The 57,138-nt window shown below is 70.0% G+C and carries 49 protein-coding genes and 3 pseudogenes (1 of these 52 only partly in view); 33 read left to right on the top strand and 19 right to left on the bottom strand.

Annotation, left to right across the window (positions count from 1 at the left end):
- The 7 genes from ACFVYE_RS31380 to ACFVYE_RS31350 form a co-directional block, all read left to right on the top strand.
- Positions 1–658, top strand: partial view of an amino acid adenylation domain-containing protein gene (locus ACFVYE_RS31380; RefSeq protein ID WP_389607801.1) — the end only. 2,630 nt of this gene lie to the left of the window's left edge; 658 of the gene's 3,288 nt are visible here — the last part of the coding sequence; its start codon lies beyond the left edge, outside the window; the stop codon is at positions 656–658.
- Between the two features lie 33 nt (positions 659–691).
- Positions 692–1,687 (top strand): TauD/TfdA family dioxygenase, encoded by a 996-nt coding sequence (locus ACFVYE_RS31375; RefSeq protein ID WP_383962486.1) that lies wholly within the window; start codon positions 692–694, stop codon positions 1,685–1,687.
- Positions 1,684–2,754 carry a 2,3-diaminopropionate biosynthesis protein SbnB gene (gene sbnB / locus ACFVYE_RS31370; RefSeq protein ID WP_383962459.1) on the top strand — a complete coding sequence of 357 codons (1,071 nt, stop codon included), beginning with the start codon at positions 1,684–1,686 and terminating at the stop codon, positions 2,752–2,754. The genes ACFVYE_RS31375 and sbnB overlap by 4 nt, the downstream gene beginning before the upstream one ends.
- A gap of 210 nt (positions 2,755–2,964) precedes the next feature.
- Complete coding sequence (gene sbnA / locus ACFVYE_RS31365) at positions 2,965–4,035, top strand: 2,3-diaminopropionate biosynthesis protein SbnA (protein WP_383962457.1); 1,071 nt, start codon at positions 2,965–2,967, stop codon at positions 4,033–4,035.
- 217 nt (positions 4,036–4,252) lie between these two features.
- Positions 4,253–4,552, top strand: a complete 300-nt coding sequence (locus ACFVYE_RS31360) for a hypothetical protein (RefSeq protein WP_383962454.1) — start codon at positions 4,253–4,255, stop codon at positions 4,550–4,552.
- 223 nt (positions 4,553–4,775) lie between these two features.
- Positions 4,776–5,231 (top strand): CBS domain-containing protein, encoded by a 456-nt coding sequence (locus ACFVYE_RS31355; RefSeq protein WP_383962451.1) that lies wholly within the window; start codon positions 4,776–4,778, stop codon positions 5,229–5,231.
- Between the two features lie 525 nt (positions 5,232–5,756).
- Positions 5,757–6,584 carry a PhzF family phenazine biosynthesis protein gene (locus ACFVYE_RS31350; RefSeq protein WP_389607800.1) on the top strand — a complete coding sequence of 276 codons (828 nt, stop codon included), beginning with the start codon at positions 5,757–5,759 and terminating at the stop codon, positions 6,582–6,584.
- Between the two features lie 423 nt (positions 6,585–7,007).
- Here the strand turns inward: ACFVYE_RS31350 and ACFVYE_RS31345 are convergent, their stop codons facing one another.
- Positions 7,008–7,967, bottom strand: coding sequence for a MerR family transcriptional regulator (locus ACFVYE_RS31345; protein WP_383962445.1), 960 nt, complete (start codon positions 7,965–7,967; stop codon positions 7,008–7,010).
- A 64-nt stretch (positions 7,968–8,031) separates the two neighbouring features.
- On the opposite strand from ACFVYE_RS31345, the gene ACFVYE_RS31340 reads away from it, so the two are divergent.
- Complete coding sequence (locus ACFVYE_RS31340; RefSeq protein ID WP_383962442.1) at positions 8,032–8,793, top strand: maleylpyruvate isomerase family mycothiol-dependent enzyme; 762 nt, start codon at positions 8,032–8,034, stop codon at positions 8,791–8,793.
- A 398-nt stretch (positions 8,794–9,191) separates the two neighbouring features.
- A complete protein-coding gene (locus ACFVYE_RS31335; protein WP_383962439.1) occupies positions 9,192–10,634 on the top strand; it encodes a dihydrolipoyl dehydrogenase family protein in 1,443 nt (480 codons plus the stop codon).
- A gap of 82 nt (positions 10,635–10,716) precedes the next feature.
- Here ACFVYE_RS31335 and ACFVYE_RS31330 read toward each other — a convergent pair whose 3' ends face one another.
- Positions 10,717–12,129 carry an aminopeptidase P family protein gene (locus ACFVYE_RS31330; protein ID WP_383962436.1) on the bottom strand — a complete coding sequence of 471 codons (1,413 nt, stop codon included), beginning with the start codon at positions 12,127–12,129 and terminating at the stop codon, positions 10,717–10,719.
- Between the two features lie 216 nt (positions 12,130–12,345).
- Between ACFVYE_RS31330 and ACFVYE_RS31325 the strand changes: the two genes are divergently transcribed.
- Entirely contained in the window at positions 12,346–13,329 is a 984-nt protein-coding gene (locus tag ACFVYE_RS31325; RefSeq protein WP_389607799.1) for a LuxR family transcriptional regulator, read from the top strand.
- Between the two features lie 65 nt (positions 13,330–13,394).
- Here ACFVYE_RS31325 and ACFVYE_RS31320 read toward each other — a convergent pair.
- Positions 13,395–13,562, bottom strand: a pseudogene (locus ACFVYE_RS31320) (RNA-guided endonuclease TnpB family protein); the annotation flags it as partial.
- Between the two features lie 186 nt (positions 13,563–13,748).
- On the opposite strand from ACFVYE_RS31320, the gene ACFVYE_RS31315 reads away from it, so the two are divergent.
- Positions 13,749–15,959, top strand: a complete 2,211-nt coding sequence (locus ACFVYE_RS31315) for a HelD family protein (RefSeq protein WP_389607798.1) — start codon at positions 13,749–13,751, stop codon at positions 15,957–15,959.
- 530 nt (positions 15,960–16,489) lie between these two features.
- Positions 16,490–17,980, top strand: coding sequence for a UDP-N-acetylmuramoyl-L-alanyl-D-glutamate--2,6-diaminopimelate ligase (locus ACFVYE_RS31310; RefSeq protein ID WP_383962428.1), 1,491 nt, complete (start codon positions 16,490–16,492; stop codon positions 17,978–17,980).
- A 381-nt stretch (positions 17,981–18,361) separates the two neighbouring features.
- On the opposite strand, the gene ACFVYE_RS31305 is transcribed toward ACFVYE_RS31310, so the two are convergent.
- Positions 18,362–19,624, bottom strand: a complete 1,263-nt coding sequence (locus tag ACFVYE_RS31305) for a phosphatase PAP2 family protein (RefSeq protein ID WP_383962484.1) — start codon at positions 19,622–19,624, stop codon at positions 18,362–18,364.
- A gap of 788 nt (positions 19,625–20,412) precedes the next feature.
- Here ACFVYE_RS31305 and ACFVYE_RS31300 point away from each other — a divergent pair.
- The 4 genes from ACFVYE_RS31300 to ACFVYE_RS31285 all read left to right on the top strand — a co-directional run bounded on the left by ACFVYE_RS31300 (position 20,413) and on the right by ACFVYE_RS31285 (position 22,591).
- Entirely contained in the window at positions 20,413–20,655 is a 243-nt protein-coding gene (locus tag ACFVYE_RS31300; RefSeq protein ID WP_383962424.1) for a hypothetical protein, read from the top strand.
- 200 nt (positions 20,656–20,855) lie between these two features.
- Positions 20,856–21,191: a hypothetical protein gene (locus ACFVYE_RS31295; RefSeq protein ID WP_383962422.1), complete on the top strand. Its 336-nt coding sequence runs from the start codon at positions 20,856–20,858 to the stop codon at positions 21,189–21,191.
- Positions 21,188–21,748, top strand: a complete 561-nt coding sequence (locus tag ACFVYE_RS31290) for a cysteine hydrolase family protein (protein WP_389607797.1) — start codon at positions 21,188–21,190, stop codon at positions 21,746–21,748. The genes ACFVYE_RS31295 and ACFVYE_RS31290 overlap by 4 nt, the downstream gene beginning before the upstream one ends.
- Before the next feature lie 435 nt (positions 21,749–22,183).
- Positions 22,184–22,591 (top strand): molybdopterin-binding protein, encoded by a 408-nt coding sequence (locus tag ACFVYE_RS31285; RefSeq protein ID WP_383962415.1) that lies wholly within the window; start codon positions 22,184–22,186, stop codon positions 22,589–22,591.
- An 81-nt stretch (positions 22,592–22,672) separates the two neighbouring features.
- Here ACFVYE_RS31285 and ACFVYE_RS31280 read toward each other — a convergent pair whose 3' ends face one another.
- Both ACFVYE_RS31280 and ACFVYE_RS31275 read right to left on the bottom strand, forming a co-directional pair.
- On the bottom strand, positions 22,673–23,362 hold the full coding sequence (locus ACFVYE_RS31280) for a M24 family metallopeptidase (RefSeq protein WP_383962412.1): 690 nt from the start codon (positions 23,360–23,362) through the stop codon (positions 22,673–22,675).
- Between the two features lie 169 nt (positions 23,363–23,531).
- A complete protein-coding gene (locus tag ACFVYE_RS31275) occupies positions 23,532–24,002 on the bottom strand; it encodes a molybdopterin-dependent oxidoreductase (RefSeq protein WP_383962410.1) in 471 nt (156 codons plus the stop codon).
- 138 nt (positions 24,003–24,140) lie between these two features.
- On the opposite strand from ACFVYE_RS31275, the pseudogene ACFVYE_RS31270 reads away from it, so the two are divergent.
- The 5 genes and pseudogenes from ACFVYE_RS31270 (at position 24,141) to ACFVYE_RS31250 (ending at position 27,901) form a co-directional block, all read left to right on the top strand.
- Positions 24,141–24,526, top strand: a pseudogene (locus tag ACFVYE_RS31270) (molybdopterin-binding protein).
- A gap of 32 nt (positions 24,527–24,558) precedes the next feature.
- Positions 24,559–25,383 (top strand): molybdate ABC transporter substrate-binding protein, encoded by an 825-nt coding sequence (gene modA / locus ACFVYE_RS31265; RefSeq protein WP_383962406.1) that lies wholly within the window; start codon positions 24,559–24,561, stop codon positions 25,381–25,383.
- Positions 25,380–26,240 carry a molybdate ABC transporter permease subunit gene (gene modB / locus ACFVYE_RS31260; protein ID WP_383962403.1) on the top strand — a complete coding sequence of 287 codons (861 nt, stop codon included), beginning with the start codon at positions 25,380–25,382 and terminating at the stop codon, positions 26,238–26,240. Before modA ends, modB begins: the two co-directional genes overlap by 4 nt.
- Positions 26,237–27,313, top strand: a complete 1,077-nt coding sequence (locus ACFVYE_RS31255; protein WP_389607796.1) for an ABC transporter ATP-binding protein — start codon at positions 26,237–26,239, stop codon at positions 27,311–27,313. Before modB ends, ACFVYE_RS31255 begins: the two co-directional genes overlap by 4 nt.
- A 168-nt stretch (positions 27,314–27,481) precedes the next feature.
- Entirely contained in the window at positions 27,482–27,901 is a 420-nt protein-coding gene (locus ACFVYE_RS31250) for a molybdopterin-binding protein (protein WP_383962397.1), read from the top strand.
- A 202-nt stretch (positions 27,902–28,103) separates the two neighbouring features.
- Here the strand turns inward: ACFVYE_RS31250 and ACFVYE_RS31245 are convergent, their stop codons facing one another.
- Positions 28,104–29,234 carry a site-2 protease family protein gene (locus tag ACFVYE_RS31245; protein ID WP_383962394.1) on the bottom strand — a complete coding sequence of 377 codons (1,131 nt, stop codon included), beginning with the start codon at positions 29,232–29,234 and terminating at the stop codon, positions 28,104–28,106.
- Positions 29,235–29,892: 658 nt separating this feature from the next.
- The gene (locus tag ACFVYE_RS31240) at positions 29,893–30,102 is read right to left on the bottom strand and encodes a hypothetical protein (RefSeq protein WP_389607795.1); all 210 of its coding nucleotides are present in this window, start codon (positions 30,100–30,102) and stop codon (positions 29,893–29,895) included.
- Positions 30,103–30,370: 268 nt separating this feature from the next.
- On the opposite strand from ACFVYE_RS31240, the gene ACFVYE_RS31235 reads away from it, so the two are divergent.
- On the top strand, positions 30,371–32,194 hold the full coding sequence (locus ACFVYE_RS31235) for a glycoside hydrolase family 5 protein (protein WP_383962481.1): 1,824 nt from the start codon (positions 30,371–30,373) through the stop codon (positions 32,192–32,194).
- A 784-nt stretch (positions 32,195–32,978) separates the two neighbouring features.
- Here the strand turns inward: ACFVYE_RS31235 and ACFVYE_RS31230 are convergent.
- The 4 genes from ACFVYE_RS31230 to ACFVYE_RS31215 form a co-directional block, all read right to left on the bottom strand.
- Complete coding sequence (locus ACFVYE_RS31230; RefSeq protein ID WP_389607794.1) at positions 32,979–34,379, bottom strand: carboxylesterase/lipase family protein; 1,401 nt, start codon at positions 34,377–34,379, stop codon at positions 32,979–32,981.
- A gap of 25 nt (positions 34,380–34,404) precedes the next feature.
- Complete coding sequence (locus ACFVYE_RS31225; protein WP_389607793.1) at positions 34,405–34,662, bottom strand: hypothetical protein; 258 nt, start codon at positions 34,660–34,662, stop codon at positions 34,405–34,407.
- Between the two features lie 82 nt (positions 34,663–34,744).
- Positions 34,745–36,139 (bottom strand): NAD(P)/FAD-dependent oxidoreductase, encoded by a 1,395-nt coding sequence (locus ACFVYE_RS31220; protein ID WP_383962380.1) that lies wholly within the window; start codon positions 36,137–36,139, stop codon positions 34,745–34,747.
- 113 nt (positions 36,140–36,252) lie between these two features.
- Positions 36,253–37,128, bottom strand: coding sequence for a PaaX family transcriptional regulator C-terminal domain-containing protein (locus ACFVYE_RS31215; protein ID WP_383962377.1), 876 nt, complete (start codon positions 37,126–37,128; stop codon positions 36,253–36,255).
- 157 nt (positions 37,129–37,285) lie between these two features.
- On the opposite strand from ACFVYE_RS31215, the gene ACFVYE_RS31210 reads away from it, so the two are divergent.
- The 5 genes and pseudogenes from ACFVYE_RS31210 to ACFVYE_RS31190 all read left to right on the top strand — a co-directional run.
- Complete coding sequence (locus ACFVYE_RS31210) at positions 37,286–38,188, top strand: SDR family NAD(P)-dependent oxidoreductase (protein WP_389607792.1); 903 nt, start codon at positions 37,286–37,288, stop codon at positions 38,186–38,188.
- The gene (locus ACFVYE_RS31205) at positions 38,185–39,072 is read left to right on the top strand and encodes an amidohydrolase family protein (RefSeq protein ID WP_389607791.1); all 888 of its coding nucleotides are present in this window, start codon (positions 38,185–38,187) and stop codon (positions 39,070–39,072) included. The genes ACFVYE_RS31210 and ACFVYE_RS31205 overlap by 4 nt, the downstream gene beginning before the upstream one ends.
- Before the next feature lie 9 nt (positions 39,073–39,081).
- Positions 39,082–40,602, top strand: coding sequence for a long-chain fatty acid--CoA ligase (locus ACFVYE_RS31200; protein WP_389607790.1), 1,521 nt, complete (start codon positions 39,082–39,084; stop codon positions 40,600–40,602).
- A gap of 60 nt (positions 40,603–40,662) precedes the next feature.
- A complete protein-coding gene (locus tag ACFVYE_RS31195) occupies positions 40,663–41,118 on the top strand; it encodes a MaoC family dehydratase (protein WP_389607789.1) in 456 nt (151 codons plus the stop codon).
- 21 nt (positions 41,119–41,139) lie between these two features.
- Positions 41,140–41,361: pseudogene (locus ACFVYE_RS31190) on the top strand (IclR family transcriptional regulator C-terminal domain-containing protein); the annotation flags it as partial.
- A 26-nt stretch (positions 41,362–41,387) separates the two neighbouring features.
- On the opposite strand, the gene ACFVYE_RS31185 reads toward ACFVYE_RS31190, so the two are convergent.
- On the bottom strand, positions 41,388–42,098 hold the full coding sequence (locus tag ACFVYE_RS31185) for a TetR/AcrR family transcriptional regulator (protein ID WP_383962363.1): 711 nt from the start codon (positions 42,096–42,098) through the stop codon (positions 41,388–41,390).
- Between the two features lie 92 nt (positions 42,099–42,190).
- On the opposite strand from ACFVYE_RS31185, the gene ACFVYE_RS31180 reads away from it, so the two are divergent.
- Positions 42,191–43,825 (top strand): amidohydrolase, encoded by a 1,635-nt coding sequence (locus tag ACFVYE_RS31180; protein WP_383962360.1) that lies wholly within the window; start codon positions 42,191–42,193, stop codon positions 43,823–43,825.
- Between the two features lie 17 nt (positions 43,826–43,842).
- On the opposite strand, the gene ACFVYE_RS31175 is transcribed toward ACFVYE_RS31180, so the two are convergent.
- Entirely contained in the window at positions 43,843–44,922 is a 1,080-nt protein-coding gene (locus ACFVYE_RS31175; protein ID WP_389607788.1) for a LacI family DNA-binding transcriptional regulator, read from the bottom strand.
- A 130-nt stretch (positions 44,923–45,052) separates the two neighbouring features.
- On the opposite strand from ACFVYE_RS31175, the gene ACFVYE_RS31170 reads away from it, so the two are divergent.
- The 5 genes from ACFVYE_RS31170 to ACFVYE_RS31150 are packed head-to-tail and all read left to right on the top strand — an operon-like array spanning position 45,053 to position 50,352.
- Positions 45,053–46,690 (top strand): ABC transporter substrate-binding protein, encoded by a 1,638-nt coding sequence (locus tag ACFVYE_RS31170; protein WP_383962354.1) that lies wholly within the window; start codon positions 45,053–45,055, stop codon positions 46,688–46,690.
- Entirely contained in the window at positions 46,687–47,640 is a 954-nt protein-coding gene (locus ACFVYE_RS31165; RefSeq protein WP_383962478.1) for an ABC transporter permease, read from the top strand. Before ACFVYE_RS31170 ends, ACFVYE_RS31165 begins: the two co-directional genes overlap by 4 nt.
- On the top strand, positions 47,637–48,524 hold the full coding sequence (locus ACFVYE_RS31160) for an ABC transporter permease (protein ID WP_389607787.1): 888 nt from the start codon (positions 47,637–47,639) through the stop codon (positions 48,522–48,524). Before ACFVYE_RS31165 ends, ACFVYE_RS31160 begins: the two co-directional genes overlap by 4 nt.
- Positions 48,525–48,529: 5 nt before the next feature.
- Positions 48,530–49,543 (top strand): ABC transporter ATP-binding protein, encoded by a 1,014-nt coding sequence (locus ACFVYE_RS31155; RefSeq protein ID WP_383962349.1) that lies wholly within the window; start codon positions 48,530–48,532, stop codon positions 49,541–49,543.
- Positions 49,510–50,352 carry an ABC transporter ATP-binding protein gene (locus ACFVYE_RS31150; protein WP_383962346.1) on the top strand — a complete coding sequence of 281 codons (843 nt, stop codon included), beginning with the start codon at positions 49,510–49,512 and terminating at the stop codon, positions 50,350–50,352. Before ACFVYE_RS31155 ends, ACFVYE_RS31150 begins: the two co-directional genes overlap by 34 nt.
- Before the next feature lie 474 nt (positions 50,353–50,826).
- On the opposite strand, the gene ACFVYE_RS31145 is transcribed toward ACFVYE_RS31150, so the two are convergent.
- The 5 genes from ACFVYE_RS31145 to ACFVYE_RS31125 form a co-directional block, all read right to left on the bottom strand.
- The gene (locus ACFVYE_RS31145; RefSeq protein WP_383962343.1) at positions 50,827–51,174 is read right to left on the bottom strand and encodes a tail fiber domain-containing protein; all 348 of its coding nucleotides are present in this window, start codon (positions 51,172–51,174) and stop codon (positions 50,827–50,829) included.
- Positions 51,175–51,257: 83 nt separating this feature from the next.
- Positions 51,258–51,503: a hypothetical protein gene (locus ACFVYE_RS31140; protein ID WP_383962340.1), complete on the bottom strand. Its 246-nt coding sequence runs from the start codon at positions 51,501–51,503 to the stop codon at positions 51,258–51,260.
- Positions 51,504–52,093: 590 nt separating this feature from the next.
- On the bottom strand, positions 52,094–53,779 hold the full coding sequence (locus ACFVYE_RS31135) for a hypothetical protein (protein ID WP_389607786.1): 1,686 nt from the start codon (positions 53,777–53,779) through the stop codon (positions 52,094–52,096).
- A 226-nt stretch (positions 53,780–54,005) separates the two neighbouring features.
- A complete protein-coding gene (locus ACFVYE_RS31130) occupies positions 54,006–54,719 on the bottom strand; it encodes a hypothetical protein (protein ID WP_389607785.1) in 714 nt (237 codons plus the stop codon).
- Positions 54,716–57,138, bottom strand: a 2,423-nt coding sequence (locus tag ACFVYE_RS31125) for a hypothetical protein (RefSeq protein WP_389607784.1), incomplete at its 5' end; no start/stop codon positions are given. The genes ACFVYE_RS31125 and ACFVYE_RS31130, both read right to left, overlap by 4 nt.

The following is a 57,138-nucleotide window of genomic DNA, read 5'->3' as shown; positions in this document are numbered from 1 at the left end:
CGGCGGGCCTGCGGTCTACGCCGTCGAGCTGCCCGGTCACGACGTGGCCGCCGGGAGCGAGCCGATCACGCCGATGACACAGGTGGTCGAGCAGGTCGTCGTCGAGATCATCCGGCGCGGCCTGACCAGAGTCCTGCTGTGGGGCCATTCCTCGGGCACCGCGTTGGCCGTGGAGACGGCCAGAAAGCTGCAGGAGCGCGGGGTGGACGTCCAACGGGTGTTCCTCGGCGCGCAACTGCTCGGTGACGCCGCCCACCGGCGCGCCACCATCACCGAGCTGACCGGGCTGAGCAACGCCGAGATCGCCGCGGAGTTGAGCGCGGACGGCGGGTACCCCGAGCTCGTTGAGCTGGATGCACAGCACGCCGAGCACGTCGGTGCCGCCTACCGGCACGACTGTGTGTCCGCACACCGCTATTTCGCCGACGCCCTGGACAGCCCGCCTGCGCTGAAGCTGTCCGCGCCGGTCACCGTGGTCGTTGCCGCCGACGACCCGAGCACGGCGGAGTACCCGCGCCGGTACCGGGACTGGCAGCTCCTGGCCGACCAGGTCGACCTGCACGAGCTCGCCGACGGCGGCCACCACTTCCTGCGTACCCGTCCGACCGAGGCGGCACAGGCCGTGCTGCGCGCCGCCGACTTGTTCGCTTCTTTCTGAGTGGCAACTGAAAGGAAAATCGAGATGTCGTTCATGCCCACGGCGTCGCTGGAAGGCGTGGAACTGGAACCCGGCAAACCTCCGCTGCTGCGGACCGGGGCCACCGGCGGCGCGCTGAGCTGGGCGGCCGAGCACCGGGACGCACTGCGCGCTGTCGTCGCCGAGCACGGTTCGGTCCTGGTCCGCGGCCTCGGGCTGCGCGATCCGGCCGAGACCGGCGCCGTCTTCTCGAAGCTGGCCACCGGTCTGATGACCGAGAAGGAGGTCTTCGCGCCGCGACAGACCTACTCCGACGGCGTGTACTCCTCATCGAAGTGGCCGCCGAACCAGCCGATGTGCATGCACCACGAACTGAGTTACACGCTTGAGTTCCCCAGCCTGATGATGTTCGCCTGCCTCAGCGCGCCCACCGACGGCGGGGCGACCGCGGTGGCCGACTCACCGACCGTGCTCGACGCGCTGCCCGCCGAGTTGACTGAGCGGTTCGTACGGGAGGGCTGGCTGCTCAACCGCAGCTACAATGAAGAGATCGGGGCGTCCATCGCCGAGGCGTTCGGCACCGAGGACCGTGGTGCCGTCGAGGGATACTGCCGCGCCAACGCCATCACGTTCGAGTGGCAGCCCGACGGTGGACTACGCACCAGACAGCGCCGCAGCGCCGTGGTGCGTCACCCGGTCACCGGCCAGAGCTGCTGGTTCAACCAGATTGCGTTCCTCAACGAGTGGACGATGGACCCCGAGGTGCGCGAGTACCTGGTGGACGTCTACGGCGTCGGCGGGCTGCCGTTCAATACCAGCTTCGGCAACGGCGACCCGATCGGTGAGGATGTCGTGCAGCTGCTCAACAGCGTCTACGAGGCCAACACCGCACGCGAGCCGTGGCAGGCAGGCGACCTGATGCTCGTCGACAACATCCGCACCGCGCACAGCAGGGAGCCCTTCGAGGGACCGCGCGAAGTGCTCGTCGCCCTGGCCGACCCGGTGCATCTGGCCGATTGCTCGCCAACCATCGAGGTGACCGCAGGATGACCACCATCAGTTCCACCGCAACACAGTCCGCGATGACCGCGCCGATCACCGTGCCACCGTTCGCGGTGATCTCCGGTGCCCAGGTCCAGCGCGCGCTGCACGGATGCGAGAAACAGATCGTGGAGTTGGTCGAGGCCACCTACCGGGTGCATGGCGCCGGTGATTCGGTGAACCCGCCGTCGTACTTCCTGCGTTTCCCCGACCGCCCGTCCTCCCGCATCATCGCGCTGCCCGCCTCGATCGGCGGGGAGGTGCGGGTGGACGGCCTCAAGTGGATCTCCAGTTTCCCGGAGAACGTGACGACCGGCATCCCGAGGGCCTCGGCCGTGCTGATCCTCAACGACCACGACACCGGATACCCGTTCGCCTGTCTGGAAAGCTCGATCATCAGCGCCACCAGGACTGCCGCGTCGGCGGCGTCGGCGGCCGACTGGCTCAGCCGCGACCGGCCGCGACCGACGCGTGTCGGGTTCTTCGGGGTGGGCTTGATCGCCCGCTACATCCACACCTTCCTGGCCGGCACCGGCTGGTCGTTCGACGAGATCGGCGTGCACGACGTGTCCGCCGACAGCGCGGCAGGCTTCCGGTGTTACCTGGAGCAGTCGGGCACCGCCGGCCGGATCACCGTGCACGACAGCGCCGAGCAGCTGATCCGCAACAGCGACCTGGTGGTCTTCGCCACCGTGGCCGGTCAGCCGCATGTCAGCGACCTGTCGTGGTTCGCACACAATCCGCTGGTGCTGCACGTGTCGCTGCGCGACCTCGCACCGGAGATCCTGCTCGCCTCGACCAACGTCGTCGATGACATCGAGCACTGCCTGAAGGCCGACACCTCGCCGCATCTGGCCGAGCAGCTCACGGGCAACCGGGACTTCCTGCACGGCACGCTGGACGACGTGATGGCCGGGCGGGTGACGGTGCCGGCGGACCGGCCGGTGGTGTTCTCGCCCTTCGGCCTCGGGGTGCTCGATCTAGCGGTGGGCAAGTACGTCTATGCCGAAGTGGTCCGCCGCGGAGAGTTGCACGTCGTCGACGACTTCTTCCACGAACTGAGCCGGTACGGATGAGCCGGCCGAAAGTTCAGGAGGCCACCCACGGCTGATCCCAGGAGATCACCACTCAAGTCTCAGCAGGCCCTGACGCACGAGACAGCGGCCGCTGATGCAGGGCCCCGTCCGGCCCGGTCGGGCACAGGCTCCCGCCCGCAGAGCGAGAAGCCCGCCCGGCGGTCGGATGGACGTTCCGAAAGCGCTCTGCTCCAGGTAGAGGAGACCATCGTGCCCGTCGTATCCGTTCCTTACGCCTTCAACGAAGAGGATCTCTATGTCGACCTTCGGTCGATCATCGGGCATTCGCTCTTCCTGAAGTGTGAGGGCTTCAACTTCGCCGGCTCGATCAAGTTGAAGGCCGCGACCGAGATGGTGGAGGCCGCTGAGCGGGATGGAGTCCTGAAGCCGGATTCGATCCTGGTCGAGTCCTCGTCCGGGAACCTCGGCGTGGCGCTGAGCATGATCGCGGCGAGCAAGGGCTACCGGTTCCTGTGTGTGACGGACTCCCGCGGCAACCTGTCGACCAGGTTGATGATGGAGGCGTTGGGCAGCCAGGTGCACGTGATCGCCGATCAGGAGGCCAACGGCGGCTTTCTCGGCGCGCGGATCGAGTACATCCGCGCGCTGTGCGCCTCGGACGACCGGTACGTGTGGCTCAGCCAGTACACCAATCCGAGCAACTGGAAGGCGCACTACCGCAAGACGGCGCCGGAGATCGCCCGTCAGTTCCCGCAGCTGGACGTGCTGTTCGTCGGGGCCGGCACCACCGGGACCCTGATGGGCTGCGCGCGCTACTTCCGGGAATGGCACCGGCCGGTGCGGATCATCGCGGTGGACAGCGTCGGCTCGGTGTCCTTCGGCGGTCCGCCCGGTCGCCGGATGATTCCCGGCCTGGGGATGAGCATGCGCCCGCCGCTGCTCGACGAGTCCTATGTGGATGAGGTGATTTACATCGAGGAGGCGGACACCATCCGTACCTGCCACCGTCTGGCCAGGCGCGGATTCCTGTTCGGCGGCTCCACCGGCACGGTGGTCAGCGGAGCAACGGACTGGTTGGCCCGGCACGACGCGCGTGAGCTCACCGCAGTGGCCATCGGCCCGGACCTCGGCGAGCGCTACCTCGACACCATTTACCAGACCAACTGGCTGCAGGATCTCTACGGCGAGGACGTGCTCGACTCCGACGAGGTGGCCGCCGATTCCTGGGCAGCCTCCCCCGCGCCACCGCCACGGTGGATCCGGCGGCTGGATCCTGCAGACCGGCAACCGCAACCCACACCATCAGCTCCAGGATCGTAAGACCACGGTGTTCTGTCCACGGAGCCGGCAGCCCGGACAAGGCCCTCCTGGGTGCTGTACCCAGAGCAGGCGGCTGAAGTCCCGGGCAGACGAGCCCCCACCGGGCCGGTGGATGGACGGAACGGCCGCTCGGCATGCGACGTGCGAATGCCGGAGCACTCTGATCGTGAGGCTGCCTGTCCCACGACCGGCAGCCGGCCAGGAAGGGGTGACAGCGATGTTCGCGAGGCTGAGCACCTATGAGGGATCACCGGTTCCTGCACAGGGAGACCTGACCGCGAACTGGGAAGAGACTCTCGAACAGGTCCAGCAGGTCCCCGGCTTCCGGGGCGTGTACTACCTCGTCGACCGAGCCTCTGGGAAGGCCAAATCGCTGACCTTGTGGGATGACGAGCAGACCATGCAGGCCGGCGAGGAAAGGACAACCCGGCTTCGCGAAGAAATCGCAAAGAGGGAAGGCCAACGGGTTGTCTCGGTCGAGCGCTTCGAGGTGGGATTCAGTCACCTGGAGCCATAACAGTCATCGTTCCGCATGTTGACGGCGCCGTAGGGTCGGCGGGCCGAAGTCACACGGTCGACAGGCACCAAAAAGGTTTGTTGTACGAGCACCTGGATCCGTGCGCGATCGCGGCCGACCCGGGTTTCCCTGTCTTGCTGACGCTTCCAGGGAGCGGTGTTGAGCCATTCGTGTTGTGATCGATGGCGGAGGACACAAACGCTGTCGAGAACGGGAGGAAATCATGGCTGAGAAGCTGCGAGCGCGAGACATCATGTCCAGCGGCGTACAGTGCGTCGGTGCGCATCAGTCGCTGTTCGACGTGGCGAAGATGATGCGCGACCTGAACGTCGGTTGCCTGCCCATCTGCGGCGACAACAACAAGCTCACAGGCTTGATCACCGACCGTGACATCATCGTCAAGTGCTGCGCCGAGGGCGTCGACCCGGCAACCGTGCAGGCCGGATCGCTCAACGCCAGGGTGCACTGGATCGATGCCGAAGCGGACGCCACCGACGTCCTGACGACCATGGAGGAACATCAGATCAAGCGGTTGCCGGTGATCGACGTCCAGGGCGGCCACCGTCTGGTCGGCATGATCACGGAGGCCAACCTTGCGAAGAATCTGAGCGACGAACAGATTGCCGAGTTCGCGAGCCGCGTATACGCGAGCGCTGGAATGTCCGATCAGTCCGCATGAGGCGTCTCCTCGAAACCCGGAAAACAGTCGCCGACCGGGTGTGCGATCCGCGCGGCACCCGGCCGCCGCGCCGATGAGCCGGTAGACGCCGCATGCGCAGAATGCATGGTCCGCGATGCATGCACGGACCATGCTCCTGGCGTCGATACGGCTCGTACGAGCCACCCGCTCGCGAGCTTCGGCTCTGCCGAGCAAGCACCGTGAGCTGCCTCGGAGCCTGGCCCGGCCATGTCGTGGCCGACACTGCCCGGCGGGGCGGGAGAGCCCGCTCGGCGGATACCGGCGGCGCAGGCGAACAGTGAGCTTTTCGGTCGCGCTTCGGGGCCGTCAATGTGCGCCTCCGATCCTGCACAGCTCGCCCCGGCCGGAAAGGCGAACGGGCCGCACGGCGACTGACCGCGCCTCCACCAATCAAAGATCATTCACGAGACGCCCCTGGGCCGTCATCTGCGCCCACCCAAAGTCAGTCCACTTATCTCAGATTGGACTTGGTTGGGCGCTAAATGGCATTGCTACGGTCCTCGCATGAGATTCCATGTTGTCAACGCGTTCACAGATCGTCCGTTCTCCGGGAACCCAGCAGGTGTGTGTCTCCTGCCCGCCGGGGAGTGGCCGCAGGACACCTGGATGCAGCAGGTCGCGGCCGAAATGAACTACTCGGAGACCGCATTCGCTCTCCCGCTGCCTGTTGGGTCCGAGGCCGACTGGGCGATCCGTTGGTTCGCACCGCTCGTCGAGACCAATCTGTGCGGCCATGCCACATTGGCTACGGCGCACATCCTGCGCGCGGAGCGGGGTCTCGTGGGCACCGTGCGGTTCAGCAGTCGGCAGAGCGGCGTCCTGGTCACACACGCCGACGCGGGAGGCAGCGTCACTCTGGACTTTCCGGCCGCGCCCGGCGCCGAAGTCCCCGTACCGGAAGGGCTGGCCGAGGCGCTGGCGGTCAGGACTGAAGCCACCTTCCATACCGGCGCGCTCGGCGATCTGCTGACAGTCCTGCCCGACGAAGCCACCGTTCGGGCCGTGACTCCCGACCTGGACGCGGTAGCCGCCCTGACGCGCCGCGAGGGCCTGCGCGGCGTCATCATCACCGCCCCGGCGGCTGAGACCGGTCTGAAGTACGACTTCGTGTCCCGCTTCTTCTCACCGGCCGAAGGCATTCTCGAGGACCCGGTCACGGGCAGCGCCCACACCGCGCTCGCCCCGTACTGGTCGACGCGACTTGGCCGCGACGAACTCACCGGCCTCCAGGCGTCCGCGCGCCCTGGCCTGGTCCACACTGCCGTGCACAGCAACCGTGTCCACCTCACAGGAAACGCCGTCACGGTCATGGACGGCACCCTGCACGCCTAGTCTTGCCGGTTCCGCCGCCCACCTGGGACTCCTGAGACCCTCTCAGCTGTGTCCCGCCGGGATGTCCCACTCGGCTGACCCCTCGGCGATCCCCGTCCGTCTGATCGCGGCCCAGCACACCGCAAATCGGCGGCATCCGGGACGAGTCGGCACCAGGCTCGGTGCGGGGCCGCACTGATGGGCCTTCTGCCGGCACGCGCTCCGCGGAACCGCACGGAACGGCAGGAGCCCGCCTCGAAATCTCGCAGCGGGGAGTTTCGTCATGGGTATTGCTTCACCGCGGTTTCGTTGCGGCTGCGTCCGCTCGCAGGCCATCACACACCACAACCGACAGCAGGCCCGGCATGACCACGGAACCCTCCCGGAGTTGCTCCGTCGTCGAGCAACTGACCAGCAGCGACTGCACACCTCCGGCCCACGACGTCACCTGGGACCGCCCCGCTCTGCTGGGCGCGCCTCAGCGGCACCGTCAGGACCCACGGAGCGTTCGAGGGAGTCGGTCAGCCACAGGTGGGACACGCCGAGTGTGGCCTGGTCGCCGCCGGCCTCGGCCACGAGCCGCCAGTAGCGGCGCATCCGGGGGTCGCGGTCGGCAGCCACGTGGGCCAGCAGTCGGCCTCTGAACTGCGGGGTGTCGCTGCCGCCGCGCACCGAGGCGTGTGCCGCGACGAACCGATCGAGTTCGGGGCCCACGCGGGGAGGCTCGCCCGCCTGCACCATGGGCTGGGCCAGCGCACACGCCTCGCTGATCCCGTTCATCAGCTCGGCCTCGTCAGCGATCAGTTCGGCGTTGGCCCGCGCCATGGCCAGCAGGCCGCGTGTCAGTGCCCGGTCGCCGGCCAGGGCGAACAGTTCAGCGAATGCGACCACCTGCGGCGGGGTCGGGTCGGTCGGCGGCTCGGGCACGGCCATGGTCACGAACGCGGTGAGCATTGCCTCAGACACCGGGGCGACCATCGTGCGTCTCCAGAAGTCGATCAGCGCATTGCGCGCGGCACCCCCGCTCTCCACGGCGGCCAGCAGCTCCAGCCTGGCCGCCCGCTCTGCCGGTCCGGCCTCCTCGACCGCGCGCAGCGAGGCCCGCCGCCAGGCCAGGTCCGCGAGTTGCACGTCGAGCGCGGCCCGCTCGGCCGCGACGACCTCGGCCACGGAGCGTTCGCCGGCGAGCACATGCCTGATGGAGGTCAGCCCGAGCCCGAGCCCGCGCAGCCGTCTGACCAGGCCGAGCCGCTCCACGGCCGCCCGGTCGAACCTGCGGTGCCCGCCCGTGCTGCGCACCGAGTCGATGATGCCTTCGTCGCAGTAGAAGCGAATGGTCCGCACCGGCACGCCAGTCAGCCGCGCCAGGTCGCCGATCCCGAGCGTCTCATCGAGCAAAGGCACTTGAACCTCCACTGGACTGGAGTTTCTACCGTACCGGCGTTACCCCGTGAGAGGAGCTTTCGTGATGACGTCGACGCTGGACACCGCACGGCTCGTGGAGGGCCTGCGGGAGCGGACCGGAGGGTTCGCCCGCGCGGTCGCCGGAAGGGACCCGGATACTCGGGTGCCCACCTGTCCGGATTGGCCGCTGCGTACCCTTGTCGGGCACGTCGGCCAGGAGCACCGGTGGGCGGCCGAACTCGTGTGCAAGGGAGAGCAGTTGCAGGTCCCTGACCCGCGGCAGGCCGATCCCGGCGCCCCTGACAAGTGGGCCGGGTGGCTGCGCGAGGGCGCGGAGGAGTTGATCCGCGCGATCCAGAGGACCGGCGCGGACACCGAGATGCACACGTTCTTCGGGCCGCGACCGGTGGTCTTCTGGCTGCGCAGGGTGCTGAGCGACACCTGTGTCCACCATTACGACGCGGCGTTTGCGACGGACACCGCGTTCGAGATCGCCGACGACCTCGCGGCGGGTGTGATCAGCGAGAACCTGGACCTGCTGTCCACGCCGGCCTTTGAGACGGCCAGGCCGGCGGTCGCCGGGCTGCGCGGCCGGGGCGAGCGGATCGGGTTCCGGCCGAGGTCGATGGAGGGCTGGGTGATCACCAGGACACCTGAGGTGCTTCGGTGGGAGCGCGGGCCGGTCGAGGCCGACGTGGTGGTGTCGGGGGCGGTGGCGGACCTCATGCTGGTGTTCTCCCACCGCGTCCCTCCGGAGGACGACCGGGTGACGGTGACGGGCGACCGCGCGTTGCTGGACCACTGGCTGGCCCACACGGCGCTCTAGCCTCAGGTGATCCGCAAGGCGCTTCCAGCGTCGCGTCGGTCCGCCTGGCGATCTGACCCCACCCGATCCGCTTTCAGCAGCGTCTGCCGGGGCAGGGTTGACGGCCCGTGCCAGTGCGCGTTCGTCGGCCTGTCCGGCTGCCTGGCAGCGCTGCGTGTGCCGGGAGCGTCGGGCGGGCAGGACGTCGCGCTCGTGAGCGCACGGCCAGCCTGGATCGCCGGGCCTCTGCCGCTGCCGTACTCCATGCACGGCGGCGGAATGATCACGGGCAATGCGTGGTCCGTACTTCCCCAGTTGCTTCGCGAATGGGCTCTCACGCCGACGCGGACGGGGGACTGTCCTCAAGCGACGCAACCCATGGCTGAGCGATCGACCGCTGATCGTGATGCGATGGAGAAATGAATGAATCACTAAAAAGCCACATAAATGGAACGTATGACGTGGTCGTGCTGGGCGCAGGCCCGGTCGGACAGAACGTCGCCGACCACGCCCGTGCCGCCGGCCTCACCGTCGCCGTCGTGGAGTGTGAGCTCGTCGGCGGTGAATGCTCCTACTGGGCGTGCGTCCCCAGCAAGGCGCTGCTGAGGCCGGTTGTCGCCGTCGCCGACACCCAGCGGGTGGACGGCGCCCGGCAGGCCGTCACCGGCCGGCTCGACACCGACCGGGTCTTCGCCCGCCGAAACCACTACGTCAGCGACTGGGACGACAGCGGACAGGCCAAGTGGGTCAGGTCCATCGGCGCCGACCTCTTCCGCGGCCAAGGCCGGATCGACGGCCCCCGCCGGGTCACGGTCACCCGGGACGACGGCGCAAGCCAGACGCTCACCGCCCGGCACGCCGTGGCCATCGCCACCGGCAGCCGCCCGATGCTGCCCGACATCCCGGGCATCGAAGATGTTCGCCCCTGGACGAACCGGCGCGGCACCGACTCCAGCACCGTCCCCGCCCGGCTCGCCATCGTCGGTGGCGGCGGGGTCGGCGTCGAGATGGCCACCCTCTGGCAGGGCGTCGGCTCCCAGGTCACCCTGCTCGCGCGCCGCCCCCTGCTGCCCCGGATGGAACCCTTCGCCGGCGAGCTCATCGCACGCGGCCTGACTCAGGCGGGCGTGGACGTGCGGATCGGAGTGGAGGTGACCGCCCTGCGTCGCCCCGACTCGGTCACCCTCACCCTCGACGACGGCAGCGAGCTGGAGGCCGACGAAGTCATGTTCGCCACCGGCCGCGCCCCACACACCGACGACATCGGCCTGGACACGGTCGGCCTCACCCCAGGCTCCTGGCTGGACGTGGACACAACCTGTCTGGTCCGCGGCGTCGAAGGCGACTGGCTGTACGCCCTTGGCGACGTCAACCACCGCGCTCTCCTCACCCACCAGGGCAAGTACCAGGCCCGGACAGCGGGCGACGCGATCGGCGCCCGCGCCGCCGGCCTCCCGCTGGACGACGCCCCCTGGGGCGACCACGCCACCACCGCCGACCAGCACGCCGTGCCGCAGGTCTTCTTCACCGACCCCGAGGCGGGCGCGGTGGGCCTGTCCGCCGAGGAAGCAGGCCGGGCCGGCCACCGCACCGAGGTCGTCGACCTCGACTTCAACACCGCCCAGGGCGCCGACCTCTACGCCGACGGCTACCAGGGCCACGCCCGGATGGTGGTCGATCTCGACCGGGAGGTCCTGCTCGGGGTGACCTTCGTCGGCTACGGAATCAGCGAACTGCTGCACTCCGCGACCATCGCCGTCGCCGGTGAGGTCCCGCTCAAACGACTGCGGCACGCGGTCGCCTGCTTCCCGACCGTCAGCGAGATCTGGCTCTTCCTCCTAGCCGCCTACCACCGGAAGTAGGCGGTGTCTCCGTGGACGGGCGTTGTCGGTCGGCACCCGTTCGATCCGAGGGATCCGGCACCGGGCCCCTGCTTCGACACACTCAACCCGCGAACCGGGCCATCCACGCCTCGACGTCGTCCGCAGACCGCGGCAGGCCCGCTGACAGGTTCTCGTGACCGTCGTCGGTGACGACCAGATCGTCCTCGATCCGGACGCCGATGCCGCGCCACTCCTCGGGCACCGTGAGGTCGTCCGGCTGGAAGTACAGGCCGGGCTCGACGGTGAGCACCATGCCCGGCTCCAGCACGCCGTCGACGTACTCCTCGTGCCGGGCCTGCGCGCAGTCATGGACGTCCAGACCGAGCATGTGACCGGTGCCCGCCATGGTGAAGCGGCGTTGGAGGCCGAGCTCGTACGCGCGGTCGGCCGGGCCTTCGATGAAGCCCCACTCGACCAGCCGGGCCGCCAGGTGGCGCTGGGACGCCTCGTGGAAGTCGCGGTACGCGGCGCCCGGCTTGACGGCGGCCATGCCGGCCTCCTGGGCCTCGTACACCGCGTCGTAGACCTTGCGCTGCAGGGGCGTGAAGGTCCCGCTGATCGGAAGCGTGCGCGTGACGTCGGCGGTGTAGAGGGTGTGCGTCTCCACGCCGGCGTCGAGCAGAAGCAGGTCCCCCGGGCGCACCGGCCCGTCGTTGTCCGTCCAGTGCATGATCGTGGCGTGCTCGCCCGCGGCGCAGATCGAGCCGTAGCCGACGGAGTTGCCCTCAAGGCGTGCCCGGCGGAAGAACGTGCCCTCGATCCACCGCTCGGACGACGCGATGGCCCGGGAGAGCTCACCGATCACATCGGTGAATCCGCGCACGGTGGAGTCCACGGCCTCGCGGAGCTCGGCGATCTCCCAGTCGTCCTTGACGACGCGGAGATCACTGAGCGCCTCTTCCAGTTCGGCGTCGCGCTCCTCTTCGGTGGTGACGGCGGCCTCGAGGGACAGGGCGAGACCGCGGACGATCCGGGTCGGCGCACCGGAGGCGGCGGCCAGGTCGCGGGCCGCCGTGCGGACGTCGCGGCAGGGCAGGCCGAGTACGAGCTCCGACTCGGCGAGGGAGCGGCGCCGGCCCATCCACAGCTCCGCCGTGGCGCCGACCCAGAACTCGTCGTTGTCCCTGCTGTCCCGCGGCAGCTGGTAGCAGTAGGCGTCATGGCCGCCGTCCGCACGGGGTTCGAGGACGAGCGCGCCGTCCCGGGCCTGGTCTCCGGCCATGTGCACGTAGCCGGAGTACGGGCGGAACGGGTAGGTGTCGTCGTTCGAACGGACCTTGAGACTCCCCGAGGGGATCACGAGGCGTTCGCCGGGGAAGCGCGCGGAGAGCGCGGCGCGGCGACGGGCCGCGTACGGAGCCTGCTCGCCGAGCCGCAGATCGTGCCGCTCGGTGTCCGCCCACCCCGTCCGCATCAGAGCGGACAGTTCCTCGGAGATCCCTGAGTAGAGACCGTTCTTCCGGCCTTTCGCCACGTCATACACCTTCTTCTGGGTGGGTTCCTCAGCGGCGAGGGGCAGAGAGCCCTATGGACAGGCCGAGCTCCCTCCCGGTGCGGCCCGGGCGCCCTCGCTGCCGCCGGTCGATGGCGGCTCCCGGACGGTATCCCGCGCCGCGCGCGGTTGGTGCCGAAGACTGCCACTGGCACAGATCGGCCATAGCCCCGACAGGAGCCGTCGATAATGCGGCATATGACGAACGCGAAACTCGGCGAGGCCCTTCGGCTTCTGGGAATCGATCACGCGGCGGGCCAGGTCTATCTGGCGCTGCTGGAACTGGCCCCCGCTCCGCTGAGTGCGATCGGAACCGCGGCCGGTCTGGGCGCTGCGGAACTCGCCACGGCATACGGCGCACTGGTCGACGCCGGTCTGGCCAGTGCCGCCGAGGAGGGCGGGGAGGTGGTGGCCCCGGTTCCGCCCGCCGCGGGCCTGGAGATCCTCGCCCGGCACCGGGCGGCCGAGGTCGAGGAGTCGCGCATCACCGTCGGGGGCGCGTTCGAGTCGTTCCGGCGACAGCGGCTCGCCGCGTACAACGACAATCTCGTCGAGGTCGTCACCGGCGACGCCATCGGCCCCAGGATTCGTCACGCTTGGGCGAGCGCCCGCGATCAGATCCGGCAGTTCGAGTCACCACCGTATTTCCCCTTGTCCGGGGCCACTGACGACGCGCTGGCCACGCTCGCCCGCGGTGTGACGCAGCGTGTCGTGTACTCGCGGGAGTCGCTGGAGCATCCGGGCCACCTGAAGGAGGTCATCGAACCGTGCATCAAGGCAGGCGAACAGGTCAGGGTACTGCCGTCGGTGCCGGTGAAACTCGTGATCATCGACGAGGCGTACGCGCTCGTGTCGTTGTCGATCAAAGAGGCCGACGTGCACAACACCATGCTGGTCGTGCAGCCGTGCGGCCTGCTCTCCGCGCTCGTGGCACTGTTCGAGCAGTCCTGGCAGAATGCCCTGCCGTTCCACGGCCGGACCACCCGCCCGGGTGGCCTGCTACCCGCCGACCGCCGCCTGTTGTGGCTCCTCGCCGGCGGCGCGAGCGACGACGTCATCGCCCGCGAGATGGGAATCAGCCGGCGCACGCTGTTCCGTCGCCTGCAGATCCTGATGGCCCAACTGGGCGCCGCGAACCGCTTCCAGATGGCCTTGCAGGCACAGCGCTGCGGATGGCTTTGAAACCTCCCCTGCATGAAGGGAGGGGATCCCTCACCCTCCCGGGCCGATCGGGGATGTCCAGCTCGCGCTGCCGGACGGGACAGCGCCCCGTCCGGTCCTACGCGATCAGCACCAGCCGGCTTGAGACCAGCCCGGACCAGCATCACGCGGGCGGAGTTCTTGTCCCTGGGGGACACGGCTTGACACGCGGTGCAGGCATGGGTTCGTTCCGAGAGAGGTGGTGCGGGCTTGGAGTCGCCGCGATGCGGGGCCCGCAGCACCGGCAGCACAAGAAATCCCCGGTCCACAATTACGGACCGGGGATTATCACAGGTATATTGAGTGGTTCTGTGCGCCCACAGAAAATGCCCCAATATAGGGCCACTAAGAAGCACCATATCCGGCAGGGGGTCATTTTGTCAAATCGGGAAAGTGCCGAATTGCAGAAGGAGCAGAAATTCATCGGCCGGCTCTATGACCGTGTCGACGTGCTGCGCGGAGTCACCGCACAGCACGTCGAGGACGCGCTGACGCCGGTCGGGACCGGACTGCAGGCCCGTCTCGAACGCGACGTGCTCGTCGCCGAACGCTCGGGTCTGCTGGCCGCGCTGAATGCGGTGGACGGCTCGCTGTGCTTCGGCCGCATCGATCTCTCCGACGGCGCCACGCACCATATCGGCCGTATCGGAATCCGCGAGGACGACACCGCGCATACGCCCCTTCTGATCGACTGGCGTGCGCCGGTAGCCCGCCCCTTCTATCTCGCCACCGGTCATACGCCGATGGGGCTGCGCCGGCGCAGACACATCACCACCGAGGGCCGCGTCGTCACCGAGCTGCACGACGAGATCCTCGACGTCGGGGACCGCGAGCGCACCGGTTTCGAGGACCCGAGCGGCGACGCGGTGCTGCTCGCCGCCGTGAACTCAGCCCGCACCGGCCGCATGGGCGACATCGTGCGGACCATCCAGGCGGAGCAGGACCGCATCATCCGCGCCCCGCACCGCGGTGTGCTCGTCGTCGAGGGCGGTCCCGGTACCGGCAAGACGGCGGTGGCGCTGCACCGGGCGGCCTTCTTGCTGTACGAGCACCGTGAGCTGCTAGCCAAGCGCGCCGTCCTGATCGTGGGCCCCAACCCGGCCTTCCTGAGCTACATCGGCGAGGTGCTGCCCGCGCTCGGCGAGACCGGTGTCCTGCTCGCCACGCAGGCCGAACTCTTCCCCGGGGTCCATGCCGACGGCACCGACACACCCCGTGCCGCCGCCGTCAAGGGCGGCGAGCCGATGGCGCAGGCGCTTGCGCTCGCCGTGCGCGACCGGCAGCGGCTGCCCGAGCCCGGCGCCCCGCTGGTCATCCCGCACGACGACGGGGACCTCGTCCTCGACTGGGAGATCGCCTACGAGGCCCGCCAGGCGGCCCGCGACACCCGCCTGCCGCACAATCTCGCCCGCCCGCACTTCGCGTTCCGGATCATCGATGCCCTCACCGCGCAGCTCACGGAGCGCATCGGGGCCGATCCGTACGGCGGTCCCAATTTCCTCGGCCCCGACGACATCGCCCAGCTCGGCAAGGGTGTCGCCGTCAGTAAGGCGTTGCACTCGGCCGTCGACGAGCTGTGGCCCGCGCTCACCCCGGAGGGGTTTCTCACCGACTACCTGGCCGACCCCGTGTACGTACCGGACGAGGACGCCGAAGCCATCCGGCGCGCACCCGGCGGCGGAAGGTGGACCCCCGCCGACGTTCCGCTGCTCGACGAGGCGGCGGAACTCCTCGGGGTCGACGACAGCGCCGAGCAGGCCGCCGCCGAGGCCGAGCGCCAGGAGCGGATCGCGTACGCGCAGGGCGTTCTGGAGCTGTCGAGGGGCTCGGAGACATACGAGTTCGAGGACGAGGAGTCCGAGGTCCTGGCCGCCCACGACGTCATCGACGCCGAGCGGATGGCGCAGCGTCAGGAGGAGGCCGATCACCGCAGCGCGGCCGAGCGGGCCGCCGCCGACCGCTCCTGGGCGTTCGGGCACATCATCGTCGACGAGGCGCAGGAGTTGTCACCGATGGCGTGGCGGCTGCTGATGCGCCGTTCGCCGACCCGCTCGCTGACCCTGGTCGGCGACCCCGCGCAGACGTCCGAGGAGGCAGGCGTCGGCTCGTGGGAGAAGATCCTGGAGCCGTACGTCGGTGACCGCTTCGAGCACGTCAGGCTCAAGGTCAACTACCGCACGCCCGCCGAGATCATGGAGCTGGCCGCCAGGGTCGTACGCGCCGACGACCCTTCCTTCGAGCCGCCCGGCTCGGTGCGGTCCACCGGCGAGGTGCCGTGGACGCGGGACGCCGGGGAGGACCTGGCGGGGGCGGTGGCGCAGGCGGTCTCGGAGCTGATGCCCGAGGAGGGACGCCTCGCGGTGATCGCGCCGCGGGCGCTCCACGAGGAGATCGCCGCTCCGCTGGAAGGAGTCAGGGCCGGCGCCGAACCCGATCTGACCCGCACGGTGGTTCTGCTCGACCCCCGGCAGGCGAAGGGGCTCGAATTCGACCATGTGCTGGTCGTGGAGCCCGCCAGGTATGGGACCAGCGACCTGTACGTGGCTCTGACCCGTGCCACGCAGCGCCTGGGCATCGTCCACCGGGAGGGGCTGCCCGAGTCGCTGCGCTGACGGCGCCCTGGGCGCGGCACTCGAGCGGCACCGGCCATGGATGCCGCCGCTCCGGGTGCCGCTCCCGGGCCCGCCACCGCGGGTGTCGCTCTCCAGGTGCCTGTCGTCTACTCGTGTGCGATCTGCCCGGGCTGCTCACCGAACTGCGACGAAGCCGCCGGCTGGTCGAGATGAGCGGGCGGATTCAGGACCGCTCCGTGGGACGTACACTCCACCCATGGGCGACACATACGCAGTGAGGAAGTGCCTGCGACAGGCCCCTCACGTGCTGGGCCCAGTTGCGCCGAAGGCGCTCTGCCGTGCGCTGCACGGTCACGGCTAGCCAGGCGCTCACGGTCGTCACGGATTTCAGCCCCGATCGTCTGATCCGCAACTTCTCCCGCATCTTCTGCTCCACACGTGGAGCGCTTCTCCACCCCCTTCGCTGCGCGTTCCGCAGCACCACACACTCGCGCAGCTCCTCGGCCCGCCGTCGGCATCCCCTTCGGCAACGGCCGATGGGGCGTGCCGCATTTTCGAGAGGACCCTGTATGAAGTTGAGGGAGTTGCTGGCCGGTCACGATCACGAGGTCCTTCTGGGCGATACGGATGCGCGGATCAGCGCAGGAGCCTGTTTCGACGCCCATCGCGTTTCGCCGGGTTCGCTGTTCATCGCCGTGCCCGGTCATCGGGAAGGGGGTCCCGAGGCCATCGGCTCGGCACTGGCACGTGGCGCTGCGGCGGTACTCGTAGACAGGACAGGACCCGATCTCCCAGCGGCAGTACGGGCATTGGCAGGCGATGCATGCATCGTCGGGGTGCCGGACACCCGGACAGCAGCGGCGGTCGTCACCTCCCGCTACTACGGCGAACCCGGTCAGGACATGGACATGGTGGCCGTGACCGGTACCAACGGGAAGACCTCGGTGTCGTACATGGTCGAGTCCGTCCTGAGGATCGCCGAGGGCGCGAAGGTGGGCGTGATCGGCACATCGGGCAGCCGGATCGGCGACGAACCGATCCCGATGCCGCACTCGGTGTTGACCACACCGGAATCGCCTGACTTCCAGTACCTGTTGGCACACATGCGCGACCACGAGGTGGGCACCGTGGTCCTGGAGGCCACCTCGATGGGACTGCTGAACCACCGGGTGGACCGTGCATTCATCGACGTGGGGATCTTCACCAACCTCACGCAGGACCACCTGGACGACCACGGCACCATGGAGAACTACCGCGACGCCAAGCTCCGCCTCTTCCAGGGGCTTTGCCGGCTCGCAGTGGTCAACGCCGACGACTCCGTGGGCGCCGGGATCGGGCGGATCATGCCGGGCGCGGTCACCACGTACGGCATCGACGCGGAGGCCGACTACCGGGCGACCGACCTGAGCATGAACGCCGTCGGTACGCGCTTCACCCTCCACCACGCGGGGAACAAGTACCCCGCGGCGATCCCGGTACCCGGCCGGTTCTCGGTGGCCAATGCGCTGGCCGCTGTGGCGGCCTGTCACCTCCTGGGACACGACCTGGCAGGTCTGGTTGCCGCACTCGACCGGATGCCCCCGATCCCCGGGCGGCTCGAACGCTTCGAGACTCCCCACGGCTCGTCCGTGATCGTGGACTATGCCCACTCCCCCGACTCCCTGGACAAGGTGCTCTCCGCCATCCGGGACTTCGCGCCGGGCCGGGTCATCACCGTGTTCGGTTGCGGGGGCGACCGGGACGTCACCAAGCGCGCGCAGATGGGCGAGATCGCCGGGACCCATTCCGATCTGTGTGTCCTCACCTCGGACAACCCACGGAATGAGGACCCCGAGGCGATCATGGACCAGATCACGCCGGGGCTCGTGGCCACCGGCACCCGATTCGAGAGGTTCGCCGACCGCCGCCGGGCGATCGCGTTTGCCCTGTCCGCTGCCGGCCCGGATGACGTCGTCCTGGTTGCGGGGAAGGGCAGTGAGCCGTACCAGATCGTCGGTGAACAGCTGATTCCGTTCAGCGACATGGCCACGGTGCGCGAACTCGCAGCCGCGCAGGAGTGACGGGCGGCCGTCTCCGGTCGCCCTCGCTCGCACAATGACACTCCTGCGGTGGTGCCGGGAGGTTGGGAAGAGGGGTTGTGCGGCGACCAGTTGCAGCCCGGTTGAAAGCGTTCTGCTCGGCGGTTCGGCTCGACGGACGCTGAAACGTGCCGCGCCGTCCAGTCCTCGTGGGACCTGGACGGCGCGGTTTCATGCCGTCGACGCAGTCACTTCCGTGACGCCAGGACGTCGTGTCTGCCGGGTCCGCGACTGTGGGGGCCGACATGCGGTTTCAGGTCAGCGCCAAACCAGCACGGGGGCAACGGATCACGCTGAACGACACAAAGTCACGTGCTCTACGAGTCGCACCTGGAGCTCGCACGCCTCCTGATGCATCGTGACTCAAACCAGTTCGGGTTGCGGTTCCGGTTGTAGCGCCGGCGCGGCCTTCGGTTCCCACAGTTTGGTGGTCCGTACGTAGCAGTAAACCACCGAGGTAGCCGCCAGAATGAGAAGTGGCCCAAACACCCACGGATGTTCGGCCATCTCCATCGGCAGATAGCGATATGACACCAAGAGCGCAGCGAAGACCGTTGCACCGTAGGTGACCAGCTGGATTCCTGACCTGTCCCAGCCACGTTCGAGCGAGCGCAGCGCTGCCTCGATCGTGAGCGTGAACACCACGCCGGCAACGATATCCGCACCGTAGTGGTAGCCGAAGCCCAGCGTTGCGCCGAGCGTGGCAATCAGCCAGAACGCGCCCGCGAATTGCAGAATCCGGGGGCCCTTGCGGGAATGAATGAAGATCGCGGTAGCCCACGCCGTGTGCAGGCTGGGCATGCAGTTGCGTGGGGTGATCTTGTCGAATGGCATGTGGTGCGGGGTACTGATCGGCGGCGGTGTGTCCGGCCACAGGTTGGCCACCGCCCAGTGCCCGCCGTCGGCGCCGTAGGCGAAGATCGGTCCGACCACCGGGAAGATCATGTAGATGCCCGGCCCGAGGAGGCCGATGACCAGAAAGGTGCGCACCAGATGATGGCCCGGGAAGCGACGCTCGACCACCACGTGACGTAGCTGATACAACGCGACGAGGACCGCGGCCACCGGAAGCTGAGTGTAGACGTAGTCGAGAACATGGGCGCCGATCGGGCCGGTGGCCGTGACGATCCGGCCTACCAGCCACGAGGGGTTGCCCAGTGCGTGATCGGCGGTTGCCACGTATTGGTCGAGCACCGCCGGGCGGGTCTTCGACGTGATGAGTAGCCAGGTATCACCAGTCTTTCGGCCGGCCACCAACAGCAGGCCCAGCCCGACGCCCTTCAGCAGCAGGACACGTTCCCGGCCTGTGCGACGCGTGACAGCGATGACCGCACAGCCCAGAATCACCCACAACGCACCGTTGCCGAAGGGGTGGCCTTCGGTCACCTTGATGTCGGCCGCCCACCGCACCAGCAAGAAGGTGACGTCGATGCCGATCGCGACACCAACCGCGATGAACCGTTGCCGCCAGGTCAGCACCACCATCATCAACGCCATACTGGCGTACAACAGGAAACCCGATTTGGGGGCGACTACCACCTCTTGCACCTGGGTGGCGATCGGCCCCGGCAGGCCGTACCGACGCGCGGCGATCTCCAGCGCGATGAGGAATCCGAGGGCCGCCACCGTCACCGTGGCCCACAGCACCGCCCGTGGTCGACGCCACGCGGCGGACGTAATTCTGCAGGTTATTCGCGAAAACACCCGCGATGCTATAGATATCAATTGATTGGCCGATTTGTTAGATGTTGGTCAGGTAGGTCAGTCTTCGTGCCGGATAGCACGGTTTTCCGGTGAAGCGCGGGCGATGAGGGCGATCGCCATGAATTCGATCATGTTATCGGAGCGGTGCGGGTGGGGTCACTGGTCACGGGTGGTGCGAAGGTCAGTCGATCCTGGCTCGATGGCCCGGCGTCTCGGGAACGACCATGAAACTCTCGACGCCCGGCGGGAATCGAGGGACACGGGGTACCCAGTGACTCCGAAGCATGCACAAAAGGCCGTGAACCGGCAGCCTGGACGGGGTCGTTGGTCTACCGCCAACACGCCGAATGCAGCGATCAACTCTCCCCCGGTGACGAAGCCCGGACCAACGGTCACGTCGACTGGGGCCGTCGGCATGTTCGTCCTCGGCCACAACGCCCAGCTGTCCGGCCCCGACGGGCAGCGGTTGTGCGTCGTCGACCGACTACTGCATCGCGACCAGTTCCTCGTACTCCCCCTCGCACCGCAGGCCACGGTGCTGCCGCATGACAGGCCGTGGTACTCGCCGCTGACAGGCGGCTACGCGAGGTTCCGGCGGCGGTGGCGAAGGGCGGCTCGGCGCCCTGGACATACGTCCCGGGTTCGGCGCCGACGGATGCGGACGCCTACCGGCGGCGGGACGGGCGGAGGTCGTCGCGAACGCGCAGACTGTGGGCAGATACGCGCAGTGGCGCGGGCACTGGGTGGTGGAAGACCCGGCGAAGCCGTGGGCGCGTCGGGTCGGTTCGCAATTCCGTGTCGCGGTGGAGCACTTGGTGCTGCGCGAGCGGCGGCTGCTCGGGCGGCGCCCTGGCCTCGCGGCGAGGCAGGGGTTCACCGAGGTGGAGCGGTTCGAGGAGTACGGCGCCGAGCAGTGGTTCGGCGTGTGGTTCTCGGTCACGCCGTCCGGTTGAGCTCGTGCTCGACAGCGCGGATCCACGAGGCCACCGATCGGTCGTCGGCCTCGGCGCGCCGCTTGACCGCGTGAAGCACGACGGAGGGGAACCGTACGGGGATGGGCGATGTCAGTCGCGCTGCGCGCGGTGCCGAGAAGATCCACGGCGCCGGCGGACAACAATCGAGTACACCAATCCATGAATGTCTCTATTTATCCATGAACGCCCCCTACTGGCGTGTGGACCGGGTCGAGGAGCTCGACGCCCCCGAGGCGATGCGCCGCCTGGCTGCCTCCGCGAGCGCAGCCATCCGGCGCACCGTCGCGCGCGCCCGTCACCTGACCCCCGACGTCCTGGACCACCTCTCGCACGCCCCCGACCCTCAAATACAGTCCAGCCTCGCCTACTTCTGCGAGGACGCCATGGCAGGCCGCCTGGCGAAACTCGTCCCCGGCGGGCAGACTGCCACGGTGCCGGCGGCCGCGCGCTACCCGAACATGGAGAACCCGGTCCGCTTCAGCGCCGAACTGACGTCGTTCCTGGAGACCGTATGAGCAGCGCCCTTCTCGTGATGGACGTCCAGCGAGCCGTCGTGGACATTGTCGACGACGGCTCCGGATACCTGCCGCGCCTGCGCAGGGCGATCGATGGTGCTCGGGCGGCAGACATTCCTGTCATCTACGTGGTCATCGCATTACGCCCGGGCTTTCCGGAAGTCGGCCCGCACAACAGGGCACTCACCGCCGTCGCACGAGCCGGGCTCCATGTCGAGGGCGACCCCGGCACCGAAATCCACCCCGCAGTCGCGCCCCGGCCGGGCGAGGTGGTGGTCACCAAGAGACGGGCGAGCGCGTTCTCGGGCAGCGACCTCGACGTGGTGCTCAGGGCGCACGGCATCGACAGCCTCGTCCTCACCGGCATCGCCACCAGCGCCGTGGTGCTGCACACCCTGTGCCAGGCCAACGACCTGGACTTCGCCCTCACCGTCCTCGCCGACGCCTGCCTGGACACCGACGCCGAGGTTCACCGGTTCCTCACCGAGAAGCTGTTCCCGCAGTGGGCGGACGTCGTCACCGTCGACGACTGGCTCAATGCCACCACACCCCGCTAGCGGCAGACCGGGGAGAGACTGGTGTGTGTGGTGGCGCACGTCGGCGCATCGCTGCTGCTTCGGGCATGACCTTGCCATGACGCACCGTCACGGTACGCGAGAATCCTTGTAGGCAGCGATGCCGCCTTCGACGAGCCGGGCGGGGCAGCGGTGCCGGCGGCGAGGTCCACCATTTTCGCGAGGTTGCCCTGGTCGAGACGGCCCCGGATCGGGTGGTCCACAGGTCCGGTGCAGGCGTAGTCCCAGGGCCCGTCCGCGAGGCAGGTCGCTTCGTACTGCCCGACCGCGTCCATCAGTGCGCCGAGTCCGGCAGGATCGAAAGCGGCCCGAGCCTGAACACCACTGTCGACCGGGACGAGGCTCCCGTTCCCGCCTGGTTCGAGCAGACCGGTGCGGTGGGCATGGGCGTCCGTGGATGGGCCTATCTTGGCGTGTATGCAGTTCTACACAATCGGCCAGGCCGCCCGGCTCCTCGGTGTGAGCCCCGACACCGCTCGACGCTGGGCCGACGCCGGCCGGGTGGCCACCCATCGGGACGAGGGCGGGCGGCGGCTCATCGAGGGGAAGGATCTTGCCGTCTTCTCCGTGGAGCTGGCCAAGGGCGGCGGCGGTGGCGGTGGCGGTGAGGAAGACGCTTCGTACACCTCGGTCCGCAATGCCTTCCCCGGAATCGTCACCGCGGTGAAACTCGGTGATGTCGCCGCCCAGGTGGAGATCCAGGCCGGCCCGCACCGGCTGGTGTCGCTGCTGACGCGGGAGGCCGTGGAGGAGCTGGGGCTGGAGGTCGGAATGGAGGCCACCGCCCGAGTGAAGTCGACGAATGTACACATCGACCGCGTCTGACTGAGGAACGGTGGCCTCCCCGGGGGTCGGTCGGTGACCGAGTACGAATGCGCCCCCGTCCCCGCCGGCGCACCGGTCGGATCAGAGCGTGAGCAGTTCCTCGTAGAAGCCGCCGAACTCCCGCTCCCGGTCGACGAGATGGATCTCCAGGATCCAGTGGCAGCGGCGCCCGGCCTTGTCAGTGCGCCGCATCGGGGTGTCGTTGGCGGGGGCGATGTACGACTCCGTGTCCGCGCCCTCGATCCACTCGTGCGGGAACTCCCCGACCAGGTGCCCGGCATGCCAGCCGCCCAGCTCCCATCCGGCCTGCGCCGCCAGCCGCTCGACCTCGGCGTACAGCCGCGCGCCGGTGATCTCCGGGTCGGCCTCGAAGAAGCGCCGGCCCGCCGCGAAGACCTTCGGCAGGTCGTCGCGCAGCCGGTGTTTGACGGGATCGCCGCCGAGGACGAAGGTCCGCCCGAAGTCGGCCTCGTACTCCTCGAAGATCGGCCCGAAGTCGGCGAACGCGATGTCGTCCGCGCCGATCACCCGGTCCGGCGGATTCTCTCGGTACGGCATCAGCGTGTTCGGCCCGGAGCGCACGATGCGCTTGTGCCAGTGCCGGGTCGTGCCGAACAGTTCGTTCGCCAAGTCCCGGATCCGGTCGCTGACCGCCCGCTCCCCCTCGCCCGGCGCGACCAGCCCGCGCTCCTCGATCTCCGCGAAGAGTCGCACGGCCTTCGCCTGGGCATCCAACAGCCTTGTCGAGCGTGTGGGTTCGTCATCCGCCATGGGGCCGAACGTAGTCAACCGGATCGCCTCCGGCAACGTGATTCCGGCGCCGGTAGGTCCCGCATCGGGCGATCACCCGGGCCCATTCGCGCAGAGCCGCCACGGGGTCGTCGGTTCCACCCAGCTCACAGGTCGCCCTTCGCCGGTGCCTTACGGGTGTTGCCCGGTGTCACGCCCACGAGGTGTAGCCACCGTCCACTCGGATCGCGTTGATGCCACTGATGTGCCGGGCCCCGCAGCGGTCCTGGGGCAGGACGAGCTGGGCGCCGGCGCGGTCGAGCGAAGTGTCGTCGATCGTGGCCGCGAGCAGTACGGGCGCGCGGCCGAAGTCGGGGTCGATCTCCGCCCAGGACAGCAGGGCGTGGTGGCCGTCCGCGCCGGACACCGCGATCAGGAAGCGCAGGCGGTCCTTGCGGCGGGCGGGGTCGAAAACGGGACCCGCCGCCGACAGGACGTCGTGCAGGAGCGGCCCGGTGAAGCGGTGGTGCCGGATGCCACTGGTGGCGCACTCGAAGCTGACGTCGGCCTCGTGCTGCGGCCAGGCGAGCAGGTCGGGCACCGTCAGGCGGGCCGGACGGGTCAGATCGCCGGTGAGGGCGAGTTCCGCCACTGTGTCCGCCACTGCGTGGGACTGACTCACGGACTACCACCTCCCGGATGTCCGTACCCGGATACCCATCCTGTACAAACGCACATGCAATCCTGGAGGATTACCAATCCGGCTCATGCAAAGCCACAGAAGACTTTCCCCTCGCATCTGCGGAAGTATGATCAGCGCATGCACAGCTACCGGACCGGGGACGCGGCCGCCTTGCTCGGCGTCAGCGCCGACACCGTGAGGCGTCTGGTCGACGGGGGGAGACTCACCGCCGAAAGCGACGAAATCGGCCGCCGGATCATCCCCGGTCCGGCCCTCGCGGCTACGCCCGGCAGTCGCACCGTACGGAGCGGGATTCCACCGGCTCCTCGGCCCGCAACCGCCTCTCCGGCATCGTCACCGACGTGATCCTCGAAGACGTGTCGGCACAGGTGGAGATCCAGGCCGGGCCGTTCCGGGTGGTGGCGCCGGTCAGCCGCGAGTCGGCTGAGGAACTGAAGCTGGAGCCCGGTGTTCCGGCGGCTGCCGTGATCAAGTCGACCAACGTGGTCGTCGACAGACCGTAGATGTGTCCGTCAGGACCAGAGGGAGTGGACCCGTGACAACCCGTACCGCGCGCCGGACCCGCCGGACCTTGCAGGTGGCCGGAGCAGGCACCGCCGCGCTGCTGGCCCTGAGCGCCTGTTCTTCGTCCGACTCGGATTCCTCCGCGAAGTCCGACTCCTCGTCTTCCTCGTCGCCGAAGCTGTCCGGCACGGTGACCGTCTTCGCCGCCGCCTCCCTCAAGGAGAGTTTCACGACCCTGGGCAAGGAGTTCGAGAAGCAACACCCGGGTACGAAGGTGACCTTCAGCTTCGGCGGCAGCGACTCTCTCGCCGCGAGTATCACCGGCGGCGCCCCGGCCGACGTGTTCGCCGCGGCCAGCCCCAAGACGATGAAGATCGTCACCGACGCGGGCGACGCCTCCGGTACGCCCGCCACCTTCGTTCGCAACCAGTTGGAGATCGCCACCCTGCCTGGCAACCCCGACAAGGTCTCCTCCCTGAAGGACCTCACCAAGTCGAGCCTGAAGGTCGTGCTCTGCGACAAGGAGGTGCCGTGCGGCGCCGCCGCCCAGAAGGCCCTCGACGCCAGCAGTCTCAAGCTCACCCCGGTGTCGTACGAGCAGGACGTCAAGAGCGCCCTGACCAAGGTCGAGCTGAAGGAGGCCGATGCCGCAGTCGTCTACAAGACCGATGTGAAGGCGGCCGGTGACAAGGTGGAGGGCGTGGAGTTCCCCGAGTCGGCCGACGCCGTCAACGACTACCCGATCGCCCTGCTCAAGGACGCCCCCAACGCCGATGCCTCCAAGGCGTTCATCGCGCTGGTGCAGTCCGCCGAGGGCCAGAAGGTCCTGACCGAGGCCGGGTTCCTGAAGCCGTGACCTCGACCGTCAAGTCCGACGCCGCGACCGGCACCCTCCCGGGTGGGCCGCGGCGTCGGCGTGTCCGGACGGGTGGCGGCCGCGGCGTACCGCTGCCTCTGCTCGTGCCCGCGCTGATCGGTCTGGCGTTCCTGATCGTGCCCCTGATCGCCCTGCTCGTACGGGCCCCGTGGCGCAGCATGCCCGAGCAGCTGACCAGCGCCGAGGTATGGCAGGCGCTCCAGCTGTCCCTGGTCTGCGCCACCGCCGCCACCGCCGTGAGCCTGGTCATCGGCGTGCCGCTGGCCTGGCTGCTGGCCCGGGTCGAGTTCCCCGGCCGCGGCCTCGTCCGTGCTCTCGTCACGCTCCCGCTCGTCCTGCCGCCGGTCGTGGGCGGCGTGGCGCTGCTGACGGCGCTCGGTCGCAACGGCATCGTCGGGAAGTGGCTGGACTCGTGGTTCGGCATCACTTTGCCGTTCACCACGGCGGGGGTCGTGGTCGCGGAGGCATTCGTGGCCATGCCGTTCCTCGTCATCAGCGTCGAGGGCACACTGCGGGCCGCCGACCCGCGCTACGAGGAGGCGGCGGCCACCCTGGGCGCGTCCCGCTTCACTGCGTTCCGCCGGGTCACGCTCCCGCTGATCGCGCCGGGCATCGCGGCCGGCGCGGTCCTGGCGTGGGCCCGCGCGCTCGGCGAGTTCGGGGCGACCATCACTTTCGCCGGCAACTTCCCCGGCCGTACACAGACCATGCCCCTTGCCGTCTACCTCGCCCTGCAGAGCGACCCGGAGGCGGCGATCGCCCTCAGCCTGGTGCTGCTGGCCGTGTCCATCGCGGTGCTGGCCGGGCTGCGCGACCGTTGGATGACCGCCGGATGACCGAGACTCACGACGACCGCACCGGCACCGCCCTGGACGGGCTCGACGCCCGCCTCGTGGTGGACCGCGGAGCTTTCCGCCTCGACGTGGCGCTGACCGTCGCGCCCGGCGAAGTGGTGGCTCTGCTCGGCCCGAACGGCGCCGGCAAGACCACCGCCCTGCGCGCGCTCGCCGGCCTGACATCGCTCACCGGAGGTCATCTGCGGCTGGACGGCGCGACGCTGCAGCGTACACCGCCGGAGTCCCGCCCGGTCGGCGTCGTCTTCCAGGACTACCTGCTCTTCCCCCACCTGTCCGCCCTGGACAACGTGGCGTTCGGGCCGCGCTGCCAGGGGGCGACCAAGGCGGAGGCACGTGCACAGGCCGCCAACTGGCTCGACCGCCTGGGTCTCGCGGATCACACCGGCGCCAAGCCTCGCCGGCTCTCCGGCGGCCAGGCGCAGCGCGTCGCCCTCGCCCGCGCCCTCGCCACCCGCCCACGCCTGCTCCTCCTCGACGAGCCCCTCGCCGCGCTCGACGCCCGTACCCGCCTGGAGGTCCGCACCCAACTCCGGCGCCACCTGGCCGAGTTCGAAGCAGTCGCCGTACTCGTCACGCACGACCCGCTCGACGCCATGGTCCTCGCCGACCGCCTGGTCGTCGTCGAGCACGGCGAAGTCGTCCAGGAGGGCAGCCCGTCCGACATCGCCCGGCATCCCCGTACGGACTACATCGCGCAACTCGTCGGCCTCAACCTCTACCGGGGCCGCGCCGAGGGCCACACAGTCCGCCTCGACGCAGGCCCGGCCATCACCATCACGGAGGTCCTGTCCGGACCGGTCTTCGTGGCGTTCCCCCCGAGCGCCATCACCCTCTACCGCAGCCGGCCCACCGGCTCCAGCGCCCGCAACCTCTGGCGCTGCGAGGTCACCGGCCTGGAGACCCATGGCGACCAGATCCGCGCCGCCCTCACCGGCGATCTCCCCCTCGCCGCCGATCTCACCACGGTCGCCGCTGCCGAACTCGATCTGCACCCGGGTGCGGAGGTCTGGGCATCGGTGAAGGCGACACAGACCCACGCCTACCCCGTCTGAGGACACGCAGAGACGGGAGTGCGTCCACGACCTGCGAGGCATCACCCGCCTCATTCATCGCAGATGCGATGGGTCCAGCGCCGGCCCCGCCCGGCCTCGACTACGGTGGGGGCCACAACAGGACCGAAGCGCGACAAATCAGCCCTTTTCTTCACGAGGCGTTCCGCCATGACCCTGAGCATCCGCAACCAGATCGCCGGCACCGTCACCTCCATCTCGCCGGGCGAGGTGATGGCGACGGTCAGGGTCCGCCTCGACGGCGGCCAGGACCTCACTGCGGCCATCATGCTGGAATCCGTCAAGGACCTCGGCCTCGCCGAGGGCTCCGCCGTCCGCGCACTGGTGAAGTCGACGGAGGTCTCGCTGGCCACCGGCCCGGTGACGGGCCTGTCCATCCGCAACCAGTTGCCCGGCACGGTCACCGCCGTTGCCACGGGTGGCGCCATGGCCTCCGTCAAGATCGCTGTCGACGGCGGCGAGCTGACCGCCGCGATCACCAAGGACGCGGTCACCGAGCTGGGCCTGGAGGCCGGCTCTCCCGTGGTCGCACTGATGAAGTCGACCGAGGTCTCGCTCGCGGCTGTGTGAGATGGCACCGGAGTCCCAGGCGCTGATCGGCCCGACAGCTTCGCTTACGCCGCATGGAAGGGACGACCACTGGCAGAGGGAGGAGCGGGACGTGGCACCGCACCGTCCCAGCGCGCCCAGTGCGCCTCGCCGCCGGGCCTCCTGGCCTCCTGGCCTCCTGGCCGAAGGGTGCACATCCCCGACGACGCTGCGGAACCCCGACTCAGCTGGGCCCCTTGCTCCCCAGCCTGTGCCGCTGGATCAGCCGTGAAATGTCCTTCGCGGTGACGATCCCCACCAGATGGCCCCCGTCCACGGCGAGAATGCGCATGCCAGTGCCCGGGCGGAGCTTGTCGAGAGCCTCACTCAGAGAATCACTCGGGGCCGCAACCGCGCACTGCGACAGCGGGATCGCCACCTCGCCCACGCGCACTGTCTCCCGGCGCGCTGCCGGTATCCCGGCAAGCCTGCGTACCTCAACGATCCCACTGGGACGGCCCTCGAAATCGAGCAGCGGCACGGCGGAATGGCGGGAGTTCACTGCCACCTCGTCGATGAAATGCCGGATGGTCAGCCAGTCGGCGCCGGTGGTCACCGGGCTGGACATGGCATCGGCGACCCTGACGCCCCGCAGTGCTGTGTGGATCACGGCGCGCTGCCGTTCCGCGCCGGCGACGATCGTGATGAAGAGACCGACGAAGACGAGCCACAGCCCGCCCGGCACCCCGCGCAGGAAGGAGATCCAGCCGAAGGCCATCAGCAGCACGCCCATGACCTGACCGCTTCGGGAGGCCGCCCGATCCGCACGTTCCCGGTCTCCCGTACGCCACCACAACAACGCCTGCACCACCCTTCCGCCATCGAGCGGCGCAGCGGGAAGGAGGTTGAATGCGCCCAGGAACAGGTTCGCCCAGCCGAGCCACAGCAGAACCGCGGCGGGCACCGCCCAGCCGGACAGCCTGTGCAGCCCAATTCCCGCTCCGAGCGCGGCGCCTCCAATGGCCAGGCTGGTGAGCGGCCCGCTGACCGCCACCGCGAAAGCCACCGCGGCCGTCTGCGGTCGCCCCATCCGGGTCATCCCACCCAGCGCCCACAGCGTGACATCCTGTACCGCGATCTTCTTCCTGCGGGCAGTCACAGCGTGCGCCGTCTCGTGGAGCAGCAGACTGCCCATGAGCAGCACGGCCCCCACGGCACTGGCGAACGTGTACACCGCATCCGAGCGCCCCGGAGTCCATGCGGGGAGGGTCTGACGGCCAAGGCCGTACGCGAACAACACCACCAACAGGGGCACGCTCCAGTGCATCCGCAGCGGAACCCCGACCACTTGCCCAACACGGACCGAACCGTTCATCGTCGTCTCCTGCCGACGCGGCACCCAGTCCACCGGGCAGGACCTCGCGACCTGACTCCGTCAACCGACCAGTACCGCGCCCACCCACAATTGTCACTCTCGGAATCTCCCGCCCGCGACAGCTACGGCCTGCCCGCAGGCGCCGGAGCCGGGCGGGCTGGGGCTCAGGCGACCCCGAGGCGCCACGACGACGTGACCTCGCCCGCACGGGCTCTGTGCAAGGGGTTCGACAGGTCCGTCGCACGCGGGTGGCGACCCCGTGGTGCGGGTGGATACGGTCGCCATGCCGGTCACCCGGGCTCCAGCCTGCTCGAAAGCCGACGTGCGCGAGGTCCTGATGGAACTCCTCGCCCGCGAACCCCACCTGGCACCGACTGTCCCGAACTCCTGCTCGTGGATCACGGGCGGCGGCTGGTCCATGGAGAGCTTCGACGGCGGACTGCCCACCCGGCAGCTCCTCGACCGACCACGACTACGACGCCCTGACCGACGACTGGGTCGAACAGGCTCTGGCCGACCTCGCCCGACCCGTTCATGGCCGGCACACCCCTCTGCACCGGGCACGATCACGACGCAAGGTCACAAAGGACCGGCCGGCCGCAACGACGCAAACCTGCCATGCAGGGACCGCCCGCTACGTGGCCGGCCCCGTATCCCGCTACGATGCGCGCGACCATTGGACCACTCGCTCGGGGACGCCGGTGTGTCCACTGTCCTGCCCGGTCTGCCGCCTGGTAGCCAGGCCTCGATCGGGCACGATGCCGAGCACGATGTCCTCATCCTGCTCAACCGCACCGAAGAGACCGACGAGGTGACCCTCACCGCAGCACTCAGTGACCTTCTCGCGGGCCGGAATGGTGTCCGTCAAGTGACGCTCGCTCACTCCTCACCGCCTGGCCGTCCTCGACAGCACGGAGCTGAGCCTCGGGCAGCCCTGCCAGCGGACGCACCTTACGGGTCCCCCGGTGCACGGCGCCGATCCGGCAGCTCGCGAACAGCACCATCCCCTCGTATCTGTTCCCTGTCCTCTGGAGGACACAGTGAGACGAACCCTGTTCCCGGCACTGCTGTCAGGGGCGCTGCTCCTCGGAGCGCTCGGAGCCGCCACGGCGGCTGCTTCCACGAGCGCGCCGCCCATGACCCGAATACCGGCCGCGGACGACGCGGGCAGCCTGGCCGATGCGTGGACCGCGCCCCTGAGTACCCGTGGCCGGTACGTCGTCGACGCCTCCGGCAACCGCTTCAAGCTCAAGTCCGCGAACTGGCATGGCGCTCAGGGGTCCTGGAACGGGTCCGGAGACATCAACGACCCGGCGAACCATCATGACGGCGAGAAGGCCGACCAGATGCCGCTGGGTCTGGATCGCGCGCCGATCCAGACGATCCTCGCCGATTTCCACGAGCTGGGCATCAACAGCATCCGCCTGCCGTTCTCGAACGAGATGCTGCACGATCAGAGGCCGGTCTCCGACGCCTCGGTCGCCGCCAATCCGCAACTGCGGGACAAGACGCCGCTTCAGGTCTTCGATGCCGTCATCGCCGCCACGACAGCGGAAGGCTTCGCGGTGGTCCTCAACAACCACACCAACACCTCGCGCTTCTGCTGCGGCCTGGACGGCAACGAGCGCTGGAACACGAGTCAGTCCACCGCGCAGTGGGAGAACGACTGGATCACTCTCGCCCGTCGCTACAAGGACAACAAGCGCGTCGTCGGAGCCGACCTCTACAACGAGGTCCGCCGTACCGTCACCGACGACGCCAACTGGAACTGGGGCGACGACCACGACTGGTGGACCGCTTCCCAACACCTCGGTGACCGGCTCCTGACCGAGGCCAACCCCGACCTGCTGGTGATCGTCGAAGGCATCAACTGGCAGGGCATCCCCCTCGACGGGTTCTCCCACTGGCGCCCCACGCTGGAGCCGGTGCGTACCGTGTCGCACACCCTGGTGGCTTCGAACAAGCTCGTGTACTCGGCGCACTTCTACGGGTACACGGGTCCGAATCACACCGGTGCCGGCGGGCTCGGCGAGACCCACGATCCGCGCTACCAGGAGCTGTCCCGCGAAGAACTGTTCGCGACGCTGGACCGCCAGGCGTTCTTCGTCGCCGGCGAGACCGGCCGTCACTTCACCGCGCCGGTGTGGATCAGCGAGTTCGGTATCGGCAGTGACGAGACGAACCCGCAGGCCCGCGCATGGTTCGGCAACTTCGTGGACTATCTGATCGACCGGGACGCCGACTTCGCCTACTGGCCACTGGTCGGATGGACCGGACACGGCACCTGGTCGATCCTGAACTACGACGCGCAGGGTCGCCGGTCGGGGATTCTCGACGGCAGTGACTGGCGCGCAGCCCACTGGCGCCGCCTCGCCGGCGCACCGCAGATGAGCGGCCCGGTCGCGGTCCCCGATACGTGGGACATGCTCAACCTCGATCACGCAGACGCGGTCCAGTCACTGCGGACACGCGCCCTGGGAGAGTGGGATTCCGGAGCCCGTAAGGCAGCGTGCCCCGACGGCCAGCGTCTCGCCGGTCTGGCCCACAGCGGTGGTCGGGGTCTGTGCACCGACGCCGGAACTCCCCTGACCCTCCCTGCCGGTGCACAGTCCACAGTGGTGCGCGACGAACGCCATGTCCAGCAGGGCGACTGGGCCGGTGGATACACCAAGTACCAGTGCGGAGTAAACGAGTTCATCTCCGGGTACAGCGTCCGAGGCCAGGAGGTGTCGGCGGTCCTGTGCACTCCCGCGGGCCGCACACTCGGGATGAGCGGTCGGACCGTCTGGTTCGACCGTGGAGACAACCGGCCTGCCGGGGAGCCGGGCGGCGAGTTCGCCCTGGGCAACTTCAAGGGCCAGTGCCGTACCGATGAGTATGCGGCGGGTGTCGCCTTCACCTCCGCCTGGGCCAAGGGGAAGACCCCGGACGCCCTTCTGTGCCGGAAACTTGAGGGCTGACGCCCACGATGGGGAAATACCGACGGCGGTCTCTGGACGACCTGCTGGGCCGAGCACTGCGGTTCCGTGTACCGACGGCCGAGCAGGCCGCGGCTGTGTGAAGCACGAGCAGCACTTGTACGCGTGGCGGGGTCGCCCCCTCCCTGAAGGGATGGCCTCGCCATTCGGGCGTTCGGGTGCCCTCGTCGGGAGCCTGGCTGACGCGGCGACGGAGGGCAACTCCCTTGTGCCGGCGGCACTTGGCCGACTGCGCCGCATCGGCCGTTCGCCGTCGACGATCTCGCATGAGCGGCGACGCGACCGTGGCGGCCGGCTGGACTGCCGGGCGTCGACCGCTCAGTGACCTGCCGACCGGCAGTCCCGGCGCCCGAAGACCGCCGGACTCGCCACAGATGACAGACTCCAGCAGTACCTGCAGGACAGATTCGCCGGCACAGTCACCGCCCGGGGCTGCAGCGCCGTTCCGGGCCCGGAGGGCGGCTTGATCGGGCGGCGTCACGGGTCGCCGGCAGGACCGGCGCTGGGCGACCTCCTGGAGCCTGGAGCGAATCGCCCGCAGGCTCCCGGTCGACTTCCCCCCATGACCTGGACGGCTGTCCGGCCGGCACCCGCATCATCGTGCGCCGAGAACAGCCGCGCCCCCATGACCCGAAGGACTCCGGAGCACCCGGCCATCGCGCCGGGACCCACCATGCCCGAACAGAGAAAACACCCCGACCAGCAGCCAGTTGACAGTACGCGGCGCCTCAGCACACCAACCGAGACGGCGAGGTTGAGGATCAGGTCAGGAGCTGTGTGAATTCTTGGTCAAGCTCGTGGCTCGATCAGGCCCCGGCCGCCCGTCACGCGGAGAAGAGCTCTCCCGCAGATCGCGCAGGGGGTCGTGCGCGGTATGGGGTTCGGCGGACCAGATCCGGGTCGCGCGGGTGTCGGGGGTGTAGCTCGGCCAGGACGGATCGAGGTCGCGGACGAACCGCACCCAGGACTCGTGGAGGGCATCGGCGAGCGGCTGGGGAGGGTGGTCGCCGAGGGCCTCGGGAACGCCGGGAGCGTTCAGGAGGTTGAAGGCGAAGGGGAGGTCCACGCAGTGGTGCGCCAGACCCTCGAAGGCAGGCGCGGTGGCCTGCCATTCGAACTGATAGAGCCAGGTCGGGCGGCCCGTGCGGGCTCGGGCCTCGGCGATCGCGAGGGCGGGGGCCCGGAACATCTCGTCGGTGAGGGCCGCGCCCAGCTCCGGGGGCTCGATCATGTGGAACTCGTGGGCAGTGAAACCCAGCATCAACGCAATGTCCTCACCGGCCTCGCCGTCGACGAGCGCCTCGTGCACCGGCTGGGGGACGAGTTCGCCGTCCGCGAAGGGGGCGAGGAGCGGCATCGGCATCGCGTCGCCATCGAGACCGGGCTCGCACAACCGGTCCTGAAGGTCGAGGAGTTCGTCGTCGGTGAGGACGCGCAGGGCGGCGGCGGTGGCCGGGACGCCGGTACGGGAGGTGAACAGCGCCGACACCTTCTCGGCCAAGTCCCTGCCCTGGGGCCGCATGACCGCACCGGAGACCGAGATGGCGGCCCGGAAGAGTCCCCGGGCCGCCGGAACCGCGAGCAGGGTCTGGGCTGCGCCACCGCCCGCGGACTGTCCGGCGATGGTCACCTTCGCCGGATCGCCGCCGAACGCCGCGATGTTGTCCCTTACCCACTCCAGTGCGGCAATCCAGTCCCGTACCCCCCGGTTGTCCGGGGCATCCTCCAGCTGCAGGAAGCCCTCGATTCCCAGCCGGTAGCCGATGGACACCAGCACCACCCCGTCCCGGTTGAACGCCGCCCCGTCGTACCACGGGCTGGCCGCCGATCCCGCCACATAGCCGCCCCCATGGATCCATACGAGGACCGGCAGGCCCGCCTTCGGGTCGGCGGCCGGAGTGAACACATTGAGGTTCAGCACCCCCTCACCCGGGATCGAAGGCTCCGGGATCGTGGTGACCTCGGCAAACGGACGGCGCTGCGCTGTCGGCCCGTACACCGTGGCATCCAGCGGCTCCGTCCAGGAGGTCGGCGGCACCGGCACCGCGAACCGCAGTTCGCCCACCGGGGGCTGCGCGTAGGGGATGCCGAGGAAGCGAAGGGTGCCATCGGTGCGGTGTTCACCCCGCACCGGGCCGTGGCCGGTGCGGACGACGATGTCGGTCATGGGAGGGGCTCCTGTGGTGAGGGGTTCAGTTGCGGGGTACGTCGTGTTCGACGTATCGGCGGATCTTCCGCAGCGTTTCGGGGCGCGGCTCCCGACAGAAGCGCCGCCAGGAGCGGAGCGACGCTCTGCGGACCGGCGTCGGCGATGTTGAGCAGCCCATGTCGCGGACCGTGTCGTCGGCGCTGGGCAGCAGCAGGGTGACCGGCGCCGTGTCCATGGCCGCACCGGGGTCGCCCGGTTCCGGTGTCGCCGGTACGGCCGACTGGACCTCGGGTGCGTTCATGTCGGGCCTCCTCCGCCCCGTACCCCGGTGCGGGGCGGAGCAGGTGGTGCGAAGGGAAGAGGGGACGGGCCGGGGCGCGGCGTCAGCTGTCGAAGCCGAGGCCGAAGCGGTCCAGCGTCCGCAGCCAGAGGTTGCGGCGTCCCTCGTTGCGATCGGCGCGCGCCATGGACCACTTGGTGATGCCGATCCCGGCCGCGCGGATGGGCTCGGGCGGGAAGGGGAGGGGCTTGCGTCGGACGAGCTCCAGCCCGGTCCGCTCGGTGCGCTCGCCCGCCAGGAGGTCGAGCATGACCTCGGCGCCGAAGCGGGTGGCGCCCACTCCGAGGCCGGTGAATCCGGCCGCGTAGGCGACCTTGCCGTGGTGGCTCGTGTCGAAGAACACGCAGAAACGGGTGCTCATGTCGATGGCGCCACCCCAGGCGTGGGTGAAGCGGACACCCTCCAGCTGCGGGAAGGTCGTGAAGAAATGTCGGGCGAGGGTGGCGAAGGTCTCGGGCCGCCGGTCGTGTTCGGCGCGGACGCGGCCGCCGTAGTGGTAGACGGCGTCGTATCCGCCCCACAGGATGCGGTTGTCGGCGGAGAGCCGGACGTAGTGGAACTGGTTGGCACAGTCCGCGAAGCCCTGACGGCGCGCCCAGCCGACGGCGGCGAGCTGTCCTTCGGTCAGCGGCTCGGTCATCAACGCGTGGTCGTACACGGGGACGGTGTACGGACGGTGGCGCCGGAGCAGGGAGGGGTAGGCGTTGGTGGCGAGCGCGACGCGCCGGGCAGTGATCCGGCCGTAGGAGGTACGGACGGTGATCACAGCGCCGTGCTCGTCGAGCGAGGTGGCGGGGGTGTGCTCGTACACCCGGACGCCGACGTCGAGGCAGGCGCGCTTGAGTCCCCAGGCGAGCCGGGCCGGGTTGACCATGGCGACATCGTCCTTGTTCCACAGGCCGCCGAGGAAGGTCGGGGAGTCGATCTCGGCGCGGACGGTGTCGGCGTCGAGGAGGACCGGCTTGCCTCCGTACCGGGCGGCGGTCTCGGCCTCCTCCGCAAGGCCGTCGAGCTGGTACGGCTCGGTGGCGACGACGATGGAGCCGGTGCGCTCCCAGTCGCAGTCGATGCCGTGGCGGTCGACGGCGTCTTCCATGGCCTGGAGGTTCTCCCGCCCGAGCCGTTCCAGGAGGCCGATCTCCTCGGGCCAGCGCTGGAGGCCGTTGTGCAGGCCGTGGGTGAGGCTGGACTCGCAGAATCCGCCGTTGCGGCCGGAGGCGGCGCCGCCGGCCTCGTCCGCCTCGACGAGCACCACGTCCGCGGAGGGGTCGCGTTCCTTGGCGACGAGGGCGGTCCACAGGCCGGTGTAGCCGCCGCCGACCACGAGCAGGTCACAGGTGGTGCCGCCGACGAGGGCAGGGGCGGCCTGCGGGCGGCGCGGGTCGTCGAGCCAGAACGGGCTCGGCTCGGCGTCCCGGAGCGAGGTGAGGTGGTCCATGGGGATTCCTTCGGGTCGCGGAGGAGCCCGGACACACGGACCCTCCGAAGTGCCGCCCATGAGACTCCGCCGCGCGCAACAAGGTCAATGGTGTTGACATAAAGCCGCTGGGCTCAGTCGGACCGCTCCCCCACCGGATCCCAACGGTCGAGAATCTCCTCCGCGATCCGGCTCGCCCCGGGCGCGAAGCGCGCCGCCAGCTCACGGAACAGCGTCTCCGCGCGCTCGGCGGGCCACTCCCCGGGCAGGTGCTCGGCCGGCAGGTACGGGTCGCGGCGGACCAGGTCGAGCCAGTCGGTGTGCAGCAGGAGCTGGCGGCCGAGGTCGTCGCGCGCCTCGGCCGGTGCGGGTCCGTCGCCCCAGCGGGCCAGGAAGGAGCGGTAGCCCTCGGCGATCGCGTCGACGTCGAAGGCGGTACGGAGCAGGGGGCCGGCCTCGGTGGGCGCGGCGGCCTCGCCGTGGAACGCCCTGATACGGTCCCCGAGTCCGAGTTCCGCCGCGATGGGCGCGACGTCGACGCGTCCGGGCGCCACCCACAGGCCGCTCTGCAGCGGGCCGAAGCCCACCCATACGAGCCGGGAGCGCAGGTCGTGGCGTTCACGGCGCCAGGATTCGGGCAGCGAGAAGCCGACCAGGGTCCAAGTGCCGTCCCAGGCCCGGTTGACGGCGCCGGTCCGCTGGATCCGCTCCTCGCCGTCGGCGAGCACCTCGGCCGCTCGGGCGGTGAGCGAGAAGTACATCCTGCGACCGCGCCGGTGCCGTTCCAGCAGGCCGCGGCCGACCATACGCGTGAGCGTCGAGCGGACCGCGTCCTCGCCCACCCCGACACGCGCGAAGGCGTCGATCACGCTCGCCGAGGGCAGGGCGGTGCCCGTACCGAGGACGTGGATGCCGAAGAAGCTCAGCATCAGGGACTGGGGCCGGAGTGGGGCGCCGCGGCCGACCGTGGCGTCGGCTTCGCGTTCCGTCTTCGGATCGGGGTTTGTCACGGGGACAGCGTAGGCGCGGCGCCCGTCCACCCGGATCAATATTCGGCAGTTCGTTGACCGTGGATAAAAATGTGCCTAGCTTTGGCATCCGTCGGTGCGTGCTTCAGGCCGCGACTCCCGCGCCCCGCACCCGCTTCACGGGAAAGGACCCCCGTTCATGGATCTCTCCGACAAGGTCGCCGTCGTCACCGGCAGCGGCCGCGGGCTCGGGCTCGCCTATGCCCGTTCCCTGGCCGCCGCCGGCGCCGCCGTGGTGATCAACGACGTGGACTCGGACGCGGCGGACGAGGCCGTGCGGCAGATCGTCTCGACCGGCGGCCGCGCCGTCGCCGAGGTGGTGCCGGTCGGTTCCACCGAGGCCGCCGAGGCCCTCGTCGCCCGCGCGGTCGACAGCTACGGCCGGCTCGACGTCATGGTCACCAACGCCGGCGTCCTGCGGGACAGGGTGCTCTGGAAGATGACGGACCAGGACTTCGACACCGTCGTCGAGGTGCACCTGCGCGCCACCTTCACCTGCGTCCGCGCCGCCGTCGAGCGGATGCGGGCCCAGGGCGAGGGCGGCCGGATCGTGGCCGCCGGCTCCCCCGCCGGGCAGCGCGGCAACTTCGGCCAGACCAACTACGCCGCCGCCAAGGCCGGGATCGCCGCCATGGTGCGCACCTGGGCCATGGAACTGGCCAAGGCCCGCATCACCGCGAACGCCGTCATCCCGGTCGCCGCGACCGCGATGACGAAGACCGTCCCCGCCTTCGCCCCGCACGTCGAGGCGTTGGAGCAGCAGGGCACGGCTTTCCCCGACAGTCTGCGCAAGGGCGAGGGCTTCGGCACGCCCGAGGACGTCGCGGGCCTGGTTGCCTTCCTCGCCTCGGACGCCTCCGCCGGGATCACCGGCCAGTGCATCGGCATCGGCGGTGACAAGCTCGCCCTGTGGTCGCACCCGCAGGAGGTGTCGGTGGCATACGCCGACGGGGGCTGGAGCGCCGACGCCATCGCCGCCGCCTGGCCGGTGACGGTCGGGCGCACCCCCGAGACCTTCGGCATCCCGGCCCCGCAGCTGTGACGGGCCGCACCGGGCCGAACCCGGACGAACTCGTCGCCATCGACGTCCACACCCACGCGGAGGTGTCCGAGAAGGGCGGCGCCTCGCTCTCCGCCGAGCTGGACCGCGCCGCCGGAGCGTACTTCAAGGCGGAGCACCGCCACCCCACCCTGCCGGAGATCGCCGCGTACTACCGGGAGCGCCGGATGGCGTGCGTGGTCTTCACCGTGGATGCGGAGTCGGCCACCGGAACTCCGCCGGTACCGAACGAGGAGATCGCCGAGGCCGCCCTCCGGAACCCCGACGTGATCATCCCGTTCGCCGGGGTCGATCCGCACAAGGGAAAGGTGGCGGTCCGTCAGATTCGGCGCCTTGTCGACGAGTTCGGGGTCCGCGGCTTCAAGTTCCACCCGAACATCCAGGCCTTTCACCCCAACGACCGGATGGCGTACCCGCTGTACGAGGCCATCGAGGACGCGGGCGCCGTTGCGGTCTTCCACACCGGCCAGACCGGCATCGGCGCCGGTGCCCTCGGCGGCGGGGGCATCCGGCTGAAGTACTCCAACCCCATGGACGTGGACGATGTGGCCGCGGACTTCCCCGGGATGCGGATCATCCTCGCCCATCCGTCTTTCCCCTGGCAGGACGAGGCGCTCGCGGTGGCCACCCACAAGCCGCAGGTGTACATCGACCTGTCCGGCTGGTCCCCCAAGTACTTCCCGCCCCGCCTGATCCAGTACGCCAACAGCCTGCTGAAGGACAAGGTGCTGTTCGGCTCCGACTATCCGCTGCTCTCGCCCGACCGCTGGCTGGCCGACTTCGCCGACCTCCCGATCAAGGACGAGGTGCGTCCGAAGATCCTCAAGGAGAACGCGGCCGCGCTGCTCGGTCTCACCGAACGCTGAGGGGTTTCCATGCGCAACCAGGGCATCGGCTCCTGGCCCGCCCGCCGGAACCGGAAGACGCCCGGGCGCACCGCCCTCCTGCACGAGGGCCGCGCGATCGACTACGCCGGACTCCACGACCGCTGCACCCGCCTCGCCCACGTCCTGCGGGACGCCGGGGTCGGCCGCGGCGACCGGGTCGCCTACCTCGGCCCCAACCACCCCGCGTTTCTGGAGACGCTCTTCGCGACCGGGCTGCTGGGGGCGGTCTTCGTCCCGCTCAACACCCGGCTCGCGGTCCCGGAGCTGCTGCACCAGCTCACCGACTCGGGCAGCAGGGTCCTGGTGCACGCCGTCCAGCCTGACGGACGGGTGGCCGACCTGGCGACGGGGGCCGGCGTCACCACCCTCCTCGCCGTGCAGGCGGGGCCCGGGCCGGCGTACGAGGAGTTGCTCGCCGCCGCGGACACGGATCCGGTCGACGAGGAGGTGAGGCACGAGGACGTCTGCCTCATCATGTACACCTCGGGCACCACCGGCCGTTCCAAGGGGGCCGTCCTCACCCACGGCAACATCATCTGGAACAGCCTCAACGTGCTGGTGGACACCGATCTCGCCGTCGACGAGGTGGCGCTGGTCGCCGCGCCGCTGTTCCACACGGCCGCCCTGAACATGAGCTGTCTGCCCACGCTCCTCAAGGGCGGCACGGTGCTCCTTGAGTCCTCCTTCGACGCGGACCGCAGCCTGCGGCTCGTTGAACGGCACCGGGTGACCTGCATGTTCGGTGTGCCGACGATGTACGACGCGATGGCCGCCGCGCCGGGATGGGCCGGCGCCGACCTGTCGAGCCTGCGCATCCTGCTGTGCGGTGGTGCCCCGGTGCCGAGCCGCACGGCGCGCGCGTATCTGGACCGGGGGCTGGCCTTCGTCCAGGGGTACGGCATGACGGAGACCGCGCCCGGGGCCCTGGTCCTCGACCGGGCCGACTCGCTGAGCCGGGCCGGTTCGGCGGGCGTGCCGCACTTCTTCACCGATGTGCGGGTGCTCCGGCCCTCGGGCGAGGAGGCCTCGCCCGGTGAGAAGGGCGAGGTGGTCGTCGCGGGGCCGAACGTCACCCCTGGCTACTGGAACCTGCCGGAGGCGACCGCGGCGGCCTTCCTCGACGGGGGCCGGTTCCGCTCCGGCGACGTGGCCACGGTCGACGCCGACGGCTATGTGCGGCTCGTGGACCGTCTGAAGGACGTGATCATCTCGGGCGGGGAGAACATCTACCCGGCCGAGGTCGAGGACGCCCTGCTCGGGCATCCGGACGTCGCCGAGGCCGCCGTCATCGGTGTCCCCGACCCCAAGTGGGGCGAGGTGGGACGGGCTGTCGTCGTGCCGCACCCCGGAGCCGCCCTCACCGCCGAGGAGCTGATCGCCCATCTGGAGGGCCGGCTCGCCCGCTACAAGATCCCGCGGAGCGTCGTCCTCGTCCCCGAACTCCCCCGCAACGCCGCCGGAAAGCTGCTCAAGCAACCGATCCGGGCCCGCTACGGCACCGGCGCCTGATCGCCCCTCATCACCTCACCGTCAGCACATCACCCTGAATCACCGCACAGGAGTACTGCCATGCCTCTCACCGTTCACGGAATCGACGAGATCAGGAACCGGGCCGGAGCCGACCTCGGCCACAGCTCCTGGGTCGATATCGCGCAGTCGCGGGTCGACACCTTCGCCGACGCCACCGACGACCACCAGTGGATCCACGTCGACCCGGAACGCGCGGCCGCGGGTCCGTTCGGCGGCACCATCGCCCACGGCTATCTGACGCTCTCTCTGCTCATCCCGATGTGGAGCGAGCTGCTCCAGGTCGAGGGCGTGTCGATGGCCGTCAACTACGGTCTCAACAAGGTGCGTTTCCCCTCCCCCGTACGCGTCGGCTCGAAGATCCGCACGCACGGCCGCGTGGTGTCCGTCGAGGACGTCAGGAGCGGCGTGGAGGTCGTCGTGGACCTCACCGTGGAGATCGACGGCGCCGACAAGCCGGCGTGCGTCGCCCAGGCGGTGTACCGCTTCTACGCCTGAACTACCCGGCGCGGCCACGGGTGGGTGGAGCAGAAGCTTGAGGATGGGCTGCGCTCGCTCGCGGCGCCGGTCACAGACGGCGGCGGCCAGGTGGTCACAGCGGTCGACGTGGCCCCGCACGCGGGCCGGGCCGCCCCGGAGGAGAGTCCGGCCGCCCTGCTGCCACACCTCCGGGAGGCCGCCGCCCGGAGCAGCGCCGACCTCGCCGCCGTGGGCCACTTCTCCCCCGTGGCGGCCGGCTGAGCGTCCCGGACACCCCCGGCCGCCGATCAGTCCCCGTCCGCCGCCGGGCGGAGCGCCGTCACCGCGCCGAGCATCAGCTCCAGGGCGAAGGGGTAGCCGCTGTCGCACATGTCGGCGGCGAGGAGCGGGAAGGTCGCGGCGATGTTCGGGTGGGTGTCGGCCGACAGCCTGCCGTACACCGCGTGCCAGACCTCCGCGTCCGCGTCCTGGGCCGCCCTCGGAAGGGCGAGCGCGGCGGCGTCCTGGGCGGCGAAGGCGAGGGCCTGGTCGACGAAGGCGTGGTAGATCCGCACCGCGAGGGCGTCCGGGAAGCCTCCGGAGCGCAGGATGCCGAGGATCGTCTCAACGGCCCGGGTCTCGTGGGGACGCCCTGTCGTGCGGTGCGCCGCGAGGAGGGCGGCCTGCGGGTTGGACCGGTAGGAGGCGTGGATGCGCAGCCCGATCGCGCGGAGGTCGGCCCGCCAGTCGCCGGTGACCGCCCAGCCCTCCTGGGCACGGCCGATGAGCTCGTCGGCGAGGGCGAGGAGCAGCGCGTCGGTGTTGCGGAAGTAGCGGTAGAGGGCGCTGGGATCCGCGCCGAGTGCGGCGCCCAGTCTCCGTACCGAGAGCGCTTCGGCGCCGTGCTGCGCGACCAGACGCAACGCGGTCTCGACGATCAGCTGTTGCGAGAGGACGGCACCGTGCTTGGTCGGCCTGCGGCGCTGTCGCCTGCCTTCGGGAACCACGCGTTCAGCCATGCGCGGACCTTACGTCAACACCATTGACATGTGAACAGCCGTCCCGCTTCCATGACACCCACCGACCTTCACCTCACACTCCGGAGCACCCCATGACCACGGCCGACCTGGTCTTCACCCGCGGCCCCGTTCTCACCATGGATCCGGCCCGCACCCGGGCCACCTCGCTCGCCGTCGTCGGCGAGCGGATCGCGGCCGTCGGCCACGACGAGGTGCGCGCACTCGTCGGCCCCCGCACCGAGGTCGTCGACCTCACCGGGAAACTGCTGCTCCCCGGGTTCCAGGACGCCCACATCCACGCCGTCTACGGCGGGACGGAGCTGGCAGAGTGCGATCTGACCGGCACCGTGGGCGTCGCGGAGTACCTGGCCCGTATCCGGTCGTACGCGGACACCCACCCGGACCACGTGTGGATCAGCGGCGGCGGCTGGTCGCTGGAGAGCTTCGACGGCGGGCTGCCCACCCGGCAGTTGCTCGACTCCGTCGTCCCGGACCGCCCGGTCCTGCTGTCGAACAGGGACCACCACGGCGCCTGGGCCAACACGCGTGCGCTCGAACTCGCCGGGATCACCGCGGCCACCCCCGATCCCGCCGACGGACGGATCGAACGGGAGCCGGACGGCACCCCCAGCGGCATGCTCCAGGAGGGCGCCACGGCACTGGTCTCCCGGCTGGTGCCGGCGAGCACCCCCGCGGACCGGCTGGCCGGCCTCCTCCGGGCCCAGGAGCTGCTGCACTCGCTCGGCATCACCGGCTGGCAGGACGCACTGCTCGGTGTGTTCGGCGGCAAGCCCGATCCGTCGGACGCCTACGTGACCGCCGCCCGTGACGGCTCGCTCACCGCCCGGGTGACCGGCGCGCTCTGGTGGGACCGGGAGCGGGGGGCCGAGCAGATCGACGAACTGGTCGCGCTGCGCGAGAAGTTGAGCCACGGGAAGTTCCGGACGGGCTCGGTGAAGATCATGCAGGACGGCATCGCGGAGAACTTCACCGCCGCCATGACCGCCCCCTATCTCGACGGCTGCGGCTGCGCCACCACCAACAGCGGACTGAGCTTCGTCGACCCCGAGGCGCTGCGCGGATACGTCACCCGCCTCGACGCCCTCGACTTCCAGGTCCACTTCCACGCCCTCGGCGACCGCGCCGTCCGTGAGGCCCTCGACGCCGTCGAGGCCGCCGTGGCCGCCAACGGCCACCGCGGCAACCGCCACCACCTCGCCCACCTCCAGGTCGTCCACCCCGACGATCTCCCCCGCTTCGCCCGTCTCGGCGCCATCGCGAACATCCAGCCCCTCTGGGCCGCCCACGAACCCCAGATGGACGAGCTGACGGTTCCCTTCCTCGGCCCCGAACGCGCGGCCTGGCAGTACCCGTTCGGCGATCTGCTGCGGGCCGGGGCCACCCTGGCCGCCGGCAGCGACTGGCCCGTCAGCAGCCCGAACCCCCTCGAAGGCATCCACGTCGCCGTCAACCGAAGGGACCCCGAGGCCACCGACGACCGGGTCTTCCTGCCTGAACAGCGCCTCGACCTCACCACCGCCCTGGCCGCCTACACGGCCGGCTCCGCCCATGTGAACGGCCTCGACGACACGGGCAGCCTGCGCCCCGGCCACCTTGCCGACCTGGTGGTACTGGACCGGGACATCCTCACCACACCCCCGGAGGAGATCGCCGGGGCCGGGGTGGAGCGGACCTATGTCGGCGGCAGGCTCGTGCACTCCGTCTGAACCGGCCGCCGCGGGGTTCAGGCAGGGCCCGTCCGCGAGGTGGACGCCCGCACTTCGAGTCGGGTCGGCACGAGCACCCCGGCCGACTCCCGCAGGCCGCGCTCCAGGACGGCCACCAGGAGTTCGATGCCGGCCTCCGCGACCTCCCGGGGCCGCAGGCTCAACGTCGTCACGGTCGGCTCGGTGTGCTCGGCCGTCACGTCCTCGCTCACACAGACGAGGAGCAGATCGCCAGGCACCTCGTAGCCATGGCGGCGCGCTGCCTCCAGGACGAGGGGCGGGCTCGCCTCGGCCACGACGAACAGCGCGTCGGGCCGCTCGCGGCCTCCCTCCGCGTCACCCGCCGGGGCCTCCGCCAGAGCGGTCTCGACGGCACGTACGACCGGTCCGTTGCCGGCGGCCTCGGCGCGTACGATCCGCTCCGGCAGACCGTGCTCGGTACACCAGTCGCGATAGGCGGCGAGCACCCCCGTATGGAACCGGGTGGTGCTGTCGGGCAGGACGAGCACGGGCCGCCGGGCGCCCTGCTTCCCGAGGTGGTCCAGGGTCTCGCGCACCGCCGCGCCGGCGTCGACGTCCACCCAGTGCGCCCCTGGCCGCCCTTCGACGGAGCGGTCGCTGAACACCGGGATCCTGGCGGCGAGCACATCGTCGACGATCCGGTCGTCGGCGACGGGGTCGGCCACGACCACCGCGTCGAGCGGCAGGTCGGCCCACTCGCTCTGCAGGGAGCCCGCGGGCAGCAGCACCATGGCGTAGCCGCGCTCGAGCGCGGTCGCCGCGGTGGCACCGGTAAGCCTGGCGAAGTAGGGAGACTCCAGGAAGGTCCAGGGGGCGTCGGCGAACTCCCCCACCACGTATCCGATCAACCGGGCCCGCCCCGCGCGCAGTTGGCGCGCGGTGGCGTTGGGCCGGTAGCCCATTCTGCGCGCGGTCTCGCGGGCCGTCTCCCGTACGGCGGGAGAGAGCCGTCCAGTGCCGTTGAGCGCCGCCGAGACGGTCGTCTTGGACAGGCCCGCCTCGCGGGCCACGTCGACGAGCCGGACGCGCGGGGTGGGCGGCGAGGGCTGCCCGCCGTGCCGTGAAGCTTCAGTCATGGGGTCGATGCTGCCACCCTCGCGACCTCAGCAAAACCGTTCCCGCAGAGCCTTGTGCGGGAACGTTCCCGCATCAATACTCGCTCCAACCCCCGCACCCGTCACTACACCCGCAAAGGGGTGGGTCTGCATGCGCACGCCCAGAACCATCGCGCTTCTCGCCTGTACCGTCTCACTCGCGGCCGCCGCCACCGCCTGCTCCGGCGCCACCGCCCCCCGGACCGCGGGCGGCGGCGCCGGCTACCGGATCACTCCGACCTCGCCACCCGCGCAGGGCACGCTGGACTCCTTCACCTGGTCCCTGTACGCCGAGCCCTACACGCTCGACTACGCCCTCGCGTACGACTACCCGCCGAACACCGTGCTCGCCAACGTGTGCGAGCAGCTCCTGCGGGTCACACCCGACCTGCGGGTCGAACCCGGTCTCGCCCTCAAGTACACCCGGCCCGACCCGCGCACACTGGTCTACACCCTCCGTTCCGGGGTGAAATTCCACGACGGGACGACCATGACCGCGGACGACGTGGTCGCCTCCCTCAAGCGCCACACGAACCCGGCCGTCGGCTCGCCCTGGGGCTCCGTCTTCAAGAACGTCGACACCATCGAGAAGACCGGCCCACTGGAGGTGACGATCCGCCTCAACAAGCCCGACATCCTGCTCAACGAGCTGATGGCCGCCTCCCCCGGCACCATCGAGAGCGCCGCCTTCCTCGCCAAGGCCGGGAAGGATTACGGCACCCCCAAGGGCAAGGTCAACTGCACCGGCCCGTACGCCCTCGACAGCTGGGACCAGGGCGACAGCATCACGCTCAGGAAGAACGCGGCCTACTGGGACCGGTCGCTCGCCGCCAAGTCCGCGTCCGTGAAGTTCACCTTCATCGAGGACGCGGCGGCCCGCGCCAACGCCTTCCTGTCCGGCACGGCCGACGGCGGCTACATGGTGCCCTCCTCCTCGCTCGCGCAGCTGCGCACCAGCGGCAAGGGAACGGTCCTCTTCGGCCCCAACACCGCCGCGGCGAACCTCGCCGTCCTCGACTTCCACGGCCCGCTCGGCGACCTCAAGGTCCGCGAGGCCCTCTCCATGGCCCTCGACCGGAAGAACATCGTCAAGGCCGCTGCAGGCGGCGTCGGCGTCCCCGCCAAGGCCCCCGCCGCTCGCGGCGCATGGGCGCTGGCCCCGGAGAAGACCGCCGCGCTCTACGACACCCTTCCCGAGCCGGTGTACGACGTCGCGGCGGCCAAGAAGCTCGTCCAGGAGGCCGGTGCGACCGGCCGCAGGATCACCTTGGTCACCAGCTCGCTGGCGCCCGAGATCAGCGTCGTCGCCAACGCGGTCCAGGCCGCCGGGCGACAGATCGGCCTCGACGTCCGGCTCAAGGCCGTTGCCCCGGAGGCGTACAGCAGCATCTTCGTCGACCCGGGCGCGCGCGCCGGCCTCGACCTGGTCATCACCAACGGATACGACAACACGCCCGACCCGCTGGAGTTCTACCAGTACCTGCGCACCGGCGACTTCGGCAACTACGGCAAGTGGTCGAACGCCGAGTACGACGCCGCCTTCGACCGGGCCAACGCGGAGCCCGACCCCGCCGCGCGCGCGGAGCGGACCGCCGACCTCCAGCGGATCGCGCTGCGCGAACTGCCGATCATCCCCGTGTACGAGGCGCCCTACTCGGTCTTCCTCGGCAAGCGGGCGACCGGCGCTCCGACCGGGATCGCCCAGCTGTACTACCCGTGGGCCGCGACGATCGGGGCCGCGAAGCGATGACCCGCTACCTCGTCGGACGGCTCCTCGGCCTGGTGACGGTGCTGTTCGTGACTTCTCTCGTGGTCTTCGGCACCGTCCACCTGGCCCCCGGCGACCCTGTGTCGTTCCTGCTCCACGGCCGCCCCGCGACCCCCGAGGCCGTGGCGGCCCTGCGCACCCAGTACCACCTGGACGACCCGCTGCCCGTGCAGTACGCGAAGTGGCTCGGCGGTGTCCTGCACGGCGACTTCGGCCGCTCCGCCCAGTTCCACCAGGACGTCGCCGACCTCATCGGCTCGCGGCTGCCCGGCACCGCCCTGCTCGTCGGCTACGCGGCTCTTCTCGTCTCCCTCCTCGGCGTGGCGGCCGGCATCCTCGCCGCGCTGCGCCCCGGGCCGCTGGACCGCGCGGTGCTCCTCGGCACCGGTGTGGCCACGGCGACACCCTCCTTCGTCACGGCCATCGCGCTCGTGTCGCTCTTCTCCGTGCAACTGGGTTGGTTCCCGGGGCCGGGCGGCACCCCCTCGGGCCTCTCGGACCGCCTGTACCACCTGACACTGCCGGCCTTCGCCCTGGCACTGACCTTCGCGGGTCTGCTCGCCCGGGTGACCCGCTCGGCGATGCTCGACGAACTCGGCCGCGAACACGTCGAGGTGGCGCGCGCCCGCGGTGTCGCACGGCGAACCGTGGTCCGCCGGCACGTGCTGCGCAACGGGCTCGGCCCGGTCGTCACCGTCGGCGGCACGATGCTCGCCGGACTCCTCATGAGCACCTCGATCGTCGAGACCGCCTTCGACGTGCCCGGCCTCGGCTCCCTGCTCGTGCAGTCGGTGACCGCCAAGGACTTCGCCGTCGTCCAGGCGATCACACTGCTCAGCGTGGCGGCCTTCGTCCTCGTGAACCTCGCCGTCGACCTGCTTGTCCCCCTCATCGACCCCCGGCTGTCCCTCCACGGGGAAGGCTCCTCATGACCATCACCACACCCTCCGCGGCCGGCGCGACCGCCGTACTGCGCCGCCGGCCCGGCCTGCGCGGCCTGCGCGTCCTCGGCCGGAGCCCGCTGTTCACCGCCTCGGTCGCGGTGCTCGCCGTGCTCGTCCTGGTCGCCGTCCTCGCCCCGGTCCTCGCCCCGTACGACCCCGAGGCCGTCGACCTCTCGGCCAGCCTGGCCGGGACGACCGGCGAACACCTGCTCGGCACCGACCAGTCGGGGCGGGACATCCTGTCCCGGCTGCTCCACGGTGCCCGGACCGGCCTGCTCGGGCCGCTGCTCGTCATCGGGGTCTCCACCCTCCTCGGCACCCTGCTCGGCGTGGTGGCGGCATGGCGAGGCGGCTGGGCGGACACGGTCCTGTCCCGCTCGATGGACATGGCCTTCGCGATCCCGGGGCTCCTGCTCGCGATCCTGCTCGTGGCCGTCGTCGGCCCCGGCATGACCGCGCCCGTCATCGCCATGGCGGTGGCCTACACCCCGTACGTGGGGCGCCTGGTGCGCGGGATCGCGCGCCAGGAGAAGGCCCGCCCGTACATCGAGTCCTACCGGGTGCAGGGCTGGTCGGGCTGGACCGTCTGCCTGCGTCATCTGCTGCCGAACATCGCGCCGACGGTCTTCGCCCAGTCCGCGATGAACTTCGGGTACGCGCTGATGGACCTGGCGGCCCTGTCCTTCCTCGGCTTCGGTGTGCAGCCGCCGACCGCCGACTGGGGCGCCATGATCAACGAAGGCCAGTCGGCCATCCAGCAGGGGGCGATGCTGCCGGCCCTCGCACCCTCCGCGTGCATCGTGCTCGCCGTGGTGGCGTTCGGCATCGTCGGCGAGGGACTCGCCGACCGGATCGCGAGGCGGGAGCAGTGAGCGACATGACCGAGAAGAACACGCCGGTGCACGGCACCGCGACCACCGGTGACCTGCCGGTCCTGGACATCGACGGGCTCGGGGTCCGCCTGGCGGACGGTCAGGCGGCCCGGCCGATCCTGGACGGGATCAGCCTCCGGGTGCTGCCCGGGGAGACGGTGGGCCTCGTCGGCGAGTCCGGCTCCGGCAAGTCGGTGGCCTGCCGCAGCGTCCTCGGACTGCTGCCCGCAGGCGCGCGCGCCGACGGACAGGTCCGGGTCGCCGGCCGGGACGTGCTCACCATGAACCGTACGGAACTGGCCACGCTGCGGGCCCGGCAGGTCGCGATGGTCTTCCAGGACCCGCGAGCCTCCGTCAACCCCCTGCGCCGAGTCGGCGACTTCCTCACCGAGGGACTACGCGCGGTGGGAACCCCCGCCGCGGCGGCCACCGCCCGGGCCGAGGAACTCCTCGACGCGGTCGGCATCCGCGATCCGCGCGGCGCGCTGCGCCGCCATCCGCACCAGTTCTCCGGCGGCATGCTCCAGCGGGTGGTCATCGCCGCGGCTCTCGCCGCCGAACCCGCCCTCCTGGTCGCCGACGAGCCGACCACCGCTCTGGACGTCACGACCCAGGCGGAGATCATCGCGATCCTCACCCGGCTGCGGGCCGAGCGCGGCACGGGACTGCTCTTCGTCACCCACGACCTCGAACTGGCCTCCGCCATCTGCGACCGCGTGTACGTGATGTACGCGGGCCGGATCGTCGAGACCCGGGGCACGGACGAGCTCTTCGACCGGCCCCGTCACCCGTACACGGCGGGGCTGCTCGCCTGCACCCCGCGCATCGGACCGGACGCACCTGCGCCCCGGCCGATCCCGGGCCGCCCCGTCTCCCTCGCCGAGACGCCACCCGGGTGCGCCTTCGCCGCACGCTGCGCCCATGCGCTGCCTCGCTGCTCCGAGGAGACACCCGCACTTGCGCGCTACGGCGACGGTCTCGCCGCATGCCACCGCGCCGACGAAGGGATCACACTGTGACCGCCACGATGAAGGGACTCGTGGTCGAGGGGCTGTGCAAGCGGTACGGGAACCACACGGCCGTCGACGGCGTGTCGTTCACCCTTGGACCGGGAGCCTCCCTCGCCCTCGTCGGGGAGTCCGGGAGCGGCAAGACCACGACGGTCCGCATGCTCGTCGGCCTGGAGCGTCCGGACGTCGGCACCGTCCATCTGGACGGCCGGGACCGTTCGGCACGGGCTCGGAACCGGGCCGAACGGCTGGCCCGGGCCCGGGAGATCCAGATGGTCTTCCAGGATCCGTACCTGTCGCTGGACCCGCGAGTGGCGGTGGCCGACTGCGTGGACGAGGTACTCCGGCTCCACACCAAGCTGGACGCCGCCGCCCGGAGGTCCCGGGTCGCCGAACTCCTGGAGCAGGTCGGCCTCGGCGCGCGTGAGGCCACGGCGCTGCCGCGACGCCTCTCCGGCGGGCAGCGCCAGCGCGTGGCCATCGCACGTGCTCTCGCGGTCGAGCCCCGGGTCCTCGTCCTCGACGAGGCGGTCGCGGCACTCGACGTGTCCATCCAGGCCCAGATCCTCGACCTTCTCACCACAATCCGGCGCGAGGTGGGAATCGGCTACCTCTTCGTCACCCACGACCTCGCCGTGGTCCGGCACATCGCGGACGAGGTACTGGTACTCAAGTCGGGAAGGGTCATGGAGTCCGGCCCCACCGCCCAAGTGCTGGACGCGCCGGAACACCCCTACACGCGTCTGCTCCTCGACTCCGTGCCCCGACGCGGCTGGGACCCGGGCCGCGCGGTGTCGGGGAACCGAGCGCTCGACTGACCGACCCTGGACGATGGGGTGTACTTACGGCTGTGCGGGTGGGGTGAGCTTTGCCGACCTGGTGTCTGCCCGCATCCGCCGGCCGGCACCGGCGCGCGGCGGTTACTCAGCGTACTGCGGTACAGCACCGGACGACCCGGCCTCACCTGTCACCGTGCCCTCTGGGACAGAGCAGCGCACACTCTTACCTTGGTCACGCCGGAAGCCGCAAACAACTTCATCGCCGGGCGCCGAGACCTTTCGTACCAGGTGCATGCCAGATATCACGCACAGCACTCACTGGCTGTCCCCTATCCGCTCGGATCAAAGGGTTTCACGCAGTGCGTCCGGCCCGGAACCAACGACATACATGGAGCGTGGCGGCCTGCGTCTCGCGATCAGAAGACGCAGCGCGGGCGCGGCCGCAGGGCGTACCCGCGTCATCCCGTCCGCAACCGCTGCACCCGGCCACAGCCAGGCACAGCGGTTGAGATGTCAGACCCGCGGGGTCTTCGCACCGGGTGCGTGTGCTGCCGGTTCGACCCTCTGCGCCCGGAGTTCCCTGACCTCGGCCCGAAGGTCGGTGAGTTGCCGGTGAAGTGCCTGAATCGCCACGATCGCGACGCCGTTGGCATCGGTGCAGCAGATCGTCTTGTCGTCGGCCCCCAGACCGAGGTGGGCCCGCCAATCCTGTGCCATCGGCCCCAGGTGGCGCACTTCGTCGTCCTCCCACCGGTACCGCCATGTGCTCACCGGCAGACGGACCACTCGGGCAAGGACGTCGAACCCGTTCACTCCGTCACCCGCCTCGGTGACAGTTTCCCCGGAGGCTGTGGACGTCATTCCGGCAGGATTGGGTGTGTCGGGGTGCAGGCGCGCCCGGTAGGCCCGAATGCCGGCGGTCCGGGCGCGGTGGAGGCGTTCGGTCAGCGATCCCATCGCACCGGGCTCACGTCGGTCTTTACGGCCCGGTCGGAGAACAGCAGACTGCCCAGCGGGACGAACTGAGCGGAGACCCCGGGGTCGTCGTCGACCGGGGCGGCGCTCTGCTCCACCGCCCGCACCTGCGCGGGCTCGGCCTCGGCCGCCGAGGCTGCGCCCAGGCACACCGACACGGCGGCGATCGCAGCGGAGGACACTGCGGCAAGTCGGGTAGCTGCGGTAAGAGACATGAAGCACGCTCCGGATTGGTCAGAGATCAGATCAATCAGGCAACGACACCGCCCCCCATTCGGTCACGAGCAGCACGACCGGACGTTGACCGGACCCAGCGGTCCGAATCAGAGCGCTTCGCGAAGAGCCCGAGCAGGGAAGTTGTTCGCAGTCGTTCCGGGGCGGTGAACAACGGCTGCGTACACGGTCCGCCCACCCGCCCGGATGCATAGGGCACGTGCGCGCCGGGGCCGGATGATGTGCGGCCGGGTGCCGTTGATGACGTAGATCGAAGCTGGGTGCGTCGACGTGATGATCGCGGCCATACCCTGGCTGCTGCCCTGCAACCCGCTGGTTGCGAGGCCGGCGCTCGGTGAAGCCTGACCTCCCGCGCCACATCGGCCGCAGAAGCCGTACCTACGTACCGGCGAACACGGGCGAGCCCGTGGCACCACAGCGGCACGGGTGCGGCAGGTGCCCTGATTCTCGGAGGTGAAGGCCTCCTGGGGATCGGGGCGCCTGCCGTGTTCGTACGTTGCGCGGGGCGCGGGCGGACCGGTCCGCCGGCCGGTTGCGCAGCCGGTTTCTCAGTGGTGTCCGAGCCGGTTTCTCAGCCGGTACACGTCACCTTCAGCGCGGATATCGCGTGGTGCTCGTAGTTGTTGTCCTCGCCCCGGTCGTGCAGTTGCACGGAGAGCTTCTTGGCGTCGACGGAGAAGGTGCCCGGCACGTTGTACCAGGTGCCGCGACGCTCCTTCTGGCGGACGTAGTAGGAGCCGACCAGGTTGCTGGTCCTGGGCAGGAACCGGTCGTACACGGTGTAGTAGCTCGGGTTGCCACCGACCCGCACGATGTCGGAACTCCCGGGCACATGAACGGAGATGCTGCACTTCCTGGCGGTGGCGGGCAGGTCGAACAGCCAGGTCGCCGATCCGCCCGAGTCCTTGGAGGAACTGCCGGACATGGGCATGGAAAGGTACTTCCCCGCGCAGCCGTAGCCGCCGAAGCCTCCGCTGTGGGTGGCCCAGCCCTCCTTGCCGTCGCTGTAGTAACCCGACTTCTGGAAGCGCTGGGTGGGGCACTCCGGTCCGGACACGCCGCTGTACACCACGGCGGGTGCCGACTTGGGCGCCGAACCGGCCGAGGGGGCCTTGGCGGGAGTGTCCGAGCCCGTGCCGGCGGGGGCCTTGTCGCCGGAACCGCTCTTCTCCGTCTTGTCGGCCGCACCCGTGGTGCTGCCCTTGGCGCCCTTGGTCTCCGCCTCGGCCGACCCGTCCGCGGGCTTCCGCCCGTCCCCCGTGTCCGCGCGTACGTCACCGACAGGGCCCTTGTCACCCCGGGCCGGGGTGACACCCGACTTGTCGCCACCGGCGGCCCGCTTGCCCTCGGGGCTGTCGGGGTCGGTGCCCGGTACGTAACCACCGGCCCGGCCGTCCCCCTTCCATGCCGCCGCCGCTTCGCGGCTCTCGGGCTTGGCCTCGTCCTTCTGGGCGCCCGCCACGACGAACGGGGTCGCAAGGAGAAGCGCACCGGCGAAGGCGGCCGCGACCACCATCGGGCGCGACACCCGGCCGGGGCGCTCCGGGGCACCGCCCTCCCCCGCCGCAGCACCGCCGGGAGGGCCGGACGAAACCGCGGCGGAGACGGCGGCCGTGGCGGTGGCCCGACCGGCCTCGACGGCCGCCTCGGTGGAACCGGCCGTCGAGGCAGCGACAGCCGGCTCCGTCGCGGTCGAAGCGGTCTCCGTGGAAGCTGTCTCCTTGGATGCGGACGGCCCACCCGCAGGCGTCGATTCCGCGGCGGCCGTGGCGGACGACGACGTGCTCGCCTCGGCCGTCTTCCCGGCGGTGCTCTCCGCGACACCCGCCGAGGCCGCGGAGGCAGTGCCCGCAGCAATGGTGGCGGTGGTGGCCACCACCGCGGTCTTTCCGGCCGTCGGTGCCGCCTCTTCCTGGGCAACCGCCGAGTCCTCACCGCCCGGTTGTCCCTCGGGCTCGGACGTGGTCCTGCCGATGGAGACCCCGGCCGCGTGCACCACCGCCGGGGTCTGGGCCGCAGGTTCCCCGGCCTCCTGCGGGCCGGACTTCGACGAGGTCGGTGTCCGCGCGCCGCCGCCGTCCTTGCCGCCGGTGACCGAAGTGTCCCCGCCCTCCGTCACCGTGTGGGACGAAGGCGCGGACGGGGCGCCTATGCTCCCCGGAACCGCGCCCTCCGAACTGTCCGGAACCGTTCCGCCCGAGGCCCCGCCCCGGCCGTTGCCGGACTCGCTCTCCTCACTGGACCGCTCTCGCTTCAAAGGTCGCCCCTCTTTCCCTGCCATTGATCCTCTTCATCCTCTTCGATTGCTGCTGGGAGGGCTCGGTTCCCCGCCCCTGCCAGGGAATGTGACTTCACGTCACGTCTGCTCGTAACTCTGGTTCTCGCTCTCGGCCGTCAGCCAGTCCATGGCGTCGTGGAAGTGCCTTCCCTGGCCCTGGAACCGGGCGAACTCGCCGCGTACGAGGTTCATCACCCCGAACTCCTCACGTAGGTGGACATTGAGCACCTGGAGCAGGGGGAACGGCCCCGAGGACGCCGGGCCCGACAACTTCATGGCCTCCGGGGTGTCGAGCATTTCGATATTGTCGGTGACCTTCGGGTGGCTCTCCCGCCACGATCCACGCACCGCGGCGCTGTGTGACGGGGTCCGCGAGCAGACCCAGCACGCCCGTGACGCCGTTGGAGTCGTTCGACGGTCCGGCGTGGCCGACCTCGGTGTCGGGCGCGTACCAGAGACGTCCGGGTATGGCACGTGCCGCGTCCGTCGCCACGCTCCCGCCGTCGCCACTGCGGATCTTCGCCGTCTCGCACGCGACCAGTACGACGGGAGCCGGGGGCTGCGCCGGGTCCCTGAGCGTCTCCATGAAACGCGCGAACCGGGCACCGTCGACGACCAGCGGCTTTTCGCCCACCACATGGAGTTCGATGCCGTTCTCGGTGCCGTGCGCGTCGAAGAACAGCGGCCTGACCGGCTCCTTCGCATCCCGCGCCGGTGCGGCCTGCCAGGGGAGCTCGCCGGCCGGGGAGTCCGTGTCGCTGTCGGTGTCGAGTACGACACCCCCTTCCTCCGTGGCCCGGTAATGCGCGAACAGGACCTCGTCCGAGCGGTACGCGGCGTAGAAGGCCTCCCGGGGCACCCAGTCCTGCGGGGTGTGTGACGCGTAGCCCAGCGTCCGGCCGTCGGTGTCACGAATCACCTGGAGGCCTTCGTAGACCTGTCCGAAGGAGACCTGACGTCCGTCCGTGGAGTTGGGGTGGGGCCCCCGAGCCCGTGGTACATCCGCATGACCTCGGGCGAGAACGGCTTCCCGTACACCAGCCCGGTGAAGACCTCCGCTACGAACTCGCGGGGGTTGCCGGCGGCGTAGGCGCTCACCCCAAGGGCGAGAGCCTGATGGGGTACGGCGTCGCCGTCCTGCCCGCTGCGGCCGGCGAGCTGTGTGAAGGCCAGATCGTGGTACTGGGCACGGGCGTTGGCGTAGTGCAGGAAGTGGCCCAGCTCATGCACCATCGTGCCGACGCCGGAGGGATCGAGCTCGGTCGAGAGGTAGCGGTACCGCTTGTCGGCGAGCTTGTTGGTCAACGGATTGCCGACGACGTCGGGCGAGGCGATCACCGCGTTGGGTGCGAGGTACTCGGCGCGCTGGAGCCGGCCCCCGCTCCGCTCGGCGATCAGGTCGTTGTGGACCTCCAGAAACCGGCCGTACTTGGGCAGGTGCAGCTCGACGTCGGGAACGTGGAAGCCGGCCTCCTGCACTGTGATTACGGCCTTGCGGAAGTTGTCGATCCGAGCGTCGCGGAGGCTGTCCGTGGGGTCCCCGTGGACGGTGACCTGCGTGCCGTGGACGTCCTCGACCACCGGCGTCAGGTTCCCGAGGTGGGAGCCGGTGTCGAGTGCCTCGGCCTGGTTGGCACGGTCGAGATAGGAGTTGAGTTCCGGGTAGAGCGTGGAGCGGGTCAGGTCGTTGCGGGCGCCGTCCATCAACTCCCGTACACGAACGGCGGACACACCCGCGTCGACGGTCACCCCACCAGCCGCCGCCTGATCCCGCTTGGCCGCCAGCTGCTGGCGCGAGAGCTCATCGGCAGCATCGAGCGCATCGTCCGACAAAGCGCCGTGGTGGGTGCGGTCGCCAGTGAAGATGTCGTGCGTGGTGTTGTTCGCCGGATCGACCCGATCCGGCAACCGTCGGCCCGCGAAGTCGCTCACATCAGGATGGATACGGGCGTACCGGTCGAGAAGCTGTGCCTGGTGCGCCCGCTCGGCGATGCGCTGGTGCAGATCGTCCTGCTCGGACCGGACGTGTGCGGTGAGGCGGTCGACCGCCCCGGTACGGTCGCTGGGGCCGTTCTTGCCTGACTTCCACGCTTCCACGGTATCGAGGATGGCCTCCAACTGACGCTGGTTGGCGTCATGGGCACCAGGCAGCTTCCGGCCGCCGTTCGCCCACTCGTGGACAGCCGTATCGATGCGTCGCAGAGCGTTGGAGCGCCGCGCCCGCGGCAGCGTCGACAGAGCCCGCCAACTGTCGATGATCTCGCTGTCCCCGACCCCGCGGCTATCGGTCGGGAGCGCGCCCGACGTTGAGCCGCCCCCCGTGGGCGGGCGACCGGAGGGCGATGGCCGGCCGTCGCCGCCGACCGCCGCCAGGTCGTCGGACATCGCCTGCTCCGCACTTTTCTGCGGCGCGGAGTTGAGGGTTTCGAAGATCATGTCCGAGAAGGTGGCGGTGTGCGGCACCGTTTCCCCCCGCGGGGCGGGGACGAAGGCCGGGCCGGTTTCGAGTGGCTCTCCCGCCACGATCCACGCACCGCGGCGCTGTGTGACGGGGTCCGCGAGCAGACCCAGCACGCCCGTGACGCCGTTGGAGTCGTTCGACGGTCCGGCGTGGCCGACCTCGGTGTCGGGCGCGTACCAGAGACGTCCGGGTATGGCACGTGCCGCGTCCGTCGCCACGCTCCCGCCGTCGCCACTGCGGATCTTCGCCGTCTCGCACGTGACCAGTACGACGGGAGCCGGGGGCTGCGCCGGGTCCCTGAGCGTCTCCATGAAACGCGCGAACCGGGCACCGTCGACGACCAGCGGCTTTTCGCCCACCACATGGAGTTCGATGCCGTTCTCGGTGCCGTGCGCGTCGAAGAACAGCGGCCTGACCGGCTCCTTCGCATCCCGCGCCGGTGCGGCCTGCCAGGGGAGCTCGCCGGCCGGGGAGTCCGTGTCGCTGTCGGTGTCGAGTACGACACCCCCTTCCTCCGTGGCCCGGTAATGCGCGAACAGGACCTCGTCGGCGCGGTACTTCGTGTAGAAGTCGTTGCGTGGAGCCCAGTCCCGGTCGCTGTGCGAGGCGTATCCGATGACCTCGCCGGTGGCGTCCCGGATCGTCCGGAGGCTCTGGCGTGCCTGCTCGAAGGAGACCTTCCGGCCGTCGTTGCCGACGAGTTCGTCCTTCGGTGTCCCGCTGTCTTGTTCAAGCCGTTGCGGTGCGGGGTCGAGGCCGCTCAGCAGTGTTCCGTTGTTCGGTAGCAGTGCTGTGCTCGAACCGGACCTGCCGCTGCCCCACCGTATTGAGCCCTTGACTGTCCTGATGGTGTCGCCGAGGCGCTTGGCCAGTGTTT

Origin of the sequence: Streptomyces sp. NPDC058239 (genome assembly GCF_042882185.1) — a bacterium.
Classification (GTDB): Bacteria; Actinomycetota; Actinomycetes; order Streptomycetales; family Streptomycetaceae; genus Streptomyces.
Note: the sequence above shows the minus strand (reverse complement) of the source record. Positions and strands in the feature narration are given on the sequence as shown.

Excerpts from the sequence above, each read along its gene's own strand:
- ACFVYE_RS31155 (WP_383962349.1), top strand. The coding sequence starts at position 48,530 with ATGACCGAGAAGAACACGCCGGTGCACGGCACCGCGACCACCGGTGAC.
- ACFVYE_RS31140 (WP_383962340.1), bottom strand. The coding sequence starts at position 51,503 with ATGTCTCTTACCGCAGCTACCCGACTTGCCGCAGTGTCCTCCGCTGCG.
- ACFVYE_RS31290 (WP_389607797.1), top strand. The coding sequence starts at position 21,188 with ATGAGCAGCGCCCTTCTCGTGATGGACGTCCAGCGAGCCGTCGTGGAC.
- ACFVYE_RS31340 (WP_383962442.1), top strand. The coding sequence starts at position 8,032 with ATGACGTCGACGCTGGACACCGCACGGCTCGTGGAGGGCCTGCGGGAG.
- ACFVYE_RS31175 (WP_389607788.1), bottom strand. The coding sequence starts at position 44,922 with ATGACTGAAGCTTCACGGCACGGCGGGCAGCCCTCGCCGCCCACCCCG.
- ACFVYE_RS31210 (WP_389607792.1), top strand. The coding sequence starts at position 37,286 with ATGGATCTCTCCGACAAGGTCGCCGTCGTCACCGGCAGCGGCCGCGGG.
- ACFVYE_RS31160 (WP_389607787.1), top strand. The coding sequence starts at position 47,637 with ATGACCATCACCACACCCTCCGCGGCCGGCGCGACCGCCGTACTGCGC.
- ACFVYE_RS31350 (WP_389607800.1), top strand. The coding sequence starts at position 5,757 with ATGAGATTCCATGTTGTCAACGCGTTCACAGATCGTCCGTTCTCCGGG.
- ACFVYE_RS31310 (WP_383962428.1), top strand. The coding sequence starts at position 16,490 with ATGAAGTTGAGGGAGTTGCTGGCCGGTCACGATCACGAGGTCCTTCTG.
- ACFVYE_RS31255 (WP_389607796.1), top strand. The coding sequence starts at position 26,237 with ATGACCGAGACTCACGACGACCGCACCGGCACCGCCCTGGACGGGCTC.
- ACFVYE_RS31235 (WP_383962481.1), top strand. The coding sequence starts at position 30,371 with ATGACCCGAATACCGGCCGCGGACGACGCGGGCAGCCTGGCCGATGCG.
- ACFVYE_RS31355 (WP_383962451.1), top strand. The coding sequence starts at position 4,776 with ATGGCTGAGAAGCTGCGAGCGCGAGACATCATGTCCAGCGGCGTACAG.
- ACFVYE_RS31360 (WP_383962454.1), top strand. The coding sequence starts at position 4,253 with ATGTTCGCGAGGCTGAGCACCTATGAGGGATCACCGGTTCCTGCACAG.
- ACFVYE_RS31145 (WP_383962343.1), bottom strand. The coding sequence starts at position 51,174 with ATGACGTCCACAGCCTCCGGGGAAACTGTCACCGAGGCGGGTGACGGA.
- ACFVYE_RS31335 (WP_383962439.1), top strand. The coding sequence starts at position 9,192 with ATGAATGAATCACTAAAAAGCCACATAAATGGAACGTATGACGTGGTC.
- ACFVYE_RS31295 (WP_383962422.1), top strand. The coding sequence starts at position 20,856 with ATGAACGCCCCCTACTGGCGTGTGGACCGGGTCGAGGAGCTCGACGCC.
- ACFVYE_RS31375 (WP_383962486.1), top strand. The coding sequence starts at position 692 with ATGCCCACGGCGTCGCTGGAAGGCGTGGAACTGGAACCCGGCAAACCT.
- ACFVYE_RS31225 (WP_389607793.1), bottom strand. The coding sequence starts at position 34,662 with ATGAACGCACCCGAGGTCCAGTCGGCCGTACCGGCGACACCGGAACCG.
- ACFVYE_RS31195 (WP_389607789.1), top strand. The coding sequence starts at position 40,663 with ATGCCTCTCACCGTTCACGGAATCGACGAGATCAGGAACCGGGCCGGA.
- ACFVYE_RS31285 (WP_383962415.1), top strand. The coding sequence starts at position 22,184 with ATGCAGTTCTACACAATCGGCCAGGCCGCCCGGCTCCTCGGTGTGAGC.
- ACFVYE_RS31245 (WP_383962394.1), bottom strand. The coding sequence starts at position 29,234 with ATGAACGGTTCGGTCCGTGTTGGGCAAGTGGTCGGGGTTCCGCTGCGG.
- sbnB (WP_383962459.1), top strand. The coding sequence starts at position 1,684 with ATGACCACCATCAGTTCCACCGCAACACAGTCCGCGATGACCGCGCCG.
- ACFVYE_RS31165 (WP_383962478.1), top strand. The coding sequence starts at position 46,687 with ATGACCCGCTACCTCGTCGGACGGCTCCTCGGCCTGGTGACGGTGCTG.
- ACFVYE_RS31250 (WP_383962397.1), top strand. The coding sequence starts at position 27,482 with ATGACCCTGAGCATCCGCAACCAGATCGCCGGCACCGTCACCTCCATC.
- ACFVYE_RS31230 (WP_389607794.1), bottom strand. The coding sequence starts at position 34,379 with ATGACCGACATCGTCGTCCGCACCGGCCACGGCCCGGTGCGGGGTGAA.
- ACFVYE_RS31220 (WP_383962380.1), bottom strand. The coding sequence starts at position 36,139 with ATGGACCACCTCACCTCGCTCCGGGACGCCGAGCCGAGCCCGTTCTGG.
- ACFVYE_RS31185 (WP_383962363.1), bottom strand. The coding sequence starts at position 42,098 with ATGGCTGAACGCGTGGTTCCCGAAGGCAGGCGACAGCGCCGCAGGCCG.
- ACFVYE_RS31280 (WP_383962412.1), bottom strand. The coding sequence starts at position 23,362 with ATGGCGGATGACGAACCCACACGCTCGACAAGGCTGTTGGATGCCCAG.
- ACFVYE_RS31325 (WP_389607799.1), top strand. The coding sequence starts at position 12,346 with ATGACGAACGCGAAACTCGGCGAGGCCCTTCGGCTTCTGGGAATCGAT.
- ACFVYE_RS31170 (WP_383962354.1), top strand. The coding sequence starts at position 45,053 with ATGCGCACGCCCAGAACCATCGCGCTTCTCGCCTGTACCGTCTCACTC.
- ACFVYE_RS31200 (WP_389607790.1), top strand. The coding sequence starts at position 39,082 with ATGCGCAACCAGGGCATCGGCTCCTGGCCCGCCCGCCGGAACCGGAAG.
- ACFVYE_RS31180 (WP_383962360.1), top strand. The coding sequence starts at position 42,191 with ATGACCACGGCCGACCTGGTCTTCACCCGCGGCCCCGTTCTCACCATG.
- ACFVYE_RS31150 (WP_383962346.1), top strand. The coding sequence starts at position 49,510 with ATGCCACCGCGCCGACGAAGGGATCACACTGTGACCGCCACGATGAAG.